The organism is Clostridium sp. UBA4395, from assembly GCF_002390995.1.
Taxonomy (GTDB): Bacteria; Bacillota; Clostridia; order Clostridiales; family Clostridiaceae; genus Clostridium_J; species Clostridium_J sulfidigenes.
In genome coordinates this window covers 1-57,671 of sequence record NZ_DGRF01000074.1, presented here as the reverse complement: position 1 = coordinate 57,671, position 57,671 = coordinate 1, and the positions used below count along the sequence as shown (strand labels likewise).

Here is a 57,671-nt window from a genome sequence, read left to right as displayed (position 1 = left end):
AGAGCAAGAAGTCTTGGAATAAATGTAGACAAATTAAAGTTAAGGGTATTTTTAATATCAACTTTGTTAACTACAGGAGCTGTTTCCTTTATAGGTCCTATTGGATTTATAGGATTAATTTCTCCGCATTTTGCAAGGTTATCCGTTGGAGAAGATCAAAGATATTTATCTCCAGTTTCAGCTATATTTGGAGCATTAATCATGGTTGTAGCTTCTATAATATCTAAAGTAATAAAACCAGGTGCATTAATACCTATAGGCATTGTTACATCTATTGTGGGAGTACCTTTTTTACTTTTTTTATTACTATCTAAGGGGGCAGAGTAATGAGTTTTATTACAGCAGATAAGGTTTCAGTTAAATATAAAAATAAAGAGGTATTAAGAGATATTACTTCTACTTTTAACCAAGGTGAAATAACTTCAATTATTGGTCCTAATGGTACAGGAAAGACAACCTTTATAAAAGCTATATCTAATATGGTTAACTATGGAGGTCATATATATATGAATGGAAATAATAAGGACAAAATATCAATGGAAAAAGTGGGCTATGTTCCGCAGATGAGTAATAGTAGTTCTAGCTTAACTGTATTTGAAATGGTATTGCTTGGACATATGAAGGATTTAAAGTGGAAAATTTCTAAGGATAAACTAGAAGAAACAAATAAAATATTGAGAAAAATAAATTTAAGTCATCTAAGTTATAATAAATTTTCTAGTTTAAGTGGAGGAGAAAAACAATTAGTGATTATGGCACAAACCTTAGTTTCAAAGCCCAAAATACTACTATTAGATGAACCAACCAGCGCATTAGATATAAGACATCAGCTACAAGTTTTAGATCTAGCAAGAGAGTATACTACAGAAAATAATGCTATTACTATAATTGTAATTCATGACTTAGCTTTGTCAACTAGATATAGTGACAAAATAGTATTATTTGACAAAGGATATGTGATGAAGGAAGGAAAACCAGAGGAAGTATTACAACCATCATTATTGAAAGAAGTTTATAAGGTAGATGTAGAAGTTTGTTGCACGAAGAAAGGTTATTTTACAGTTACCCCTATTACATGTAGCTAAATAATAGTAAAAATAAAATTTTGAGGTGAGAGGGCATGAATAAACATAAATTTTTATTAAATTTAAAGTTGTTAAACATAGATATTAAAGAAATTATGAACTTATGCAAAGAGCATAATGAATGTTTTTCAGTCTTAAAAGATAAACTTGATTACGTATGTGATTTTATACTAGATAATTCAAATAATTTAAAATGGAAGAAATATTTATCAGAAGAAACGTATGATTCTCTGGTTAGAGAAATTAGAAACTCTACTTCAAATGCCCTAGGATGGGTTGAAAAGTTTCAAGCTCATAGCATATTAAGTGGTAGTGTGGATTCATTCAAGTATTCTGATGAATTAAATCTTGCTGTGCAAAATGAAATACTGGAGTTTGAAATAAATACCAAATCAAGGATTCTATTTATTGGCTCTGGAGCTATGCCTATAACAGCTTTTACTATAAAAAATGAAGTTGATTGTGAAGTGACATGCTTAGATATTGATAAAGAAGCACTTGATTTGTCTCAAAGATTATCAGATAAGTATGGGATCAAAAATATATTCTTTTCATCCCAAGATGTAAGTAAATTTGATTTAAACAACTTTACTCATATTATTATAGCTTCTTTAGTTGAAGAAAAATTAGATATTGCAAAATTTTTATTAGAAAATATCAATGGAGATACAAAGGTTATTTTAAGGTATGGAAATGAGTTAAAAAGTATATTTAATTACCCTTTGGATACAAAGATATTGAAACATTGTCAAAAAACAATAATAAAAGACAGTAAATATATTTATGAAAGTATAGTTTTGGAGAAATCTGTATGATGCTTAAAGATATATATAATAATTTGGGAAACATATTAATAGTAGGTTCAGGACCTGTAGCAATGAATATGACAATTAATTTATCTAAAGGGTTTTTGGGTGAAATAGGTATGGTTGCTAGAGAAAGTGATAAAACTATATCTTTTTTACAACAATTAAAAAATAATGATTTTACAATAATGGGGAAAGCATCAAAAAGAGAATTATTTAAAGTAGAAGGAAGCTATAAATTAAAAAAATTATATATAGGACATGCTAATATAGATGATATTTGGGAGACTATGGTATTGTGTGTTCCATGTGATTGCTATATGGACATATTAAAAAAAGTAGATTTACTAAGGCTTACTAGAGTAAAAACGATTATTTTAGTATCACCAGAGTTTGGGTCTAGTATAGTAGTTTCTAATTACTTAAATAGAGAGATAAGGGAATTAGAGATAATTTCTTTGTCTAATTATTTCGGTGCAACTAAGTATTCATCATCAAAATCATTAATAGAAGTAACAACAAAAGCTTTGAAAAAAAAGATATATATAGGTTCATCATTAGAATATAGCTATAAAGTACAAGTTCTAAAAAGTTTTCTAAAAGATATTGGAGTTATTTCAGAAATATTAAATGATCCATTAGAAGTTGAAAGCAGAAACATAACTATGTTTGTACATCCAGCTTTTTTAATTAATGATGTTAGTTTAAATCAAGTATTTGATTATGATAAAACAAATAAATATGTATACAAGCTATATCCAGAAGGACCTATAACAATGAATACTATATCTATTATGCGTTCTTTATGGAAAGAAATATGTCAAGTGTATATGAAACTCAGGATTAAACCTATTAATCTACTTAAGTTTTTAAACGATGATAATTATCCAGTTTTAGAAGAATCTATATCTAGAGAAAATATAGATAAATATATGGAATATGATAGCATAAAACAAGAATATTTACTTTATGTTAGATATTCCTCAATATTAATTGATCCATTTTCCATACCAGATAAAAATGGAAGATACTTTGAGTTTTCAAGGATTCCTTATCCAAAAATTTATAAAGATAATAGGGGAAAATGGAATATACCAAGAATGCCATTTGAAGATTATAAAAAGATCAAGCTTTTATATGCTATAGGAAAAAATTTAAATATAGACATGGAAAATGCAAAATATTTATTAGACTTATTTGATATTTACTTAAATAAATTTATTGAAGATAAGGGTGAGAATAATATAAATAATAGTGTATTTGAAGATCATAGCATAAACAATGCAAAAATTATAATTAAGGAGCGATTAAATGAGAGTAGATAAAGGTGTAATATTGGCAATACTATCTTCATTTACGTTTAGTATAATGAATGTTTTAGTAAAGTTAGTTAGTAATAGAATACCCTCTAATGAAATAGCTTTTTTTAGAGGGATAATTGGTGTGATTTTAATATTGATATTAATGAAGGGAACTAATGTAAAGTTTTCTAAAGAAGGAAAACCACTTTTATTAATGAGAGGGCTTCTAGGAGGACTTTACATGGTAACATACTTCTTTGCAATTTCTACAATGAAGTTAGGAGATGCTTCTATATTAGCACATTTATCAGGTGTTTTTGTAATGATATTTTCCGCAATGTTTTTGAAGGAAAGACTACCAAAGAATGCTTGGATATTTATTATAATTATTTTATTTGGGGCAAGCCTTATAATAAATCCATTTAGATATTCCACATATTCTTTTTATGCTATATTTGGATTGTTAAGCGCAATCCTATCAGCAAGTGCTTCTATAACTATTAGAAAATTAGCAAAATCTAAAAAACATCATTCTTATGAAATTGTATTTTATTTTTTAGCTGCATCTACAATAGTAGCAGCTATATTAATGAGAAATAATTTTGTAGTACCAACAGTTAGAGAATTTGTTTTATTGTTTATTTTAGGAGTTGTTTCCTTATTAGCACAAATATTTTTAACAGGTGCATTTGGAAATACTAATGCTGTAATTGTAGAAGTAGTAAGATATATAGGAATATTATTTAATGCAACTTGGGGATTGATATTATTTGGAGAATCTTTATCCGTATACTCTATATTAGGAGGAATTCTTATAATTGGAGCATCTATTGTTTTATCCAGACAAAAATCTTTAGAGTAGGAGAAATTAAATGTAATAAAAAGACTTTTAATAACTTTAACTGGGATTAAAAAGCTAAAAATGGAAAATATAAACTAATTGGAAAAATTGTAGAAAATCAAGGAAAGTACAATAAAAACAAGTTAAACTTAGTTAATCAGCAATTAAGATTTTTACTTATATTGAGATTAATAGTATTATAAATCATAGTTACTAGTAAATTAACATATGTTTGCAAGCATTAAATAGGTTTAAGGAGTTGTACTTTGTGGAAATAAACAGTATAGTCCTAAGCCCAGAAGTATATAGATCTGATGCAGAAAAGATAGCTGATTGGCTTAGTGATGAGGAAATTGTAAAGTATTTAAATGAAGATAATAAGGCTAGAGAGAACTTAATTAATGTTATAGATAGAATAAATCTGCCAATTTTAACTCATTTATTTAATAACAACTGTAGATTTTTTACTATAAAAAATCCCTATGGAACTATAGGTTTTTTAAGACTTATCCCAAAAGGTGAAACAATTGAAATTGTTATAGCTGTGGGAGAAAAGGAACTGTGGGGAAAAGGTATAGGCCATAATGCAGTTATGGAAGCGTTAAAAACTGCATTTTTTGAAATGAGGACAGAAAAAGTTGTTGCAAAAATTAAGAAAGATAATAAAAGGTCTCAAAACCTTGTAAAGGGAATTGGATTTAGAGAAATAAAAAAACTTGAAAAAGAAGTAGAATATCATATTACAAAGGAAATATTCTGGAAGAAAGCAGCATAATAATCTTTTATATGAGAGTAAATAAAATAATAAAGAAAAAATTTTAGACAACCATCTTAGGTAATAAACTGGGAGGGTTGTTTTTTTGTTGAGAATTAAATTATTGTTATAGTAGATAAAATTTTTACTAATGAATTTTTATCATTTAACAACAACATTAAATTTAAAACAAAAATTGACAAGAATTCAGAATTGTTATACACTAATATTAATTCGAGTATCGAAGTAATATTCAAAAGACCAGTGGATTTAAAAGATTTATCCTAAAGGACAACGACTTATAAGTATCAAAAATACCGATATTAAGAATTCAGTTGGTAAGATTCAAAGAAGCTAAGAACTCTGTTTATTATATAAATTTTAAAAATAAATTATAAAAGAATGAAATTTAGAGCTAACCATTTATGGTTAGCTCTAAATTAAGGAAAAATTGAAGTTTAATTTATAAATTTAATCAGGAGGTAGATGTATGGTAAAATTTTCGGAACTTTTTTCTCCAAAAGACATGACTGAGGGGACACCATGGAAACGAATTGTAGAATTTTCATTACCAATGCTTATTGGTAATATAGCTCAACAGTTTTATAACACCGCGGATTCTATTATTGTAGGTAAGTATGTAGGTGACAATGCACTGGCTGCTGTTGGTAGTGCATCTCCAATATTAAATCTTTTACTTGTACTTTTTGTTGGAATTGCAACAGGAGCAGGAATCATGGTTGCTCAATATTTTGGAGCAAAGGATAGGGAAAAGCTTTCTCATACCATTGGGGTATGCATATCTCTTACTGCTATAGCATCTCTAATCATAATGGTTATAGGGCCTCTTGTTACTCGTCCATTGTTATCTTTTCTTAACACTCCAGCATCTATAATAGATTGGTGTGCAGATTATCTTGTTATTTATTATGTAGGTATCGCAGGCTTTGCTTATTACAATATTTTAGCAGGAGTGCTTAGAGGACTTGGTGACTCTATATCTGCTCTTGGATTCTTACTTATTGCTACAATTTTAAATGTATTCCTTGATCTTTGGTTTGTTGCAGGACTTGGAATGGGTGTACCAGGAGTTGCTTTGGCAACTATTATTGCTCAAGGTATATCAGCAGTTCTTTGTATTATTAAGTTAGCAAGAATGAATAGTACATTTGATTTTAATCTTAAGATGCTTGTACCAGCTAAGGAATATTCTATGAAGCTTATAAAACTTGGATTGCCATCTGGATTTACTCAAGCCATATTTTCTATTGCAATGATTGTTGTACAATCTCTAACTAATAGTTTTGGAGAAATGGTTATAGCATGTAATGTAATTGTTATGCGTGTAGATGGATTTGCTATGATGCCTAACTTCACCTTTGGTAATGCAATGACAACCTATGCTGGTCAAAATATTGGTGCTAAAAAAATGGATAGAGTTGATAAGGGTACTAAAGATGGTACTATGATTGCTGTTGGAGTTTCTATTGTTATAACAATTTTAATTTTAATTTTTGGTAAATACCTTATGGGTGTTTTCACTGATACAGCAGAATTAGTTGACTTAAGTATGCATATGATGCGTATTCTTGCAGTGGGTTATATTGCTATGGCAGTAACTCAAAGTTTATCAGGTGTAATGAGAGGCGCAGGGGATACTATGACACCTATGTGGATTTCTCTAATTACTACGGTGATTTTACGTGTACCTGTTGCTTATGGTATTGCATATTTAACTCGTAGTGCAGCTTATCCTACTGGAAGACCAGAATCTACATTTATATCACTACTTGTTTCTTGGACACTTGGAGCAATTGTAACTACAGTTTTCTTTAAGAGAGGTAAGTGGAGAAATAAAGGCTTTGCTGGACATAATTAAAAGTACATGAATTAAATAGATTTTAAGAAGATGATTATATCAATAGTGCAATTGATATAATCATCTTTTTTTATTCAGTTTTAGATATTGAAAATATTGCAGTTATTATACTGAAGATAACTAAATAATATTAAGAAATATTGTGATAGTAATCACAGATTTATAAATAAAATAATGATACATTGTAAATGAAAGACATTATCAATTAGAAAAAATATGATGTTAAATAGAAGTTTTAAGTTTAAATAATAGATTTAAATTTTATATAAAATATGAGGAGGATGAAAATATATGAAAAAGCAAATTAACTACATTACCATTGATGGACGTGGAGACCATGAGACTTTTAAAGATTGTATTACTAAAGCAATTAAGGAGTTAAAATCAAATGAAGGTATACATGTAATTAAAGATTTCGAACCTTTTCCTATGTATAAAATGATGGATGGTAAAGGCTTTGATAAACATGTAGAGAAGTTAAGTAATGAAGAATTTCATGTTTACTTCACTCCTAAAGAGAAAATAGAAAAAATTCAAATGGAGGATAATTTAGAAATGGACCATGATAAAATTAAAAAGATCATGGAAATAAAACTTAAGTATTTAAGAGGAGAAATATCTCTAGAACTAGCAAAAGAAGAAATGATAACATCAGTTAAAAGTGTAACAGCTCAAGAATTTGCTATATGTGAGCAATATCTTCAGCAATATGGTATAACTGATGATGAATTAGCAGAGAAAATGGATGAAATTCTGCAAATTTTTGATGGAATACTTACAAGTAATAAAATAGACGTTAAATTAGGTCATCCAATTAGAACCTATTTAGAGGAAGTAAAGGCTATAAGAAATGTTTTAATTGAAGCTAATAATATGTTAAATAAAAAGTTTATTAAAAATCAATGGTCTGAGGTATATGATAAATTAGAAGAAATTAATATACATTTTTCAAGAAAGCAAAATCAACTATATCCTGCTCTTGAGGGGAAGGGCTTCGATAAACCTTCTAAAGTAATGTGGACCTTAGAAAATAATATAAAAGATATTATTAAAAAAGCTAAAGAGTATTTAGATCGGGATGAAGATGAAAAGTTTTTAGATATTCAAAATGAAGTAATTGAAATGATTGAGGATATGATGATAAAAGAAGAAGAAATACTTTATCCAACTTCAATGGATCTTCTTGACCATGAAGATTTTATTAAGATGAGAAAAGGTGATGATGAAATTGGATATTGTCTAATTGAGAAACCACCTTATTACAAAGAAGATGAAGTTAAGAAAGACGAAAATGCGTCTAATAATGAACTTTTGAAGGATTTGGCAAAGGTTTTACAAAAACATGGAATATTCAATAAAGAAGATAATGAAGTGTTAGATGTAAGCCAAGGAAAGTTAACACTTAAGCAGATAAACTTAATTTTTAAACATCTTCAAGTAGATTTATCCTATGTAGATGAAAATGAGATTGTAAAGTTTTATAGTGATACAAAACATCGAGTATTTCCAAGAAGTGCAGGAGTTATAGGAAGAAAGGTGCAAAATTGCCATCCAAGAGAAAGTGTTCATATGGTAGAAGAAATTATTAGAGCGTTTAGAGCGGGTGAACAAGATCAGGCAGAGTTTTGGTTAGAAATCGGTGGTAAGTTTATTTATATAATCTATAATGCAGTAAGAGATGAAGAAGGTAATTTTAGAGGAGTACTTGAGATGATGCAGGATGTAACAAACATTAGAGGATTACAGGGAAGTCAGAGATTATTATCTTGGACTAATGAAAAACAAGAAAGTAAAAAGGATGAGGTAAGTGGTGAGGTTATAAAAAATCAATATGGATTAACAAAGGAAACTGTTATAGGTGACTTAGTAAAAAAATATCCATTTCTAAAAGAATTCTTACTAAACCTTTCCCCTAAGTTTAGTAAACTAAAAAATCCAGTATTATTTAAAACTATGGCATCTATAGCTACATTAGATATGATTAGTGAAAGAGGCGGATTTGAGGTTGAAGAGCTTATAAGTAAAATCACAGAAGAAATTAATAGCAGAAATTAAAAAATAAGAATATCAAAGAAGTTTCAGTATAATAGAATTTATATTATGCTGGAACTTCTTTTAAATGATTTTGTCATAGATGAAAAAAATAGTAGTAATAAAGATGTTGGCATGGAAGTATTTATACATGTAACATTAGATGGAATAGGGCTGTTGGACATGTTGATCTATGTTATAATGGACAAGTTATATCCTGTGGTAATTATGATGATAGATCTTTTAGGCTATTAGGTATAGCAAGTAGAGTTTTTTACTATTTTAAGGAGGAAAAGTATGTTAAAGGAATTTAAAAAATTTGCGATTAAAGGTAATATGATTGATTTAGCAATTGGTATGATTATAGGTGCAGCTTTTACTAAGCTTGTAACATCTTTGGTTGAGACAGTAATAATGCCTATTATTAGTATTTTTGTAGGTAGAATTGATTTTTCAAATTTGTTTATTGCTTTAGATGGAAAAGAATATGTAACTCTAGCTGCTGCAAAGGAAGCTGGAGCGGCAGTAGTTGCTTATGGAGCTTTTCTAACTGGACTTATAGACTTTTTAATTATGACATTTGTAGTATTTATTGTGGTAAAGCAACTCGATAGGTTTAAAGGCAAGGAAGAAGCAAAACCTGTAATAACTAAAAAATGTCCTTACTGTATTTCAGAAATCTCAATTGAAGCATCAAAATGCCCTCATTGTACTTCTGACTTATAAGATGTATAAGTTTTAATAAAGTTTTTATAGTATATAAAATTAGAAGAGCTTGGTTATGTATGTAACATAATTAATTAATTCTATTTACAAGTATGTTAAAAAATGTTACAATGGAATTGTTAAAATATTGAAAGGAGGTCGTTTTTAAGTGAAAAGTATAAAAAATTTAATTAAAAGTGAATTTTATAATACCTATAACGACCTTAAGAATAGATTTTAACATATTTATTTTGATATTTTAAGTCATGGGGTTGTTTGGACTCTATGACTTTTTATTTTTTTAGTAAAATGAGAAGTTGTAGATATCTTGGTTTAACTAAGGTATATCTATGACTTTTTTATTTAATATAAAGTTATGAATAGTAATGGTTTAAAATGATTTTAAATCACTATTAGGAGTGATTATGGGGGGGATTTATATGCAATATCAAACTAACGAAATCTACTATGGATTTAAATTATTAAAAGAGGAGAAGGTAGAAGAGGCACAATCCATGGCTAGAATATTTGAACATGTGAAAAGTGGAGCAAGACTTTTACATTTAGAAAATGAAGATGATAATAAGTTATTTTCTATAAGTTTTAGGACAACTCCTACAGATAGTACTGGAGTTGCTCATATATTAGAGCATTCTGTACTTTGTGGTTCAAGAAAATTTAAGGCTAAGGATCCTTTTGGAGATATGGCTAAGAGTTCATTACACACTTTTTTAAATGCTATGACCTTTACAGACAAAACTATGTATCCTGTAGGAAGTAGAAATAGTAAAGATTTTATGAATTTAATGGATGTATATTTAGATGCAGTTTTACACCCTAGAATATATGAAAATCATGAAATATTACGTCAAGAAGGTTGGAGATATGAATTAGATGAAAATACTAATAAACTAGCTTATAAGGGGGTAGTTTATAGTGAAATGCAAGGAGCAATGTCATCTCCAGAGGAAGTAATTTGTAGTGATATATATAGATCATTATTTCCAAATACTACTTATGCTTTTGTTTCAGGGGGAGATCCAGAGGTTATACCTAACCTAACTCAAGAGGATTTTGAAAAGTTTCATAGTAAGTTCTATCATCCATCTAATAGTTATATATACCTATACGGTAATCAGGATTTAGAAGCGTGTCTTAAGTTTATAAATGATGAATATCTTTATGAATTTGATAGAATAGAGATACCTTCTCATATAGATGACGTGAAAAATTTTGAAGGCATGGTAGAAAGAACTGCTAATTATTCTATAGGTGAGGATGAAGATGAAGAAAATAAGGCATTTTTAGCACTAAATTTCGCCTTTGAGGAAACCCGTAATGGAGAGGTATATTTAGCCACAAAGATACTTTATAACATGTTAATTGAATCCTCAGCATCTCCAATAAAAGCTGCCTTACTTAAAGCTGGCATAGGTGAGTGCATTATTACAAGGGATGATATGAATATGGATCCAACTAAAGAAATATTATTCCCGATAGTAGCTAAAAATGTAGATGCTATAAAGAAGAGTGAATTTATAAATGTTATTATGAATACTCTTAAAGACCTTGTAGACAAGGGATTAGATAAGGACCAATTGAAGGCAGCTATAAACACCGTTGAATTTGATTTGCGTGAAGCTGATCCATGGAGAACTGCAAATAAGGGAATTGAATATAATGATTGGGTTTTAAATAGCTGGATATATGATGGAGATCCTCTTGTTCACTTGAAGTATGAAGATATCCTTAATAAGATAAAAGCTGTTTTAGACAATGGATATTTTGAAAAGTTTATTGAAAAGAATATGGTTAAAAATTCTCATTGTTCTTTAGTAGTTTTGACACCTAAAAAGGGATTAGAAGATGCTAGAAATAAAGCTTTAGAAGAAAAGCTAGAAAATTACAGAAATTCTTTATCAGAAAAAGAAATAAAAGAGCTTATGGAGAGAAATAGAAAATTAAAAGAAGCTCAAGTTAGAGTAGATACCCAAGAAGAAAAGGATACTCTTCCAAAGCTACCTATAGAGGAGATAGATAGAAAAGTAGAAAAAATTCCTCAAGAGGTTGTGAAGGAACAAGGAATAACTATTTTAAAACATCATATTCCTACAAATAAAATAGTGTATATTAATCTTTTATTTGATGGAAAAGTAATGGAAGAAACTTATATTCCTTATTTAGGACTTTTAAAAGATGTTTTAGGGGAGCTTGATACTGAGAAAAGAGTTTATTCTGAATTAATTACTGAAATATATAAAACTACAGGTGGAATAACTTTTGAAAATCAAGTATATACTGAGAAAAATAATAGTCAGGTATATCATCCTAAATTTATAGTTAAATCGAAGGTAATTGGAGATAATATTCAAGCTCTACTAGAATTAGTAAATGAAATAATTACTACTACTAAATTTGATGATTTAAGTAGGCTTAAACAGATTATTAAGGAAATAAAATCTAAGCTTCAAATGAAAATTATAAATGCAGGACATAGAGTTGGGATGAACAGAATATTTGCACAGACTTCATGTGGTGGAGAATACTGGGAAAGAATTAGTGGTGCAACTTATTATGAATTCATTTGTAATCTAGAAAAGAACTTTGATAAATCTGGTGAAGAAGTTAGAAGCAATCTTATTAAAGTTTATGAAACTATATTTAATAAAAATAATTTAATTATATCAGTGGTTGGAGAAGAAAAAGAAGTTGAAACAGTAGTAACTAATATTAATAAGGTTACTTGTAATATTAAAACTGAACCTACTAAATTATATAATATTGAATATAATAGCAAGAAGGATATAGAAGCTATAATAACTCCTAGCAATGTGCAATATGTAGTTAAAGGATTTAACTTTGCAGACCTTGGGTATGAATATTCAGGAAAGATGAGAGCATTTTTAAATATATTAGATAATGAATATTTATATCCTAGAGTTCGTCTTCAAGGTGGAGCTTATGGATGTTATAGTGATATAAATAAGGATGGAAATTTAGCAATTTATTCCTATCGTGATCCAAACCTTGCAAGAACAATAGATATGTATAATGAAGCTTATAAATTCTTGGAAGAAGTAGAATTTACAAAGGAGGATATGGAAAAGTTTATAATAGGATCTGTTGGACAGTTATATAAACCATTAACTCCTGATAGAAAAGGTGAAAAAGCAGTTGAGGATTATATATGTAATGTAACTGAAGAAGATATTCAAAGATGGAGAGATGAACTTTTGAGTACTACTAATGAAGATATAAGAAATTATGCTTCAATGATTAAGGTAGGAATGAATGAAAATTATTGTTGTATAGTAGGTAATGAAGGAAAAATTAGGGAAAATAAAACTATTTTTAATAAAACAAGTAAAATATTATAAAATAACTTGCTTTATATAATAAAGTGTAGTATGCTTAATAAGAACTTAAATTAATAGTAAATAATATAAACCAATATGTTTCAATTAGTACTTAATAAATAGAGTATGTTAATATCGAAATTTTGTTAGTGAATTATTACAATGAATTTAAGAAAAATAAAATTTCGGAGGTATACATTTATGAATGGTACAGTAAAATGGTTTAATGGAGAAAAAGGTTTTGGATTTATTACAGGAGAAGATGGAACAGATGTTTTCGCACACTTTTCTCAAATAAATTCTGATGGTTATAAATCACTTGAAGAAGGTCAAAAAGTTTCTTTTGATGTAGCTAAAGGACCAAAAGGACCACAAGCAGAAAATATTACTATTATCTAGTTTTTAATTAGTAAATATTTACCCCTTAAATAGTTATACTATTTAAGGGGTTTTTTAGATTTTAAAATTACAAATTATTTAGAAGTGTGATTACACAATAATATGCGAATCTTAAATTAATATTCATTTAAATACATCTACATTAATGGCATTTTATAGAGTTAAAAAAGGTGATAAAACATTGGAAGACTTTAAGTTATAATAATGCAAGGTGTTATAAATGAATTTTAGAATAATTTCTAATGCTCTTTTTTTACTATAGCCATCAACATGGTTTGTAACTTTCATCAATAAACCCTCAAAAAATATAATAATATTTTCACTTAATTCTTTAACATCTTCTTGATTTATATACCCATCTTTAATACATATTTCAAGTAAAGCAAGATCACGTTCATTAATATAATCTTTATCAAGCATAGTAGATAAAGATGTTGGGACACTTTTTAATTCATTAGGAAAAATTTCATAATATTCCTTCATAGTATCTTTAACACTAAGATGACCTTGATCTAGAAATATTGATTTAAAGATTTTAGGATTGTTAAAAGCGTGTATAGAGAAACACTTCCAAATACCTAAATAATTCTCTAAAGATGAATTATCTTCACTAATATAATTAGGAAGATCTTGAATATATAAATTATAATATTTCATGCAAGCAAAAAACAAAATATGATTTAAATTTTTAAAGTACTTATATGCAGTAGCAACGTTATATCCTGTAACATGAGCAATTTTTCTTGCTGTAACATTTTCTATACCTTCTTCATCTATAAGTTTATTAGCTGAACTTATGAAAGAAACTATCATTTCTTTTCTTTCTATGGCTGACTTAGTCATAAGATTACCCCTTTAATTTACTCATTATTAATATGTATCTTTATTATAACATTAAAATTTAAATATATAATGATATAAGATTAACTATTTGATTTTTAAATACATAGAATTTGTTAATTAAATAACAAAAAAACGTAAACATGTTTACAAAATGTAATTAGAGGAATAAAATAATATTATAAATATTAAGAAAATTAAAAAAATAATAAGGAAGTGGGAGTATGAAACTAGAAATTGGAAATTTTCATGTGGAAGATATAGTTTTTGGCGAAAAAACAGAATTTGCTCAAGGAATACTAACTATTAATAAAAAGGAAGCATTAGATTTTGTTTTAGAGGACAAGCACATAATTGAAGCAGATTTATTTATTGTTAAACCAGGTGACAATGTACGACTTATGCCAGTAAAAGAGGCTATAGAGCCGAGAGTAAAATTGAATGGAGATTCATTATTTCCAGGTTATACAGGAGATTTAGTTAAAGCAGGTAATGGTAGAACTCATGCACTGAAGGATTGTAGTCTGCTGGTAGTGGGAAAACATTGGGGTGGATTTCAAGATGGACTTATTGATATGAATGGAGAAGGTGCAAAATATACCTACTATTCTCAACTTAAAAATATAGTACTAGTTGCTGATACAGATGAAGAATTTGAAAAAAGAGAACAACAGAAAAAAAATAAAGCTTTAAGAGAAGCAGGACATAAACTTGCAGAATTTATAGGCAGTGTTGTTAAAGATTTAGAACCAGAAGAAATTGAAGAATATGAACTAAAGTCAGTAATAAAACGTGAAAAAAGGGTAAATGAACTTCCAAGTATGGTATTTGTTATGCAACCTCAATCTCAAATGGAAGAGTTAGGGTATAACACATTTTTGTATGGATGGGACATGAATCGTATGCTACCAACCTTTATGCATCCCAATGAAGTTTTAGATGGAGCGTTGGTATCAGGTAGTTTCATGCCTTGCTCATCTAAATGGTCAACTTATGAGTTTCAAAATAATCCTACAATAAAAAGACTTTATAAAGAACACGGAAAGACAATAAATTTCTTAGGAATAATAATGTCAAATCTGAATGTAGCTTTAGAACAAAAAAACCGTGCCGCACTATTTGTAGCACAGATTGCAAAGTCTATTGGAGCTGATGGTGCAATAGTTGCAGAGGAAGGGTATGGCAACCCTGATGCAGATTTTACAGCCTGTATAGTTGCTCTTGAAGATGCGGGAGTAAAAGTTGTAGGACTTACTAATGAGTGTACTGGAAGAGATGGACAATCACAGCCACTAGTTTCTATGGATGAAAAGGCTGATGCTATAGTGTCTTGTGGTAATGTGTCAGAATTAATAACTCTTCCACCAATGAAAACTGTTATAGGAGAATTAGAATCTCTAGGTAGAGACGGTGTATCTGGTGGTTGGGAAAATGATGAGATACTTGGACCTTCTGTAAGATCAGATGGATCAATAATAATGGAGAATAATGCTATGTTCTGTGGAGATCAGGTTTGTGGTTGGTCGCAAAAAACAATGATAGAGTTTTAGTAACTAGGAGGGGATAAAATGAAAAAGGCAGTAATATATATAAACCAATTCTTTGGTCAAATAGGTGGAGAAGATAAGGCAGATTTTGAGCCTATAATTAAGGAAGGCACAATAGGACCGACTATAGAACTAAATAAAAACTTAGATGCAGAAGTTACTCATACAATAATTTGTGGAGATAACTTTATGGGATCTAATACAGAAGAAGCTATAAAAAGAATCATATCTGAACTTAAAAATATAGAATTTGATATTTTCTTTGCAGGCCCAGCTTTTCAAGCAGGAAGATATGGTGTTGCGTGTGGTGAAATCTGTAATGCTGTTAAAGAAGAATTTAATGTCCCAGTAATTACTTCTATGCACATAGAAAACCCTGGGGTAGAAATGTTTAAAAGAGATATGTATGTTTTTGTAGGAGGACATAGTGCAGCTAAAATGAGAGGTGATATAAAAGCTATGGCAACCTTTGGAAATAAGCTTTTAAAAGGTGAAGAAACCCTTGGTGCTGAAGTAGAAGGATATTATCCTAGAGGGATAAGACATCAAATTTGGAGAAAAGATGGTAAGTTGGGTGCTGATAGAGCAGTAGAAATGCTTATAGATAAATTATATGGAAGACCGTTTATCACTGAACTTCCAATTCCTAAAACAGATATAGTACCTATAGCAGAGCCAATTAAAGATCTTAAAAATGCAACTATAGCACTTTTAAATACAGGAGGTATCGTACCTGTAGATAATCCAGATAGAATTCAATCAGCATCTGCAACAAGATGGGGAAGATATAATATTGATGGCGTAGATGCTCTAAAAGGTGGAGTTTATAAAACAATCCATGCTGGATTTGACCCTGCAGCAGCAGATGCAGATCCTAATGTAATAGCTCCAATAGATGCATTAAGAGCATATGAAAAAGAAGGGAAATTCAAAAAACTACATGAGTATTTCTATTCAACAGTTGGCACTGGAACTACTCAAGCTGAGGCAAAGAGAATGGCACAGGAGATTTTAGTTCATCTTAAAGATGAAGGTATAGATGGAGTTATAATGGTTTCTACGTGAGGAACTTGTACGCGTTGCGGTGCAACCATGGTTAAGGAAATTGAAAAATCAGGTATGCCAATTGTACAAATGGCAAACTTAATTCCAGTTTCAAAAACAGCAGGAGCAAACAAGATTATTCCTACTATATCTATTCCATATCCGCTAGGAGATCCAGGAACTTCAAAAGAAGAACAATGGAAACTTCGTTACCACAGAGTTGGAGTTGCATTAGATGCCTTAGCTACAGATGTAAAAGAACAAACTGTTTTTAAAGTTAAGTTTTAATATTTAAGGGCTGTGAAAGTAAATTTACAGCCCCTAAAGAAAACCTACGGCATAATTATCTACTCTAATTTTAAGGAGGATATTGTTATGGGAAATAATAACACTAATACAACATTAGATATAAAGACTAAAAAAAAGCAAGGGTCAAATATAGTTTTTATTATTTCATTAGTTATAACTTTTGTTATTGTATTTTGGGGAATTTTAGATAAAAGTGGTTTTGAACAAATATCCAATAGTGCTCTTAATTTTTTAACTGAAAAATTTGGCTGGGCATACCTGCTTTCTATGATGATATTTGTAGTATTCTCAGTGGTATTAGCATTTAGTAAATTTGGAAAGATAAAGCTTGGTGCAGATGATTCAAAACCAGAATATAGCACTGTTGCTTGGTTTGCAATGCTATTTGGAGCAGGTATGGGAATAGGACTAGTATTTTGGGGAATTGCTGAGCCTATATCTCATTTTGTAGCTCCAATGGAAGGTATGGCTCCAGGGTCTGTTGAAGCTGCAAATTTTGCTTTTAAATCTTCCTTTATGCATTGGGGATTTCACCCTTGGGCAAATTATAGTATTATAGGTCTCGCTCTAGCATATTTCCAATTTAGAAAAAATAAACCCGGACTAATTAGTAGCATATTTATTCCGTTATTAGGAGAAGAAAGAGTAAAGGGTCCAATTGGTAAAACTATTGATATACTTGCAGTATTTGCCACAGTAGCTGGAGTTGCAACTTCTTTAGGACTTGGAACACTACAAATTAATAGTGGATTAAGTTATATGTTTGGGATTCCAGAAACATCAATAGTTCAGCTAATTATAATATTTGTTATAACAGTAATAGTTATTTGGACTGCAGTTAGTGGGATTGAAAAAGGTATTAGTGCAATATCAAATATAAACTTGGTCATTGCTTTTGGAATCTTAATTTTATCTCTATTTATAGGGCCAACCATAAAGATAATAAATACTTTTTTAAATGGTACAGGTGGTTACTTAACAGAGTTTATAGAGAGTAGCTTGCATATTGAACCTTTTGCAAGTAATAAATGGGTAAATAGTTGGAGGATATTTTACTGGGCATGGTGGATTGCTTGGGCTCCTTTTGTAGGCGTGTTTATTGCTAGAATATCCAAAGGAAGAACTATTAGAGAGTTTATAATTGGAGTTATTGTAGCACCAAGTATTGTATCTATAATTTGGTTCTCAGTATTTGGAACTCTTGGAGTAAATCTTGGTATTACTGGCGAGCTTACAATGGATGTATTAAAGAACTTAGCTGCATCACCAGAAACTGCATTCTTCCAAGTTATAACTAAATATCCACTAGGAAGTATAATTTCAGTATTTACTATAATATTATTAGGTACTTTCTTCATTACTTCAGCTAACTCAGCAACTTTTGTGTTAGGTATGTTATCCTCAAATGGAGATTTAAATCCATCTAATAAAAAGAAAATAATATGGGGTATACTTCAGGCACTGCTAGCTACAGCTTTATTGTTATCAGGTGGATTAGCATCATTACAAACAGCATCTGTAGTTGCTGCATTTCCGTTCATTATAGTAATGCTTTTATGTTGCGTTTCCCTGTGGAAGGCACTTAAAGCTGAAAAGATATAATTGGTAATTTAGATAGATTGTAAGGTATATATGTTAAGTTAATTTATAAAGTTTAAGGGAGGCATAGACTCCCTTTTTAATATTCATTTTTATAAGCGACAGTTAAAGCTATATATTAATATTTTTATTATAATTTTATAGAAGATTAAAGATTTATCTATACCCTATGTAGATAATATAATATTTTGAATGTACTTTTTCTTTTAGAACACAATAATTTAATATATGATACAATAGATACAAATATAAATAGTAAGGTGTGTAAAGATGGAAGAATTAAGAAAAGCAATTGATGAAATTATAAAAGAACAGATTATAAAATTAGTTATTAGTAATAAGATGAATAAAGATATAGAATATAACAAAATAATATTTATATTAAAGGAAAACAACTCGAAGGAGTATTATCAAATAGAAAAGTATACTGATAAGCAGGTATTTCATGAAAATATTCATTTAGATTTATTAAAGGAAAAAGTCTTAGAGTATACAATGGATAATTATAAACAAGTTTCTGCTTGGGCAAGTAATATTACCTTTGATTTAAGAATATCTAAAAAGGGTAAAGTTCATTTAGGAAAGAAAACAAGCAATAATGAAAGTCTTATTAATAAAGAACATAATAAAGAAAAGAATTATATCCTTAAAGAAGGAATGATAATTGAGCCCCTTATAGATTTAGGAATCTTCACTAAAGAAGGCAAAGTGGTAAATTCTAAGTATGATAAGTATAAACAAATAAATAGATTTGTTGAAATCATTGATGATGAAATTAAAAAGAATGATTATAAAGAGCTTACAATTTTAGATTTTGGATGTGGGAAATCTTATTTAACCTTTGTACTATATTACTACTTTGTAGAGATTAAGAAAATTAATGTTAAGATGATAGGTCTAGATCTTAAGAAGGATGTAATCGAAAAGTGTAATGATATATCTAAAAGATATAATTATGAAAACTTACACTTTGAACTTGGAGATATAAATGGATTTAAATATAATGATAAGGTTGATATGGTAATTACCTTACATGCTTGTGATACTGCTACAGATTATGCATTATATAATGCTATTAAATGGAATAGCAAAATGATTTTTTCTGTACCTTGTTGTCAGCATGAGTTTAATAAGCAAATGAACACAGAATCCTTATCTATACTTACTAGATACGGCATAGTTCAAGAAAGAGTAGCAGCTCTCATGACTGATGCAGTAAGAGGAAATCTTTTAGAATCTGTAGGATATAAAACTCAGCTTTTAGAATTTATAGATATAGCTCATTCTCCTAAAAACATATTAATTAGGGCATCAAAGGCTAGTATAGCTAAGGAAAAAAAGGAAAAGGCACTTTCAGAGGTTAATGCTTTAATGAATGAATTTAATTTGAATCCTACATTGTTTAATTTATTAAAGCAGGATGAATTAATTTAGTGGTTTATAATATTTGTTACAAGGTAACCTCCTTTAAGTTTGTATATAGTGCTTCACAAGGAGATGATTTAAATTATGATAATTAATAAAATCAATTTTAACTTAGCTCAAGAAATAGTAAATGCAGTTAAAGAGGTTGTAGATAAAGATATAAATTTTATAGATATTAATGGGATAATTATAGGTAGTACAGATAAATCTAGACTTAACACCTTTCATCAAGCAGGATATAATGCTATAAAAACTTTGAGTAATGTAACTGTTGAAGATAATGAGGAATATAAAGGAAGTAGAAAAGGTATAAACTATCCCATAAAAATAAACAATATTGCAGTAGGTGCTATAGGTATAACTGGAGAGCCTAGTGAAGTTAGTAAATTTGGATTTTTAGTCACTAAAATCACAGAAATATTTATAAAAGAACAGCAGCTAAATTATAAGTATGAAGCAGATAAACAGAGAATAAATTATGTTGTAAAGTCGTTGATATATAATAATGTTGAAGATAAAAATGAAATTGAAAATATTCTTCAGGAATTTGGAATAGAGTTAGATCAGCAGTTTGCAATAGTTATTTTAAAGATAAATAAGTATCATAATCTTAGAGAACTAGAGACTATAGAAAACCATATAAAAGGTGTATTAGATGATATTGGTAATATATTCAAGCTATATATTTATCCTAATGAATTCATAGCGTTAGTAAACCAGGAAAGATATAATAAATTAAGAAACACTCATTTGGAAACATTAAGTAAGTATCATGGAATTTTAACTGGGGGAGTAGGTAGGTTAAAGGGTTTATATGAAGCGTATAAATCCTATGAAGAAGCTAGAATTGCCCTTAAGTACTCCGCTGAAAACCATGATATTTTAACTTATCTTGATAGCTTGAATTTAGAGCTTATTTTAGAGAGTGTAGATACTGAAACAAAAAATCAGTATAAGGATAAGGTATTAAAATCTCTTGATGAAGAGGATATAAATCTATTGGAGGTTTATTATAAAAATGATATGTCTCTAAAACAAACTGCAGAAGAGCTATATGTACATAAAAATACCCTTCAGTACAGATTAGAAAGAATATATGAAAAATCAGGATTTAATCCAAGAAAATTTAATGAATCCGTAATACTTTATTTAGCTATAAAACTATCATAAAAGGAAAAATGCAAAGAAATTTTTAATAATGAATTATCTCAAAATTGATTAAATCTAAAGTTTTTATTGAAATTGTAACTATATGGAATAATAGGTATCAATCAAATAAAAATGAGGATTAATTATAACCAATTTTGAGATATTTTTATTTATAAGTAAAATTATTTTTATGAAGGATTTTAAATTTAAAAATTCAATATTAGATATGACAAAAATTAAGGTGTGAAAACGTATTATTTTGTTGTATGTAACATAGAAGTGACAAAAATCCTTTGATATAATTTGATAAAAGGAGGAGGTAGCAATGAAAATTGTAATTTCTATAGATTCTTTAAAGGGAAGTTTAACTTCAATTGAAGCAGCTAATGCAATAAAAACAGCAATATTGAATGTAGATAATAATTCAGATATAAAAATAATGCCCTTAGCAGATGGGGGAGAGGGAACTGTAGATGCTTTAGTAGAAGGCATGAATGGTGAAGGCAAAATTATATCTGTTACAGGTCCAGTGGCAGAAAAGGTGGAGGCTAAGTATGGGATATTAAAAAATAACAATACAGCAATAATAGAAATGGCTCAAGGGGCAGGTTATGCACTAGTTCCACCAGAACTAAGAAATCCTTTAAAAACTACTACCTATGGAGTTGGAGAAATAATAAAAGCTGCCATAAAAGAGGGATGTAGAAACTTTATAGTTGGAATAGGTGGAAGTGCTACTAATGATGCAGGAGTAGGAATGCTACAGGCCTTAGGGTATGAGTTTTATGATGAAAATAATGAACCTGTTGGTTTGGGTGGCCAGGTATTAAATAAGATAAAAACTATAAAAATACATAATAAATTGAAGGAACTAGATGAGTGTACCTTCAAAATAGCTTGTGATGTGACCAATCCTTTGTATGGAGAAAATGGAGCAGCCTATGTTTATGGACCACAAAAAGGTGCAACTATTGATATGGTGAAAGAATTAGATAGAGGACTTAGAAATTTTGCACAGGTGGTTAAAAAAGAATTAGGAAAAGATATAGCTGAGACAGAAGGTGTGGGAGCAGCAGGTGGACTTGGATTTGCATTTTTAGGATTCTTAAATTCAAAACTAGAATCTGGAATTAAAATAATATTAGAAGAAATTAAGTTAGAAGAAGCTATAAAGGATGCAGATTTAGTTATTACTGGAGAGGGTAGACTAGATAATCAAACTGCCATGGGAAAAGCGCCTATAGGAGTCGCTAAGCTTGCTAAAAAACATAAGGTTAAGGTAATAGCAGTGGCAGGATGCACTACAGAAGATGCTGTTAAGTGTAATGAAGAAGGAATAGATGCTTATTTTTCTATAATAAATTCAGCTATGACTATAGAAGAAGCAGTTAATAAAGAAACAGCTATAAAGAATATGACATCAACAATGACACAAATTTTTAGACTTGTAAAGACAATGAAAGAATAAAAATCTTAAATAGGGGTGACGATAATGGAAGTACAGATTACAACATTAGGAGCTTTACTTGGACTTGTAGTAGCCATAGTATTAATCATTAAAAAAGTACAACCTGTATATAGTTTAATATTAGGTGCAGTAGTTGGAGGGTTAGTAGGTGGAGCTGGAATTGAAGGAACCGTAAGTGTAATGATAAGCGGAGCAAAAGATATCATGCCAGCAATCCTTCGTATAGTGACCTCTGGAGTTTTAGCAGGAGTACTTATTAAGACAGGAGCAGCAGCTAAAATTGCAGATCAAATTGTGAAAAGCTTAGGTGAGAAAAGAGCACTATTTGCCATAGCGTTATCAACCATGATACTAACAGCTGTTGGAGTATTTATAGATGTAGCAGTAATAACAGTAGCACCTATAGCCCTTGCAATAGCAAAGAAATTAGGATATTCACCTATGGTTATACTTTTAGCTATGATTGGTGGAGGTAAGGCAGGAAATATAGTATCGCCAAACCCTAATACCATAGCAGCAGCAGAAAATTTTGGAGTAGAATTGTCATCTTTAATGGTAGCTAATATAATTCCTGCCATAGTTGGACTTGTAGTTACAGTAATATTGACTTCTTTACTTAATAAAAAGTATAGAGGTGCAAAAGAAACAAAAATAGAAGAAGTTGAAGAGGTGGAATTGCCATCTTTCTTTGCAGCAATAATTGGTCCAATTGTAACTATAATTTTACTATCACTTAGACCATTAATAGGAATATCAATAGATCCACTTATAGCATTGCCAGTTGGAGGTATTATAGGAGTTTTAGTTATGGGTAAAGGTAAAAATATTAACGAATATCTAACCTTTGGATTATCTAAAATGATGCCTGTAGCAATACTTTTAATAGGGACAGGTACTGTAGCAGGAATAATAAAGGCATCAGGATTACAGGCTACAACTATAGGAATGCTTAATGCTTTAAATATGCCAGCATTTGTATTGGCACCTATTTCTGGAATATTAATGTGTGCTGCTACAGCTTCAACAACCTCAGGGTCAACTATAGCATCAGCTACATTCTCACAAGCCATAGTGGGAGTAGGTATATCACCTATAGGAGGAGCGGCGATGGTTCATGCTGGAGCTACAGTTCTTGATCATCTACCACATGGTTCTTTCTTCCATGCAACAGCAGGAGCAACAGGGATGAGCATAGGACAGCGTTTGAAATTAATACCATATGAATCTTTAGTAGGATTATCAATGACTTTAGTTTCTACAATAATGTGGGGAATTATATTCTAGTTTAGTAAGTATAGATATAATAGTTAAAAAGAAATACAATATTTAAATTTTAAAAGTAGTAGAGCAATATCAAGTTTTAAAATCCATAGACTCTTCATTAAATAGGAAAATACTATCATTAAGGAATACTTATGAATTCTTTGATGATAGTATTTTTATTTTAAAGCCTTCTTTAAATCACTAGTCATTGACTATAATATTAATTAATTTTAGCAATTAATAATTAATATGTTAACCTATAAAATTGTAAATTACAAAAATGTAAGATAAGTGTAAGTTACTTCGATAACATATGTGAACTAAGAGATGTATAATAAACTTATAAGGAGGAGTTGCAATGAAGAAGTTATTGGTTAAACTTACTTTAGGGATTATTGTTTTAATGACAGCACTTGGAGTTTTTGTTTTACAAGATGGATATTCTTTATATAGAGCTGCTACCTCTGATATAGGGGTACAAGAAAAAATTAATGATATAAGAAATGGTAAGGATTATGTAACTATAGATGGGATCTCTAAAGACTTCCTAGATGCTATTGTATCCGTAGAAGATCATAGATTTTATAATCATAATGGAATAGATTTAATAGCCATAGGAAGGTCAGCTATTAGTAATATAGATGCAGGGAAAATAATTATGGGGGGAAGTACAATAACACAGCAATTAGCAAAAAACTTATTTTTTACCCATGAGCAAAGATTGGAAAGAAAAATTGCCGAAATTTTTGTGGTTAGAGAACTAGAAAATAATTACTCAAAGGAAGAAATATTAGAGCTATATGTAAATGTAATATATTATGGCGATGGCTATTCTGGAATTAAACAAGCCTCTAAAGGATATTTTAATACATCACCCAATGAAATAACTTTATCTCAATCATTGTTGTTAGCAGGACTACCACAATCACCAGAAAACTATGCATTATCTAAAAATTATGAAAGAGCAAAGAAAAGAAGTGAGGTTGTATTAATGTCTATGATAAGAAATAATGTTATTTCAAGAGAGGAAGCAGAATCATTATGTAATGATAATATGGATAAAACTTTCAATAAAGCTACTCTTGCTTCAGGAACTACAAATTAATGATTGAAAAAGATATAAATTAAAACTTATAGGTTGTACTTTAATAATAATGGGTATAACCTATATTTTTGTACTTTTAATGTGGTATGATTAGTATATATAGTATGAGAATGTATTTTTAATATTATTTAATTGTAAATAGTTGGGGTAAATTTATTTGCAATTACTAGTTATATAGGGGGTTACTATGGAGATTAAAGATCAAGAAGTAGAAAAAAGTGTGAATATAAAGAAGAGGATAATTATAGGTATTATAATTTCCATTAGTATTTTGCTAATTATATATTTAAGCACATCTTTATATTTTATGAAGAGATTTTATTTTGGAACTAAGATTAATGGAGTTAGTGTTACTGGAAAAACCACGGAAGATATAGAAGCTGATATATTAGCAGAAAGTGAAGCTTATATATTAAAGTTAAAGCAAAGAGGTAATGTTGAAGAAAATATAAATGGAAGGGATATTGAATATAAGTATAGTTTAAAAAATAAAATTGAAGATTTGAAGGAATATCAAAGTGCTTTTGGATGGATTTATGGAATTTTTAATACTAGTGATTATAAGTTAGAAAGAAAAGTATCTTATAATGATGAATTGTTAAAAAAGAAGTTCCATAGTTTAAATTGTTTTAAGAATGATAATATAATTAAACCTGAGAATGCTAAAATTCAATATGAAAATAATGAATACGTAATTAAAGAAGAGATTCAAGGAAATATGGTAAATAAAGATATACTATACAAAAAAGTTAAGGAAGCACTTAATAATAAAGTAGACGAAATAAATTTAGATGAAACTAAGTGCTATGAAGAGCCAAAGTATACTGTTAATTCAAAGGAAGTGGTAAAGGCTAAAAATACTCTTGATAAGTATATAAGTTCAGTAATTACTCATAATTTTGGAGATAATAAAGAAGTGTTAAATGGAAATTCTATTCATAATTGGCTTCATATTGATAAAAACTTTAAGGTATCTATTGATGAAGAAAAGGCAAGAGAATATGTAAATTCACTGTCCATTAAATATGATACCTATGGGGCTGCAAGGAATTTTAAAACCTCCCTTGGAACTACTGTAAATGTAAGCGGAGGTGACTATGGATGGTTAATTAATTATAGTGAAGAAACTGAAGCTTTAATTAATGCTATTAAAGATGGAAAAAAGGAAGAAAGACAACCTATATATGCTCAAACAGCTGTAGCTTATGGTGCAAATGATTTCGGAAGTACCTATGTAGAAATTAATTTAACAACCCAGCATATATGGTTTTACAATGATGGAGTTTTAATTACAGAAGGTCCTATGGTTAGTGGCAATGCTGATAGTAAACATGCTACTCCATCAGGTATTTACAGTTTAACTTATAAAGAGAAAAATGCAACTTTAAGAGGAGAAAATTATGCGGCACCCGTTAGTTATTGGATGCCTTTCAATGGGGATATTGGTATCCATGATGCTACTTGGCGCTCAAAATTTGGAGGGCAAATTTATATAACAGATGGTTCTCATGGATGTATAAATACTCCATATGATGTTGCTAATAAGATATTTGAATATATAACTCAAGGTACACCAGTAATATGTTATTTTTAGTTTGATTATATAATTAAACCATAGAACTCTTTTTAGTAAAGTAGAATATTATAATTACTATAGAACTAAAAGGAGTTGAAACTATTTGGCTAGGGAAGTTAAAGTTATGCAGCCAAGTAATCCTACAGATGAAGAAAGACATATGATGCTGAGACTTGCTTTAGAAGAAGTAGGTCGAATAGAAGACTATGATAATTTAATTGAACTACTTAGCCCACCAAAGGACATTACAACCATATTACCACCAGGCAGATGTAAGGGGATTAATGTAGGTATAATAGGAGGAGGAATTGCAGGTTTATCTGCTGCTTTTGAGCTTAGGAAATTAGGTTTTGACATAACTATATTTGAACAGCAAAAGGAACGTATAGGAGGAAGAATTTATACTTACTATTTTGATGAAAATAAAAGATTTTATGGTGAGCTTGGTGCTATGAGAATACCAGTAAGTCATGAAGCTACATGGAAGTATATAAATCTATTTAAATTAAAAACAACACCCTTTATTCAAAATAATGATAATGCCTTTATTTATGTGAGAAATAAAAGAGCTATCAATGATCCAGATGGAAGAAGTGTTATGGAGAAAATATATCCTGAATTTAATTTAGCACCATGGGAAAGAAAAGAACCTTGGCAAAAACTTGTAAGTTATGGCTTAGGAGCTAGCTTACTTCAAATTAGTCCAGATATAAGAAGAGAGTTGTTGCAAAATAAAAAAAATTACTCTCCAGTAATTGAATATTTTGATAGTATAAGCATAAGAAGAGAGCTTGAAGAACGGGGATTAAGTGAAGGTGCTATAGAATTAATATCATGCATTGCAACTTTCTCGGGATGGTTATATGACAATAGTTATATTGAAAGTCTCCAAGAACAGTATGCTGTAGATGATGCTTTTAGGTACCAAATAGACGGAGGAACAGTATGGTTACCTATTGCAATGTATCATTCATTAATGTCACTTGACCCAAAAGAATATAATGACATTTTACAGAATCAACTAGGACATATAACTTGGAAAAGTGGGAATAGAATAGAAGGTATATACAAAAATAACGAAGATAATAAAGTTATTTTAGAATATAAAAGTGAAGAAGAAATAAGTAGTCACCACCAGAGCTTTGATTTTGTAATATGCACTATACCATTTTCTAGCCTTCGTAATGTAAATGTATATCCTATGTTTAGTACAGAAAAAATGCAAGCAATCAAAGAAGTTAATTATATAGCAGGACAAAAAACTATCTTTATGTGTAAAGAGAGATTTTGGGAAGAAGGGGGCCCTAGTAGAGCAATAATAGGTGGAGCCTCTTATACAGATTTACCAATAGGAAGTATATGGTACCCATCTTATAATATTGAGTACAATATTGCTGATTTGGAAAGTCAGGTAATACCTTCTTTGAGAAGAGAGTATAAAGGTTATGGAGGGGCTGGGGTTCTTTTAGCATCCTACAATCTATCTAGAGACGCGGTACGTCTTGGTAATTTAGAACCAATAACTAGGTTAGAATGGATAAAAACACAAGTAGAGCATGTCCAAGGACTCAAAAAAGGATATCTTGATGATACAGTATTAGATAGTAAAACCATACAATGGGATAACGAACAAGGATTTTTTGGAGCTGTTTGCTATTATATGCCTGGTCAAAAAAGGCTATTTGCCTATGCTTCTAGCCAGCCTGAATATGATAATAGAGTATATTTTGCTGGTGAACATATTTCACAGGAGCATGGATGGATACAAGGAGCAATAAAAAGTGCAATGATTGCTGCAAATGAAGTAGCAGAACATTGTAAAAATTATATAAAAACAGTTATGAATTGAAAATAAGAGGTTATATCAAAATATATTAATTTATGATTAATAGATTATTTTGATATGGCCTTTTCTAATATTAATTTTAATATAGGATATATGTTAAAGGTTGTAACAAATGGTACATAACTTCTGCTACATTTTGTTTATAATAAAGGTAGTAAATCAGTAGGGGGTATTACCATGAATTTAAATAATTTAATGAGACAACACGGAGACATATCAGATGAAATAAGGCTAATAAAAGAAATGATAAATAAAAATGTTATGGCATTAAATGCAATGGAAGCAGCAAGCCATATAAATAAACTCGCAGGGAAATTACAAATTCACTTAACATCAGAGGATAAATTTTTATATCCAACCTTGATTAATGGTAAAGATTTATCACTTAAGAAAATGGCTAATTTATATATGAATGAAATGGGTGAAATTTCACAAGTATTTACTAGTTATAAAAATAAATTTAATACTAAGAATAAAATTGAAGCTAATTTAATGGGATTTGTTGAAGAAACTAAGTGTATATTAAAAGCTATAGAGACAAGGATTACCAAGGAAGAAAATGAATTATATAAAATGATAAATGTCAATTAGCATCAAAAATTTTTGTGTAATTAATTACATAAAATGTAATTAATTAATATATAATAGGTAGTTTATACAATAAATTAGTTAATATTAAATAAAAATACAATAAATTGATTTAACACAAATAAAATATTTAAAGAATATAAATTCACAAAATATTATCTTGTAAAATTAAAAATGTATGATAATATACAATGAATTTTAAGAAAAACAGCTAAATACAAGGGTTTGAAAATGATTTAAAATGGTTAGAATAGAATTATTTTAAATCATTTTTTTATTTAAGTGATTATATTTGCAAGTATAAAAATACTAAATTTCAGTTGTACATAATAATTTTATAAAAATGCTATACTTTATAAAAAGTGTGTGATATAATTAAAAACATGTTATTGGAGTCCAATTATTTTTGTTAAAAAAATATATTTTGCATAAACTAAAGATTATATATTGCATAAGTTTATAAAGTTTTTAGTTGAAAATAATAAAAGATGGTGGTGTTTTTTATATGACTAAGAAAAAATTCAAAAGAGTATTAGTAGCAAATAGAGGAGAAATTGCAATAAGAATATTTAGAGCTTGTCATGAGCTTGGAATAAGAACTGTTGCTATATATTCTGAGGAGGATAAGCTTTCTCTTTTCAGAACAAAGGCCCATGAAGCCTATCAGATTGGAAAGAATAAAAGCCCTGTTGACGCTTATTTAAATATTGATGAAATAATTAATCTTGCATTAAAAAAGCGTGTAGATGCCATCCATCCAGGTTATGGATTTCTATCTGAAAATCCTGAGTTTGCTAGAAAGTGTAAAGAGGCAGGAATAGAATTTATAGGACCTAAAGCAGAAATGATGGATAGATTAGGGGATAAAATAAAATCAAAAATTGTAGCAAAAGAAGTTGGTGTACCTGTAATACCAGGAGTTGAAAAACCAATTACTTCAGAGACGGAAGCAATTAAATTTGCAAAAGAATGTGGATATCCAATCATGCTAAAGGCTGCTGCCGGTGGTGGTGGAAGAGGTATGAGGATAGTAAGAAAAGAAGAAGAACTTCTGGAGTCTTTTAAAAGTGCTAAAAATGAGGCAAAAAAGGCTTTTGGAATAGATGATATATTTATAGAAAAATATCTAGAAGGACCTAAACATATTGAGATTCAAGTTCTTGGAGATAAGCATGGTAATATAGTTCACCTTTATGAAAGAGATTGTTCAATACAAAGAAGACATCAAAAGGTTATTGAATTTAGCCCAGCAATATCTCTAAGTGAAGAAAAAAGACAAGTTATCTGTGAAGATGCTTTAAAGATTGCAAAATCCGTAGGATACATAAGTGCTGGAACTTTAGAGTTCTTAGTAGATATACATGGCAATCACTATTTTATTGAGATGAATCCAAGAATACAAGTAGAACATACTGTTAGCGAAATGACTACAGGAATAGATATCGTTCAAAGTCAAATTTTAATAGCACAGGGATATAGTTTAGATTCTAAGGAAATAGGAATATGTTCACAAGAAGATGTAAAACCAAGAGGTTTTGCAATCCAATGTAGGGTAACTACAGAAGATCCTTCTAATAGTTTTGCCCCAGATACAGGGAAAATAGATGTTTATAGAACAGGTTCAGGATTTGGGATAAGACTAGATGGAGGAAATGGATTTAGTGGTGCTGTAATTAGTCCTTATTACGATAGTTTACTTGTAAAAACAACAGCTTATTCTAGAACCTTTGAAGATACAATTAGAAAATCCATACGTTCCATTAAAGAGTTGAATATTACTGGAGTTAAGACCAATATAGATTTTCTAATAAACGTATTAAATAATGAAACCTTTAGAAGAGGACAATGTGATACTAATTTTATAGCAGATAATCCTCAATTATTTGATATAAAACCTAGAACTGATGAAGAATATAAGGTTTTAAAAATCATTGGAGAAAAAATAGTAAATGAAACTAAGGGAAATAAGAGAGAATTTGACGTACCAGTTATTCCAGTTATAGACTCTTTAGAAGGCATACAAGGTACGAAGAAAATATTAGATGAACAAGGTCCAGAGGGCGTTGTTAATTGGATTAAGAATCAGAAAAAACTATTAATTACTGATACTACTATGAGGGATGCGCAGCAATCTCTAATGGCCACAAGAGTGAGAAGTAGAGATATGTTCAACATTGCAAAGGCGACCTCAGCCTATGGAAGAGATCTATTTTCTCTTGAGATGTGGGGTGGAGCTACCTTTGATACGGCTTACAGATTCTTAAAAGAATCTCCATGGGAAAGACTTGAAGAATTAAGAAAAAGAATTCCTAATGTTATGTTCCAGATGCTGATAAGAGGAGCTAATGGAGTAGGATATAAAAATTATCCAGATAACGTAATAAGAGAATTTATAAGAGAATCTTCAAAGAGTGGTATAGACATATTTAGAATTTTTGACTCACTTAACTGGTTAAAGGGTATAGAAACTTCTCTTGATGAAGTTTTAAACTGTGGGAAATTAGCAGAAGTTGCTCTATGCTATACTGGAGATATTTTAGATGTAACTAGAGATAAATATAGTCTTGAATACTATGTAAATAAGGCTAAAGAAATAGAAAAAATGGGAGCTCATATACTTGCTATAAAGGATATGTCTGCATTGCTTAAACCTTATGCAGCTAAAAAACTTATTAAAGCATTAAAAAATGAGATTTCAATACCTATTCATTTACATACCCATGACACTACTGGAAATGGTGTAGCAACTGTTCTTATGGCAGCTGATGCAGGAGTAGATATTGTAGATACAACCTTTAATAGTATGTCTGGTTTAACTAGCCAACCAGCTCTAAACTCTGTTGTAGCAGCTCTTGAAAATACAGACAGAGATACTGGCATAAATGTAAGTGAAATTCAAAAGTTATCAAATTATTGGGATGCTGTAAGACCAGTATATGAACAGTTTGAATCAGGACTTAAGTCAGGTAGAGCAGAGATTTATAAATATGAGATTCCAGGGGGACAATATTCAAACTTAAAACCTCAGGTAGAAAGTTTTGGACTTGGTCATAGATTTGAAGAAGTTAAATCTATGTACAAAGAGGTAAATAATATGGTAGGGGATATAATAAAAGTTACACCTTCTTCAAAAATGGTAGGGGACATGGCTATTTTCATGGTTCAAAATGGATTAACTTCTGAAAATATCTGTGAAAAAGGAAGAAATATGGCTTTCCCAGATTCGGCAGTATCTTATTTCAAAGGGATGATGGGTCAACCAGAAGGTGGATTCCCAGAGGAACTACAAAAGATAGTTTTAAAGGGTGAAAAGGCTATAACGGATAGACCAGGAGAATTATTACCACCTGAAGACTTTAATAAAATTGAAGAATATTTAAAGGATAAATACAAATATAATCCATCTAAAAAAGATGTTATAAGTTATGCTTTATATCCTGAAGTATTTGAAGACTTCTTAAAATTTGTTTCAGAATATGGTGATGTAAGTCGTATGGGTAGTGATGTATTCTTCCATGGACTTGCAGAGGGTGAAACTTGTGAGGTTGAAGTCGCAGAAGGAAAGACACTTATAGTTCAATTTATAGAAATAGGTAAATTAGATTCAGAAGGATATAGAACTCTAGCCTTTGAGATTAATGGAAATAGAAGAGAAATTAAAATTAAGGATAAAACAGCAAGTGATTTAAAGAGTAATGGTAGTGATAGCTCTATAAAGATGGCTAATGTTGAGGATAAGCTAGAGATTGGAGCAAGTATTCCGGGAACTATAATTAAAGTCTTAGTAGAAAAAGGACAACAAGTTAAAGAAGGAGAAAGCTTACTGACAATAGAAGCAATGAAAATGGAAACTAATATAGTAGCTTCTATGGACGGTATTATTGACTCCATTCTTGTATCAGAAGGACAACAAGTAAAGACAGGACAATTACTAGTAAAATTAAAGTAATAATTTATATTTTAAATTCCTAGTAATATATAATTGCAACCCTATAAAAAATTTATATATATTATAAAAGACTTACTTAATGTTGTATCACTAAGTAAGTCTTTTGCATTGTGATTATACTCACTAAATATTATAATGAGTAATTGATTTTCACATTAAGCAGTAGTTGGTGGAGTGAAAACTCTTGTAGCAAGTTCTTCATCTAACATATATAAGGCTGCTGGATTATCTTCAGCTCTTTTAATCTTTTTAAGAAGAGTATTAAAGGTATTTTCCTCTTCAACCTGTTCATCTATGAACCATCTAAGTAAGCTCATAGTTGCATGTTCTTTTTCTTCAGAAGCAATATCTGCTAACTTATAAATTCTACTTGTAACTAGTTGTTCATGTTTATAACCAGTTTCAAACACGTCTATTATACTTTCATATTTGCCCTCTGGTTTATCAATTTTATCTAATTCAACAACACCATTCTTTTGAAAAATATAGTCATAAAGTTTCATTGCATGAAATAATTCTTCTTGAGCTTGAACTCTAAAGAAATTAGCTATTCCACTTAAATCAACAGATTCAGCATAGGCTGACATAGCTAAATAAGTGTAAGATGAATAAAATTCAAAGTTTACTTGGTCATTAAGATTTTTTAATAAATTATCACTTAACATTAGTATACCTCCTTGTAATCCTTAGTTTATTATAGAATTTTAGATATTTAGTACTATTCTACATGATTTACCATAGTTATTCAAATTATAACAACTAAAACAATTTAATAGTAGGAATGAATATAAAAAGTCCTAAAATATTGTAGAAGGTAAATTTCTTTAAAAACTTACCACTATAGGATTTAAATTCCTTCACATATAGCTTAAATGATATAACACTTGCCATAGATGCAATTATTGTGCCCATTCCTCCAACATTAACCCCTAGTAAAAGCTCTTTATAATAATTTGTGAAGTTTGCAATGAGCATTGTAGCAGGTACATTACTTATACCTTGACTCAGCAGAATAGAGGCAAAGTAAGTATTATTAGCTTTATTTAGTATTTGTGATAAAAAGCTTTTTACAACACCCAGAGAGGAAATATTGCCTATAAATATGAAGAAACCTATAAAAGTAATAAGCAAGGAGTAATCCACTTCCTTTAATAGATTTTTATTGATTATCAAGGTTAATATCAAGGTTACCCCCATGGAAATTCTATAATCTATAAATCTAAATACAGATAAAATAGCCATAATAAATAAAATAGTAAAAATAATAATACCTTTTGTGTTGAATCCGGAAATATTATCTAGACTAGGAACCTTAATATTTTCTTTATTATTTATAATTAAAATAGTTAAAAATATAATAGCAATTATAACTAAAGGTAGAGTTATTCTAAAAAAATCCACGGGAGTTAGATTATAAAAGGAATAAATAAAAAGATTTTGTGGATTTCCCATAGGGGTTAAACTACTACCTAAGTTGGCAGCTAAAGTTTGAAAAATTACTAGTTTTAATGGATTAACCTTAATCTTTTTACTAATTATTATAGTTAACGGTACAAAGGTAAGTAGAGCTACATCATTAGTTACTAACATTGAGGAGAAAAAGGTTATAAATATTAGGGAAAAACATAATGATGCGTAGCTTGTACATTTATTTAATATAGACACTGCAATGAAGTCTAATATCTTTAAATCTTTAAAGGCTGCCACAATAATCATTAAATTTAGCAATAAAAATAAAACCTTAAAATCTATATACTCTATCTTGGGTATAGCTATAAAGGAAGAGAGAATAGCTAAAGTTATAGCTATTACTAATATAGTCTCGGTTTTAAAGAATTTTATAATTTGATTTTTATAAATTTGTACTATTTTCATTTATGTATCTCCATTTTAAAAATTAAGCTATGCATTACTTTAATTATAAATTAATTTTCAAGTAAAACATAGCCTAAATATAATTATATATTTAATTAATTGAAGGTTTCCAAGTACCCTTATAATAAAAGTATACAGATAACGCAGTTCCTATTATCCAACCAAGAGGGAAAGCCCACCAGATACCAGAATATCCTATTATTGAAGCTAAAATGAAGGAAAGGGCTACTCTTAGTATTAAATCAGAAAAGGTGGCAAACATAAAGTCTTTCATAGCTCCAGCTCCACGGAGAACACCATCACATACCATCTTAAGACCTACTACTAAATAAAAAGGTGCTAGGGTTCTTAGAAACTCAGTCCCTACATTAATTACATTTATACTCTCACTAGAATCTACAAACAATCCAATTAATTTTGGAGCAAAGATTAAAAATAGAATAAGAATTCCACCACATATACTTAAGGTTATAGCTACTGCAGCTTTATATCCTTCTTTCACCCGGGAAATTTTCTTTGCACCAATGTTTTGGGCAGTGAAGCTAGATAGTGCACTAGACATAGTACTCATAGAAGTAAGAGCAATGGTATGAACTCTAAAGGCAGCAGAATATCCTGCTACAACTATGGCTCCGTAACTATTAACTAGACCTTGTACACAAATTTGACCTATAGATATAAAGGATTGTTGCATTATACTTGGTATGGCAATTCTACTTATACGTTTTAAAATGTAACTACTAAAGTAAGGATACTTTTCAGTGACTTCAATTTTACGTAATCTCATAATAAGGCACACTATAGCTAGTATAGAAGAAAGACCTTGAGCAATAAAAGTAGCTAAGGCAACTCCAGATACACCCATTTTAAAAGTTATAACAAACACTAGGTCTAAAATAATATTAAATATAGAAGAAAAAATTAAAAGATATAAAGGTGTTTTGGAATCTCCCAAACCGTTAAATATGGCAGTGGCAGTATTATATAAAAATAAAAATATAATACCACTTATGTATATTTGTAAATAAAGGGCAGAATCAGAAAATATATTTTCTGGAGTATGGAGAAGTCTCATAAGAGGCTTACAAAAAATACTACCCAAGATAGTTAAAATAATACTAAGACTGGTTAGAGATATTATAGCTGTTGAAATTGCAGATTTCATAGTAGTATACTTTTTTGAACCAAAGATTTGTGCAACTACTACAGAGCATCCCATGCTAGAGCCTACAGCCACAGCTATGAATAGTGCAGTTATAGGATAAGAAGCACCTACAGCAGCTAAAGCATTTACTCCTATAAATTTTCCTGCTACAATACTATCTACAATATTATAAAGTTGTTGAAAAAGTGAACTAAGTAACATGGGAAGAGAAAAAGTCCATAAAATTTTAAAAGGGTTTCCAATGGTCATATCAGTGATAGAACTATCTTTAATCTTATTATCCCTTTTAGTGATAGTTTCAGAGTTCATAATAGTTTACCTCCTCAAATGATATAATTATAGATTTTAATCTAAAGTTTATAATTTAAAACTAAGTTTATATATACCTTAAGATAAAAAAATCCCCTTATCATTATAGGATGTATGTAAAAGAAGAGCAACGAAGGATATATATAGGAATATTGTGATAAAATTAGAATAATAGGGTACATTGGAGGTAATTGATTAGATTTGCTCTAGGAACCTTAATTACAGTAATATCAATGGGTTTACCATGTAAGAACATAACAATATTGAAACTGGAGAAATTAATATAAAATATTAAATTAATGGAGTGATAATATAATGAAAATATTAATAATGCGTGTGACACTAAGAGCCTCATGGGTACATTCTTTAAAGGAGAAGAGAATGGTGATAAAGAGTTTAATGCAAAGACTAAGAAATAAGTTTAATATTTCTGTTGGCGAAGTTGATGAACAAGATATACATAAAACATTAGTTATAGGTATTGCAGGAGTTTGTGGAACATCAGCTCAGATCCATTCTACCATGGAAAATATAATAAATTTTATAGAAGAAAATACAGATGCAGAAATAATTAAAATTGAGAACGAGGAAGATGTGTTTTGATGTGGTATTAAATGGTGAAAAATTTTAGAAGATATTAAAAAGGGGAAAGTTGCAACACACATAGAGGAAATAAAATAATAAATATTAATAATTCTTTATGTAATTGTATTCACGGTTATAAATTCCATTGACTTCATAGTTAAGCTGTGGGTATTATGTTCTAATAGTGGTAAATAATTAAAGTTAATTATAGAACAGATAATTAAATTATTAATTTATATTATTAGTATTAAAAAATATTTACAAAGGAGGAATTATAAAATGAAATTAATTTTAAAATACTTAAAAAAATATAAAATGCTTCTTATGATTAATATAATATCAGTATTTGGCTTTGCTTTAGTTGAACTTGGAATACCAACTATTATGGCTAAAGTTATCGACAAGGGAATAGCTAATGGTGATATAGAATATATAAAAACAATGGGACTTATAATTGTAGTTATATCTATAATAGGGGTTTTAGGGACAATATTGTTAGGATATTGTTCATCTAAAATATCTACAAATGTAACTAGAGATATAAGGAATGATATATTTAAGAAATCACAAGAGTTTTCTCATAGTGAATATGATAGATTTGGTATATCATCAATGATTACTAGAACTACCAACGATGCATTTCAAGTAATGCAATTTATAAATATATTACTGAGATTAGCGTTGATTACACCAGTAATGTTTATAGTAAGCTTAGTGATGATACTTAAAACAAGTTCATCCTTATCAAGTATATTAGCTGTTACATTACCATTTATAATTATTGGTGTATTCATAATAGCTAAAATTTCCCATCCGTGGTCAGAGATTCAACAGAAAAATTTAGATAAGTTAAACAGAATATCTAGAGAAAATTTGACAGGAATAAGGGTAATAAGAGCTTTCGGTAATGATGATCATGAAAGAGAAAGATTTGCTGAAACTAATAAGGACTATACTGAGATTTCAAAGAAGATTTTCAAGCTTATGTCTATATCTCAGCCAAGCTTTTTCTTAGTGCTTAATTTAGCAATCATAGCCATATTCTGGATTTCTAGTAGCATGATAAATGTGGGAACTCTTCAAGTAGGACAATTAGTTGCTTTTATAGAGTATTTATTCCATGCTATGTTTTCACTTATGTTATTTTCAACTGTATTTGTTATGTATCCAAAAGCACAAGTTTCATCTAATAGAATACAAGAGCTATTAGATGCTGAACCTATTATCAAGAATCCTGAGAATGGAATCAAGAAAAGTAATAATGAAGGAACTGTAGAATTTAATAAAGTTACTTTTACTTATCCAGATGGAGAAGTACCTGTTCTTAAAGATATTTCCTTTACAGCTAAAAAGGGAGAAACTATTGCGTTTATAGGAAGTACTGGCAGTGGAAAGAGTACACTAATAAACCTAATTCCTAGATTTTATGATGTTACTGAAGGAAGTATAAAGATAGATGGAATAGATATTAGAGAGTATGATTTAAAGACTTTGCGTAAAAAAATTGGCTTTATACCTCAAAAGACTAGGTTATTTACAGGAAGTATAGATACAAATATTAGATTTGGTAAAAAGAAAGCTACTGTAGAAGAGGTTGAATATTCTTCAAAGGTGGCCCAAGCCTATGACTTTATAATTAAAAAACCTAAGAAGTTTGAGGAGTTAATAAGTGAAGGGGGAGGTAATGTATCTGGAGGTCAAAAGCAAAGAATATCTATTGCCAGAGCTATAATAAGAAGGCCTGCAATATATATTTTCGATGATAGCTTTTCTGCCTTAGATTTCAAAACAGATGCTACTCTTAGAAATAAGCTTAAAAATGAAACTAAAGAGGCTGTAGTATTGATAGTTGCTCAAAGAATAAGCTCTATTATGGATGCTGATAAAATTATAGTATTAAATGAAGGGGAAGTAGTTGGAATAGGAACTCATAGAGAGTTACTGAAAAATTGCGATATATATAAAGAGATTGCATCATCACAATTAACAAAGGAGGAGTTGGCATAATGAAGAAGATTAAAAATACAGTAAGTAAAATTTCTCCCTTTGTAAAACCTTATAAATGGCCTTTTATAGGGGCCATAATATTTGTAATTATAGCAGCGATTTTTACTGCTCTAGCTCCCATGACAGAAGGGTTAATTATAACTCAGCTTACCAAGGATGCCTTTGATATGGCTAAAGGAGTAGTAGGAGCTTCAGTAAACTTTAATTATATAATAAAAATTTTAATAGTTTTAGCCTTTGTATATGTAGGAGGTACATCATCAACATATGCAGCTAGCTTCATGTTAACTAATGCAATTCAAAATACCATGAGGGATTTAAGAAATACTGTTCAAGATAAAATTAGAAAATTACCAGTGAGTTACTTTGATAAAAATAGCTATGGAGATGTATTAAGTCGTATTACTAATGATATAGATACTATATCTAATGCATTACAGCAAAGTTTTGTTCAAGTAGTTAATGCAGTTCTTTCATTAACTTTTGCATTAATAATGATGTTTACAATAAATGTAAAGATGGCATTAGTAGCTATACTTATAATACCTATAAGCTATATGATATCTAGAGTTATAGTTGGAAGATCACAGAAACTGTTTTATAAGCAACAAAAGGCTCTAGGAAACCTAAATGGTAAGGTTCAGGAGATGTATACTGGCTTTAATGAGATAAAATTATATGGAAAGCAAGATGATGTTATAAGAGAATTTGGAGATATAAATCAAGAACTTTGTAGTACTGGATTTAAAGCTCAATTTATATCAAGTATAATGTCACCCCTAGTTTCTCTAGTAAGTTATTTAGGAATTGCAGCCATTGGAGTATTAGGTGCAATTAATGCCATAGCAGGTGCCATTACTGTTGGAAATCTACAAGCATTTATTCGTTATATATGGCAGATAAATCAACCTCTTTCTCAGGTAACTCAATTATCCTCAGCTATACAATCAGCTTTTGCTGCAGTAGATCGTGTATTTGAGATATTAAATGAAGAAGAGGAAATTCCAGATAAAGAGAATTTAATAAAATTAGAAAATCCACGTGGTAATGTTACCTTTGAACATGTTAAGTTTGGATATAGTGACGACAAGCCATTAATAAAAGACTTAAGTGCACAGGTTAAGAGTGGGCAAATGGTAGCCATTGTAGGTCCTACAGGAGCAGGTAAAACTACTCTTATAAACTTACTTATGAGATTTTATGAAGTCAAAGAGGGAGCTATAAAGGTAGATGGAGTAGACATTAGAGACATGAAGAGGGAAGAGCTACGGTCAATATTTGGAATGGTTCTTCAAGATACATGGCTGTATAATGGTACAATTTACGATAATATAAAGTATGGTAGATTTGATGCTACGAAAGAGGAAATAATAGAAGCTGCTAAGGTAGCTAATGTACACCACTTTATAAAGACTCTCCCTGATGGGTATAACATGTTTCTTAACGAAGAAGCATCTAATATATCTCAAGGTGAAAAGCAGCTGTTAACTATTGCTAGAGCTATAATATCAGATCCTGCCATATTGATATTAGATGAGGCAACAAGCTCTGTAGATACTAGACTAGAGCTATTACTTCAAAAAGCTATGAAGAATATAATGAAGGGAAGAACAAGCTTTGTTATTGCCCACAGACTTTCAACTATCCGTAGTGCGGATTTAATTTTAGTTATAGATGAAGGTAATATTATAGAGCAAGGAAATCATGAAGAACTAATGGCAAAGGGTGGTTTCTATGAGAAACTTTATAATAGTCAATTTAGAAATAATGAAGAAGTAAGAAGTTAAATAATATTAGAAAACGTCTCTTTTTAAGAGGCGTTTTTATATTTTTTTAATATACATATGTAGCACAATATAAAATTAAATATACATTTAATTTTATAACAGGAATGCTAGTTAACTAGGTAAATATTTAAATAGGTTTATAGGTATATATTTAAATAGGAACATAGTTTTATAACTTCATATTTAAATAGTTTATGGTTAAAATCCTATTGAATTTTATTTTAAATTTGTAATTAAATTATTTTTCAATGGAATAATTTACAAGCAAGGCACAAAACTATTGAAAAGTAAAATAATGGGTAATACAATATAAGGTATAAGGAATATAGTTAACTATGTTCCTATTAAATTATAATTAGACAAGGGGGAAAGGGTATGAAAGAGAAAAAAAGACTTACGGCGTTTATAATGTCATTATTTTTATTTGCAACCTTAGTAATGTCAATAAATATTACTGAGGCATATGCAGAAGATAATGATAAAACAAATAATAGCCAAGCTGTAGCTAGTGACGAAAACAGTATAGAGACACAATTACTAGAGGAGACTAATTTAAGTAAGGTTAACAAGGTAGTTGACATTATAAGTTTTAATGATTTCCATGGCAATGTATTAGAGTCTGGTAAAAACATTGGAGCTGCAAAATTAGTAGGAGTTGTAAATGAATATAAAGCTAAAGCTACTACTGAATATGGTGTTATACCAGTATCAGCAGGAGATTTATATCAAGGGACTGCAATTTCTAATCTTACCACTGGTAAACCAGTAACAGCTATGCTAAAAGCTATGGGACTTGAAGCATCTGCTATAGGTAATCATGAATTTGACTGGGGCATTAATAATATAAATGCTTGGTCAAAAGAAGGTGGATTCGCCTTCTTAGCTGCCAATATAGTTAAAAAAGGTACTGAAGAAAGAGTAAGCTATGCGCAACCATATAAAGTAGTTGAAAGAAATGGAGTAAAAATAGGGTTAATAGGAATTTCTACTCCAGAAACAGCAACTTCTACTTTAGCTGAAAATGTAAAAGATGTAGATTTCTTAGATCCAGTAGATACTGTTGCTAAGTGGAACAAAGTACTTAGGGAAACAGAAAAGGTTGATGTTGTAGTAGTTATAGCGCATGCCGGAGCGTATCAAGATATTAACACAAAAGAAATAACTGGGGAAGCTGCTGATATAGCAAAAGTTGAAGGTGTAGATGCTGTAATTGCAGGTCATAACCATTCTGTAGTTTCAGGCGAGGTAAATGGAGTACCAGTAGTAGAAGGTGGATATAATGGTAGAGCCTTAGCTAAGCTTACATTTACCTTTGATCATAGTAACAAACTTATAGACGTAGAGCCTAGTGTGGATGTGTTTTTAGGTAAAGAGGCTACCCTTCCAGTAGATGAAAATGTATTAAAGGAAGTAAATGATATGAATTCAGGTTTAAGTGAAATATTAGGACAAAAGGTAGCTTCACTTAAAGAGCGTTTAAGTCATGATGATAAAAACACTGCAGTAACTCCACTTGGTGTAACTGTAGCAGAAACTATGAGAAAAATAGTAGGAACTGAGATAGCTGTAACTAATGGTGGTGGAATTAGAAGAAGTCTAGAACAAGGAGATGTCACTATTGGTGATATGTACGAAATTCTTCCTTTTGATAATACTATAGTAACTCTTGATGTTAAGGGTTCAGACCTATATGGCATCATAGAACATGGAATTAATACAGAGGGATTTGCATGGGGTCAATATGCAGGTATAAAGGTTTGGTATAATCCAGAAGATGGCAAAGTTTCATCTATAAGACTAAATGATGGAACTAAAATTGATATGGATAAATATTATTCTGTAGCAATAAATGACTTTATGTTAACAGGTGGAGATAAATATGATTTCTCTAATGCTAAAAATGCAGTTAACACAAATGTAGTTATGAGAGATGCAATGGCTGAAGACTGGAACAAAAATGGTGTCCCTGAAGTAGATTTTAATGTATTAGTAGCAGGAGAAGATACAACTGTAGATAAGCCTACAGAAGAAAAACCAACAGAACCTAATGTTCCAGAAGAAGAAAATAAGCCATCAACTCCAAATACTAATAATCCAAGTAAACCAAGCAATCCAAGCAAATTACCTCAAACTGGTGCCCCATTAATCCCAGATGCATTTGGAATTATGGGAATTATGGTGATTGCATTAGGTGGATATATTGCTAAAAAAAAGAAAAGGTCAGCATAATAAATTGTTAAAATTTTTTTAACGAGCTTTAAAATAAAATTTTTTACTTGATATAATATAGATATAGCACGTAGCTTAACAGCGTAAGTTCGGTTGTTAAGCTTACGTGCTTTTTATTTTATTTTGGAGGTGATTTTCAATATGTGAATAACTCATAGAGCAATACATAGAAAGAATCATCCCTTTTTTATTATGCAGTTTTGAGGTAATATAGAGGATAGTGATAGGACTAAAGAAAAATAAAGTAATGGAGGGATATAATGAAGGCTTTAATGGATTTACATACCCATACTATTTCTAGTGGGCATGCTTATAGTACTTTAAAGGAAAATATTGAGGAAGCTAGAGATAAGGGGCTAAAGGTCCTTGGAGTTTCAGATCATGCTATATCTATGCCAGGTACAGCTCATGAATATTATTTTAATAATTTAAAGGTGATTAAGGATGAAATTATGGGAGTTAGAATTCTAAAAGGAATAGAGGCTAACATAATGGATTATGAAGGTAGAATAGATGTACAAGAGGAGCTGGCACTGGAACTTGACTATGTCATAGCTAGTATGCATCCACCTTGTGTAGCACCAGGAACCATTGAAGAAAATACTAATGCTTTAATAAAGGTTATGGATAATCCTTATGTTAAAATCATTGGTCATCCTGATGATAGTAGATTTCCTTTAGATTATGAAAAAGTAGTATTAGCGGCTAAAGAAAAAAATATGGTTTTTGAAATGAATAATACATCCATATCTCCAAAGAGCTTTAGAAGAAATGCTAGAGAAAATCAAATAACTCTTCTAAACTTATGTAAAGAACATGGAGTTAAAATAATAATGGGCAGTGACGCTCATATTTATTATGATGTAGGAAAATTTTCATCCTGTTATGAGTTACTTAAGGAGATAGATTTCCCAGAGAAACTTGTTTTAAATTTTAATATGGATTCCTTAGAATATATATTAGGAAAAAGATAATATAAGGTGATATATCAACAAAATGTTATAGTTGTGTGGATATATCACCTTTATTAATAATTAATTGTGTATAAAATCACTATAATGGAATACTATTTATGAGGTGATTTTTATGAAATCTGTATGGAGTGAAAGCTGTAATTTTAAAAAGAGGGAATCATTAAATGGAAATATAGAGGCAGATGTAGTAGTTATAGGAGCTGGTATAACAGGAATATTAACTGCCTATATGCTAAAGAAAAAAGGAATAGATGTAGTTATAATTGAGGCTGAAGAGATTTGTAGTGGAAATACAAAAAATACTACTGCTAAGATAACTTCTCAGCACTCCTTAATTTATGATAAGTTAATTAAGGAATTTGGAGAAGAGAAGGCAAGACAATATGCAAGTGCCAATGAGTTAGCTATAAAAAAATATAAAGAGATAATTGAGAATGAGAGAATTAAGTGTGATTTTGAAGAGAAGGATGCTTATCTATATACCATGGACAATGTTGAAGCTTTAAAAAAAGAATTAGAAGCGGCAACTAAGTTAGGAATAAAAGCTAAACTTTTAGAAAATACAGAGCTTCCTTTTAAGGTTAAGGCAGCTTTGAAATTTTATAACCAAGGTCAATTTAATCCCCTTAAGTTTTTAGAAGTTATTACTGAAGACTTAACCATTTACGAAAATACTAAAGCTTTAGAAATTAAAGAGGAGCTAGTTGTTACAGATAAAGGGATGGTTGCTGCTAAGGTAATAGTAGTAGCTACTCACTATCCAATTATGAATACACCTGGGTATTATTTCATTAGAATGCATCAAGAAAGATCCTATGTTATAGCTTTAGAGAATGCTCAAGATGTCAATGGAATGTACATTGGTATTGATAAATGGGGATACTCTTTTAGAAATTATAAGGACTTAGTATTGCTTGGTGGAGGTTCTCATAGAACTGGTAAGAATGAAGCTGGTGGTAAGTATGAAGAATTAAGACAGGTAGCAAGGGAGTTATATCCCAATGCTAAGGAAAAATATCATTGGTCTGCTCAAGATTGTATTCCTATAGATGAAATACCTTACATAGGTCAATATTCCATTGAAACTCCTAATGTATATGTGGCAACGGGTTATAAAAAATGGGGAATGACATCTTCTATGGTGGCAGCTATGATTTTATCTGATATGATATCCGGAAATAAAAATGATTTTGCAGAGATATTTTCTCCTACAAGATTTGATATGTCAGCATCAAGTAAAAACCTAACCCAGGATGTAATAGAAACTACAAAGAATTTTATAGCACAAAAAATTCACATTCCAAGTGAGCAGGTAGAGAAGGTAGAAACTGGTCATGGTGGAATTGTAGAATATAATGGAGAGAAAGTTGGGATATACAAAGATAATAATGGTAATATATTTACTGTAACTACAAAATGTCCTCATTTAGGTTGTGAACTTCAATGGAATCCTGATGAGTTATCGTGGGATTGTCCATGTCATGGCTCTAGATTTGATTACAAGGGGAATTGGATAGAAAGTCCAGCTATTAGGGGATTATCCCATGAATAAAATTAAATGTTATACAAGGAAAAAGAGTTTTTTTGAGGGCTGGTATTTTAAACATCAAAAGGGTGAGGATACTATATCCTTTATACCTGGCATAAATATAGATAGTAAAGGAAATAGATCAGCCTTTATACAAGTGATAACTAATAGAAATTCATATAATATAAATTATAGTTTTTCTAAATTTATAGTTTATAAAGATAAGTTAAAAATAAAAATTGGAGATAGTATTTTTTCATCTAAAGGCATTGAAATCCACATTAAAGATGAGGGTTTAACAATAGATGGAAAAATAGAATATGACTTATTGACTCCTGTAAAATATGACATCATGGGACCTTTTAGCTTTATACCTTTTATGGAATGTAGCCATGGCATTATTAGTTTATATCATAAATTAAGGGGAAATTTAATTATTAATGGTGAAGATGTAAGTTTTAATGATGGAGTTGGATATATTGAAACAGATAGAGGCAACTCTTTCCCAAAAACTTATTTATGGACCCAGTGTAATGATTTTAAAAATGAAAAAATATCTATAATGGCAGCTATAGCAGATATACCTTTTATGGGAATAAATTTTAAAGGATGTATATGCGTTGTATATTATAAAGGAAGAGAATATAGATTATCCACCTATAATGGAGTTAAGATTCTTAAATATAATTGCAAGTCACTAATGTTAAAAAGAGGTAAGTATGAACTACAGATAAAAGTTACTGATGGAAATCCACAAAAGTTATTAGCACCCTCAAGTGGTAATATGTGCAGAACTATTCATGAAAATGCAGCTTGCTCAGCTAACTATAAGTTTTATATAGAGGATAATTTAGTCTTTGATATAGAAAGTGATAACTGTAGTTTTGAATATGTGGATAGATAGGAATTTAAATGTCTCGAGACCTGATAAAAACTAAATTCTAAACTAATATTAAACTAGCATTAAAAATATGAAGATGCTAGTTTAATATTTTTAAAAAGACTATTTCATAAATATATATCTATATGGTATATTAAAACAATAGCAAAAAAATATATATGGAGGGTTTATTCATGATATTTTATTTTTCAGGCACAGGAAATTCTTTATACGTAGCAAAAAATTTATCCAGTAACCAAGGGGAAGAATTAATTGCAATTTCAAAGGAAATGAAACAAGATAAAGATTTTTATGAATATGACTTAAAACCAGGAGAAAAGATAATATTTGTTTATCCTATCTATGCTTGGGCACCGCCAGCACCAGTAGTTAAATTCATTAGTAAATTAAAATTAAATAACTATAAGAACAATTATTTATCAGCAGTAGTAACCTGTGGCGAGAACATAGGAAATAACATGAAAATACTAGAGAAAAAGCTAGGAGCTAAGGGGTTAAAGTTAAATAGTGGATTTTCAATTGTTATGCCTAATAATTATATTATCCTTGGAAGAGCAGATGAAGATGATATTGTGAATAGTAAGATGTCTAAGGCTTTGGAGACCATTGGAGAAGTAAATAATCTTATAGGTGATAAAGTTAGGGATGTATTTAAAGTTGAAACAGGACCAATGCCTAAGGTTATGACAGCTATAGCTAATCCTATATTCAATAAGTTAGCTATAAATACTAAAAAGTTTTATGTTACAGATGATTGTATAGGATGTAAACTTTGTGAACAGGTATGCAATACTAAATGCATTAAAGTTGATAAAGTTCCTAAATGGGGAGATAACTGCTGTCAATGCTTAGCGTGTATAAGTTATTGTCCTAAGGAAGCCATCCAATATGGAAAATATACAATTAATAAAAAGAAATATAAAAACCCTAAAATTGCTGTAGGTGAAATGAAAATATAACTGGCAATAATCCTATATATAGCTCAGTGAACTTTTAAAGACTCTATTTAGTACTGTGACTTTACTTTTTAAAACATGTATATATTTTTTAATAAAAAAAATAATAATAGTACGAAATTTAAAAGGGGAGTTCATCCATGAAAAATTTATTTAGAGTTATTTTTGTATTACTTATTTTCAATTTTATATTATATGATATAGCTTTTGCTAAGGATAGAAGTTATGCTTTAGCACATAGAAAAGAAGATAATAAAATTGAGGTAGCAGTAGTTATAAAAGATGATGGTATTTGGGCAGTGAATATAAATAACCCTTCAGAGAAAATAATGCTTAACAAGGGGGCTTATAGAGAGCCAAATATAAGTGAAAATGGTTATGTAGCCTATAGGGATATTAAGAATAACTTGTATGTAACAAAAATAGATTTTTGTAAAAAAGTAGAAAATACTATTAATGTAGATGATAGTATTACTGCATATCAATGGGATAAAGATGGAAATTTAATTTATTCTAAGTCCACAGGTGGAGTATATATATTTGGAGTTAAAGATAAAACTAAAGAAATTTTCACTGCAGGGAAAGAGTTTTATACACAAATTTTATTAGGAAAAGATAACTCTTTATTTGCAACAAAGAATATTATGAAAAAAGTTAATTCAGATAATTATCCTTTTCCTCTAGGAATAGTTAAGTTAGATTTATTAACTAAAAAAGAAAAAGTAGTGATACCATATATACCTATAAGTTCCCAAAATCATGATTTAGGGTTGGATACCAAGATGGCTACCATCTCTATTAATGGAGTTAATTTAATTGTATGGTGTAGACCTAATTCTGCATCAATGACAGCAGATGGAGTGCCCATAGGAGTTTATAATGATGAAAGTAACAAGTGTAGAGAAGTACTTAATGAAGAGATTATAGTTTTAACTTATGAGGATATGATGTCTGTATCACCAATAGATGATAATTTAGTGGCTATTATAAATGGTGCATATAGGTTTATGAATGTAGATAAAACTTTAGGAATCTTAAATTTAGAAGATGAAAGTTTTAAAAAAATCACTAAGGATGGAGAAGTAGCTATGACTCCAAGTTATTCTAGTGATGGGAGAAAGATAATATATTCAGCCTCAACTTATAGTGAAAATCTTCAGCAATGGGAAAATTCCAACAATCAACATATATATGAAGTAAACTTAGAAAATAATGGAATTACTAAATTGACTAACTCATCTGTAGGATGGGATTTTTATCCTAACTATATTAATGATGATAGTGAATTTGTATTTATAAGAAAAAATAAAGAAAATAAATTTTCTTTAATTAAGGGAAATAGGGATGGGAAGGAACAAGTTATTATTGATAACATTTTACACTTGGATGATAGTGCAAGTATAAACGAGTATTTTTGGTATTATGGACATTACGATATGAAGAAGGGGTTTCATAATATGGAGATAACTCAATGATTTAAAAATTTAATACTTACGCACTAAGATACACATATGATGAGAGGAAAGATAAATTTATGGAATTGACATTAGACATATTTCAAACAATGGCATTAGCTTCTATGGTTTTTTATTTTGGAAAATATTTAAAAGAAAAAATATCTATATTAGAAAAGTATTGCATACCTGCACCAGTTGTAGGAGGTCTTATTTTTGCAATACTTATGCTTATATTTAGGCTGACAGGATTTATAACTATTAATTTAGATACAACTCTACAAAATATTTTTATGACTGCATTTTTCACTAGCGTTGGATTTACGGCTAGTATTAGAATATTAAAAAAAGGTGGTATAAAAGTAGTAACATTCTTAATTTTATCACTACTTTTAGTAATTCTACAAAATACAGTTGGAGTTGCTTTAGCAACCTTGTTTAATTTAGAACCCTTGTTAGGAATTTGTACAGGCTCTATTCCTATGATAGGGGGACATGGTACAGCGGGGTCATTTGGACCTATTTTAGAAGAAATGGGAATTGCAGGTGCTACAACTGTATCCTTTGCTTCTGCGACTTTTGGTCTCGTTATGGGAAGTATAATTGGAGGATTGGTTGCTAGAACATTAATTATACGCCATAAGCTTAATACTCCTATGAAGGAGGATGATGATAATGCCTGTATGCCACTAGGAGATTTTAATGAAGACAATCAAGATATACTATGTCATAAAAGATTAATGTCAGGAGCATCTTGGATTTTTATAGCAATGGGAATAGGATCTATAATATCTAATTTTATTCAAGGAATTGGGTTGACTTTTCCATCTTATATTGGGGCCATGCTTGTAGCTGCAATTATAAGAAATATCTGTGATGCCACAAATATTGAGTTAGTAGAAAAAGAAATTGAAAATCTTGGAGGTATCAGCTTATCCTTCTTTTTATCTATGGCTCTTATGGGATTAAAGTTATGGGAACTTCTAGATTTAGCAGTTCCTATGGTTGTTATGCTAATAGCACAAACAATTCTTATAGGTGTATTTGCTTATTTCATAACCTTTAGAATTATGGGTAGAGATTATGAAGCTGCGGTTTTTGCATCTGCAAACTGTGGATTTGGAATGGGAGCTACACCTAATGCTGTAGCTAATATGGATGCACTTTCAAATAAGTTTGGATTTGCACCTACCCCATATTTTGTAGTACCAATTGTAGGATGCTTATTCATAGATTTCGTAAATTCCGCAATTATTACACTATTTATAAATATAATTGATTAAAACCATTAATTTAGGTAATCATAGAACAACGACACATTAAAATATTAGAATATAAAAGAAAAAGCAATAGACTATTAAAATGTAAATAGTATGTTGCTTTTCTTAGGTTAAAATGTATGAAATTAATTCATAAAAGATATAATAATTATGAGAATAGAAAAAGTTGTTATAAAAAGGTAGCATAAATTCTTTCTATTAACATAGGTATTATATAGAATTATATTTTAAGAAATAATAAATAATACTATTTTTATAAATATTTTTTTAATTATATAAAATATAAAAAATTTAAATGAATTATTAAATGGGTTATAGGTAATATTTCAAAAATAATTATTTTATATATGTTGACTTTATAAATTTATAAGTATAAAATTAATATAAATTTGCAAGTCGAAAAACGTAATAAAATGTTGGAAGATATAAAAAGTACATATTAGTTATAAAATAAATACAAAAAATGGAGGGATTTTTATGTCTATATTAAAAGGATTAAATCCAGAAAAGGTTCTAGGATATTTTGAAGAATTAACTAAAATACCTCATGGTTCAGGTAATGAAAAGGTTATCAGTGATTATTTGGCTAACTTTGGTAAGGAAAGAGGATTTGTAGTAATACAAGATGATGAGTTAAACGTAATCATTAAAAAACCTGCTACTCAAGGATATGAAAATGCACCAGTAGTAACAATCCAAGGTCATATGGACATGGTTTGTGAAAAGAACAAGGATAAGGTACATGATTTTGAAATAGATCCACTAGAGCTTAGAATCGATGGAGACTATCTTTATGCTAATGGAACAACACTAGGAGCAGATAATGGAATAGCAGTAGCTTATGGATTAGCTATTTTAGATTCAAAAGAGTTAAAACACCCTGCTATAGAATTATTTGTTACAACTGGTGAAGAAACAGGTATGTATGGAGCAATAGCAGTAGATCCTAAAAAGCTTGATGGAAAAATACTATTAAATATTGATTCAGAAGAAGAAGGAATATTCCTTGTAAGTTGTGCTGGTGGAGTTACTAACTATGTAAATATAAACAATCAATGGGAAGATGCTTCTAATGAGGCTTTAAAACTAGAAGTTAAAGGCTTAAAAGGCGGACACTCTGGTATGGAAATAATAAAACAAAGAGGAAACGCTAATAAACTTATGGGAAGATTATTAAATGACATATCAAAAGAGGTAGATTTTAATATTTCTCATATAAGTGGAGGAGCTAAAAACAATGCAATTCCACGTGAAGCAGAAGCTACAATTACAGTAGCTACTAAAGATGTAGAAAAAGTTAGAGAGATAGCTAATAACTCATTAGAAATTTTTAAAACTGAATTAAGAATACAAGACCCAGATGTAACTGTAATTGTTGATAATGCTGAAGCCAATAGACAATTAACTAAAGAAGTAACTGAAAAAATTAGTTCTTATTTAATAGTTGCTCCAAATGGAATTCAAACTATGAGTGAAGATATTAAAGGTTTAGTAGAAAGTAGCCTTAACTTAGGAGTCATAGAATTTAGTGAAGAAAAAGTTACCTTTGTTTCTGCTGTGAGAAGCTCTGTAAAAACATTAAAAAATGCAATTACAGATAGAATAGATGTTGTAGCAAAATTAGTTGGTGCTGAGGTTGTTAATGATTCTGATTATCCAGAATGGCAATATGAACCAAACTCACCAATAAGAGATTTATGTATAGAAACTTATAAAAATGTTACTGGTGAAGAACCAAAAATAGATGCTATCCATGCAGGACTTGAATGTGGACTTTTAAAAGAAAAAATGCCAGATGTAGATATGATTAGCTTTGGACCAAATTTATTTGATGTACACACTCCAAATGAACATATGAGTATATCATCTGTTGAAAGAGTATGGAATTTTATAAAAGCACTATTAGAAAATATTAAATAAATACCTAAGGTAAATTTTACTTTAGATATTTAATATAAAAATAAACAATTTGATTTAGGCATCCTAAAGAGTACTAGTTAATGTGTTTATATTTTTATCAATATTACTAATTAAAGATAAAGATAAAGCTTGCAAATAAATTAAACTTTAAAACATAGTAATTAGTGGCTTTTTTAGGGTGCTTTATTAAAGAGTACAAAGGAGGAGAAAAATTTATGAGCCAAGAGAAAAGAAAATTATCTCAAAGTGCTTATGGTGGATGCAAAGGTGAAGAATATGTTCCTTTTATTCCAACATCAATGGCAATGCCGGAAACAACAGGTTATTCAATTATTTTAGGTATTATTTTAGCATGCGTTTTTGCAGCAGCTAACACATATCTTGGTTTGAAAGTTGGTATGACAATATCAGCTGGTATTCCTGGTGCTATTATTGCAACTGGAGTATTAAAAGGAATGTTTAGAAGAAACAACATTCTAGAAGCGAACATGGTAGCATCTTTAGCTGCTATGGGAGAATCCATTGCCGGGGGAATTATATTTATTTTGCCAGCGTTAATTCTTTGGGGATTAAAATTAAGTATTCTAACTGTTGTTATTGTTACAATAATTGGTGGAGTTATGGGAGTATTTTTCATTACACCCCTTAGAAGATACTTAATCGTGGAAGAACACGGAAATTTAGTCTATCCAGAAGGTATGGCTGCAGCTGAAGTTCTTGTAACTGGTAGTGAAGGTGGACAAGGATTCAAAACAGTCATGACTGGTCTTGGAGTAGGAGCTGGATATAAACTTTTCTCAGGTGGATTTGCACTTTGGGGAGAGCAAGCTACTTATGTTATTAAAAGTTATCAAGGTACAATGATGGGATTTGACACTTTAGCATCACTTCTTGGTGTTGGATTTATAGTTGGTACTAGAGCATCATTACTTATGTTTGGTGGTTCTGTTATAGCTTGGTTTGCACTTATACCATTAATTAAATTCTTAGGAGTTGGACTAGCAGAACCTTTATTCCCAGCTACTAAAATTATAGCTGAAATGAGTGCTAACGAAATCTGGGCTAACTATATTAAATATATAGGTGCTGGAGCTGTTGCAATGGGAGGATTTATTTCTCTTGCTAAATCTATTCCTACTATTATCACAAGTTTTAAACAAGCTATGGGTGGAATAGGTGCAGGTAAAAATGACAAAGTAAGTAGAATTGATTTAGAAGCACCTCTTACTTGGGTTATTCTAGCAGCTGCTTTTGGATTCGCATTAACTTGGTTGTTACCAATGATTAATGGTGGATTTGTAGGTGGAATCATGGCAGTTTTATTCAGCTTCTTCTTTGCTGTTGTTTCAGCTAGAATGGTTGGTATAATTGGAGCATCAAACAACCCAGTTTCAGGTATGACTATAGCTACAATGTTATTTGTAACTACTGTAATTAAATTAACTGGTGGAGTAAGCCAAGAGTATATGACTAAAGCTGTATTAATAGGTGGAGTTGTTTGTGTTGCTATAGCAGTAGCTGGTGGAGCAGCACAAAGTTTAAAAACTACATTTATTATAGGTGGTACTCCTAAAAAGGTTCAAATAGGAATGTTTATTGCACTTTCAGTAGCAGGAGTTTTTGCAGCGCTTGTAATTAACATGTTAAATACTGCTTATGGAATAGGTTCTGCAGATGTAGCAGCGCCTCAAGCTACACTTATGAAAATGATAGTTGAAGGTATTATGACAGCTCAATTGCCATGGACACTAATAATAATTGGTGCTGCAATTGCATTATTCTGTGAGTTGGCAGGAATAGCAGTATTACCAGTAGCTCTAGGTATATACCTTCCAATAACTTTAAATGCTGCTATCTTAGTTGGTGGAATAATCAGAGAAATCGTTGAAAGAAAATTCGCTAAGGATCAAGATAGAAGAGGAGAAGTTGTTGAAAAAGGAACTCTTCTTGCATCAGGCTTAGTTGCTGGAGATGCATTGATGGGTATAGTAGTAGCTGGATTAGTAGCTGCTAATGTAAATATATCATTCGGTAAGAATTTCTTAACAGGAATAACTCAAAGCAATCTATTTGCTTGCGTAATGTTCTTATTACTAGGATTATGGATTTACATGTTCTCTTGTAAAAAAGACAAAGCCGTTAAATAGTTATAACTGTTAAATAGCAAATTATAAAATAATTTAAAATCGCTTTGCCACAGGTAAAGTCTATCTGTGGACAAGCGATTTTAATATATGGTAATACTTAAAGTATATAATAAAGTATAATAAATTGAATTAAAGAATATCTTATATTTAATAGTTATAAAAAGTTAGGAGGAATTTTGCATGAAGAATAAGAAAACACAAGAAGAAATAGAAAAACAAGCTCAAGATACAAAGCATAATTTTGCCCTTTATGTACCTGAAATTAAACAAGAAAATTGGGAAGAAAAAGATGGTAAAGTTGTTATACATATAAAAGTTACTGATCCAGTTAAAAAGTTTCTAGCTTGGATGGTTAAAAGAACTCCTGAAACTAAATTAGAACTAGATGAGAGATGTTCTACAGTATGGAAGTATATAGATGGAAATAGAACCGTTTATGATATTGCAAAACTTATGGCAGAAACTTATAAAGAAAATGTAGATGGAGAACTATATAGATTAGTAACTTATTTAAAATACATATCTAAAAGAGGATGGATAAAGTTTAAAGAATATGATAAAGAAGTTCAAATTTAATATACATAACATTTAATTAACATAAAATTTAAAATTACAAGACCTATGTAAATACAAGGGTTATAGGTATTAGAGAGGACAACATTACATCATTGAAAGATATATGTAAGGTTATCCTCTTGTTCTATTTATACATGTAAGGTAAACTATATGTATGTCAAAAATGGGTACAAGTAGCAAGGAGTGAAAATTAGTGGGTTTAGATTTGATATTTATATTAAAGGCAATAATTATTGCAATAGTAGAAGGATTAACAGAGTTTATTCCAGTTTCATCTACAGGACATATGATATTAGTTGGTAATGCTATTAACTTCCGTGGTGATTTTGCTGATATGTTTCAGGTAGTTATTCAACTAGGGGCCATACTTGCAGTAGTGGTATTATATTGGAATAAGATTAAGGATAGTGTAATAGAATTTTTTAAATTCATATTCACATTGGGTAAGAAGGGTCAAACTGGATTTAAATTTGGAATTAATGTATTGATTGGATGTATTCCAATGGGAATAGTAGGAGTAATTTTTTATAAGCAAATTAAAAGTTTATTTAATCTTCAATCAGTAATTGTTGGATTATTAGTAGGAGGATTTTTACTACTTATAGTGGAAAACTTCTTTAGAAAAAGAAAAAACAAAGCTGTTAAAAACATAGATGATATAACACCTATGCAAGCATTAAAGGTAGGGATATTCCAAGTTCTTGCTGTATGGCCAGGAATGTCAAGAAGTGCATCTACCATAATGGGAGGTTGGGTTGCAGGGCTCTCAACTCCAGTAGCAGCAGAATTCTCATTTTTCTTAGCAGTACCTGCAATGGTAGGATCATCAGCTAAAGATTTATTTGAGTTTAACTATTCTATTATGACTCCAACCTTATGGGTTTCATTAATAGTTGGGTTTATTGTTGCCTTTGTTGTATCAATAATAGTTATGGACAAATTTGTTACTTTCTTAAAGAAAAAGCCTATGAGAGTATTTGCTATATACAGAGTAGCAGTAGGAGTACTACTTGCTGTGCTAGTATTTACAAAGGTTATTACTTTAGTAGCTTAAATTAAATGATAACTTTAATAAAAAAGAGAACAAATTCATTGTAAAAATGAACTTGTTCTCTTTTTTATAACTACCAACTACCAGATGATCCACCGCCACCGGAAGAACCACCACCGAAGCCGCCAAAGCCGCCTCCACCGGAAGAACCACCGCCGCCGAAGCCACCGCCACCTCTAGGACCTCTTCCACCTCTACTAGTCCAAAATAACATTCGTAGTAATCTACCCCTATTGAATATGGAATCTATAAATACAAAGATGATGATAGCTATAAATATAAATATATTAAAACCATCATTATCATCATAATCTTCTTCACTAGGCATTGTCACATTCAAAGACTTATCTAAGGTGACACCGTATTCTTCACTAGCATAATCACATAAAACACTATAACTATTTAGAATTCCTTCACTATAATTTCCATTTTTAAAACTTGGTTTTGCAATGGAAGTCATAACTCTACTTGAAAGTGCATCAGGTATAGCACCTTCAAGACCTCTTCCTACCTCTACTCTCCATTGCCTATCATCTATGGCTACAAGAATTAAAAGGCCATTGTCTTTGCCTTTTTCACCTATTCCCCAGGTTCTAAAGAGACTATTGCTATAATCTTCAATTGGAGTATTGTTTAGGGTGTTCATTACAACAACTACAGCTTGAGCACCTGTTTTATCCTCAAGCTCCTTACCTAGAGAAACAATTTTATTGGCATCTTCACTATCTATAATACCAACATAATCATTTAGATATTTATATATAGTTGGATTAGGATAAGTATCCTCTGCTAATGCACTAAAAGAAAAAGATAACAGAATAACAACAAGTAAAGAAATACAGTGTTTTAAAAATTTAGGTTTACTCTTCATCATTAATTAGAAAAGTCTACGGAAGGAACCTCTGTAGCACCTGCACTTGCCTTATAAAATGGTTTTTCGTCAAATCCAAATAGTGAAGCAATTATGTTGGTAGGAAATCTTAAGATTTTAGTATTATAATTTGTTACCACATTGTTATAATCTTGTCTAGCTATTGCAATTCTATTTTCTGTTCCTTCTAATTGCACTGATAAATCTAAGAAATTTTGATTTGATTTTAAGTCAGGATAATTTTCAACTACTACTAACAATCTAGAAAGAGCATTAGATAGCTCAGTATCTGCAGCTGCTTGGTCAGAGATATTTGTAGCTCCTGCAAGTTTAGCTCTAGCGTCAGCTATTTCCGTAAATATTTCCTTTTCTTGAGTTGCGTATCCTTTTACTGTATTAACTAGGTTAGGGATTAAATCTGATCTTCTTTGAAGCTGAGTATCAATATTTGATTCCGCTGCACTAACTCCTTGTTTAAGAGATACAAGATTATTGTAATTTCCAACTAAAAATACAGCAATAATAATCACAATAATTATTATAGGAAGGAAAACCTTCATACCTTTTTTCATAATTTATTCTCCTTTCAATCTTTAAATTAGTATATGTTTTAATTTCACATATTATATATAAATTAATCTTATTATTAACAAGATTAATTAGAAACATAAATTAATGAGTGATAAATTAAAACCATTGCTTTACATTATATTCATTATAATCAAGAAAATTTACAAAATCAATGTAAATAAGAAAATCCTGTGATTTACACAGGGTTTTCTTATTTGAGGGGTTAATTTTTAGCTTCACTTATAATCGGGGGATTATTTATGAAGTACTTTTTACTTAACACTTAGGGGTTCCACTTTTAATATTACTAAAAAGTAATATTAAAAGTGGAGATACTTATTCCAGGGGTTAACTTATTTGCTTTAAATATTAGGAAATTAATTATCTCTTATATAATCTTGGGGGAATTACTTACGAAATATTTATTATCTCCTGTTGATACTTATAATAAGGGTATATTGTGACATCTGTGTGACAAAATTATGATTAGATTATAAATAATTTTAGAAGGAAATTAATGTGATTAAAAATTAGGTGTATAAATTGAATAAAGTTTTTTAATTAAATAAGTAGCATAAAGCAATAATATATAAATTTAATACTATAATAGTGCACTTTCAC

Annotated in this window: 44 protein-coding genes (1 of these 44 running past the window's edge); 38 read left to right on the top strand and 6 right to left on the bottom strand. The window is 29.8% G+C overall.

The window, feature by feature from the left end; translation table 11 throughout:
* From B2694_RS13500 to B2694_RS13445, 12 genes are all read left to right on the top strand, one after another.
* Nucleotides 1–327, top strand: partial view of an iron ABC transporter permease gene (locus B2694_RS13500; RefSeq protein WP_346886190.1) — the 3' end only. It extends 735 nt beyond the left edge of the window; the window shows 327 of its 1,062 coding nt (coding positions 736–1,062); its start codon lies beyond the left edge, outside the window; the stop codon is at nucleotides 325–327.
* Nucleotides 327–1,085: an ABC transporter ATP-binding protein gene (locus tag B2694_RS13495; protein WP_346886189.1), complete on the top strand. Its 759-nt coding sequence runs from the start codon at nucleotides 327–329 to the stop codon at nucleotides 1,083–1,085. Before B2694_RS13500 ends, B2694_RS13495 begins: the two co-directional genes overlap by 1 nt.
* 35 nt (nucleotides 1,086–1,120) lie before the next feature.
* Nucleotides 1,121–1,900, top strand: a complete 780-nt coding sequence (locus B2694_RS13490) for a nicotianamine synthase family protein (RefSeq protein ID WP_346886188.1) — start codon at nucleotides 1,121–1,123, stop codon at nucleotides 1,898–1,900.
* Entirely contained in the window at nucleotides 1,897–3,216 is a 1,320-nt protein-coding gene (locus B2694_RS13485; protein WP_346886187.1) for an opine metallophore biosynthesis dehydrogenase, read from the top strand. Before B2694_RS13490 ends, B2694_RS13485 begins: the two co-directional genes overlap by 4 nt.
* The gene (locus B2694_RS13480; protein WP_346847283.1) at nucleotides 3,203–4,054 is read left to right on the top strand and encodes a DMT family transporter; all 852 of its coding nucleotides are present in this window, start codon (nucleotides 3,203–3,205) and stop codon (nucleotides 4,052–4,054) included. Before B2694_RS13485 ends, B2694_RS13480 begins: the two co-directional genes overlap by 14 nt.
* Before the next feature lie 247 nt (nucleotides 4,055–4,301).
* Nucleotides 4,302–4,808: a GNAT family N-acetyltransferase gene (locus tag B2694_RS13475; RefSeq protein WP_035131214.1), complete on the top strand. Its 507-nt coding sequence runs from the start codon at nucleotides 4,302–4,304 to the stop codon at nucleotides 4,806–4,808.
* 469 nt (nucleotides 4,809–5,277) lie between these two features.
* Nucleotides 5,278–6,666 carry an MATE family efflux transporter gene (locus tag B2694_RS13470; RefSeq protein WP_346886186.1) on the top strand — a complete coding sequence of 463 codons (1,389 nt, stop codon included), beginning with the start codon at nucleotides 5,278–5,280 and terminating at the stop codon, nucleotides 6,664–6,666.
* A 291-nt stretch (nucleotides 6,667–6,957) separates the two neighbouring features.
* A complete protein-coding gene (locus tag B2694_RS13465; protein ID WP_346886185.1) occupies nucleotides 6,958–8,721 on the top strand; it encodes a PAS domain-containing protein in 1,764 nt (587 codons plus the stop codon).
* A 45-nt stretch (nucleotides 8,722–8,766) separates the two neighbouring features.
* Nucleotides 8,767–8,952: a hypothetical protein gene (locus B2694_RS13460; protein WP_346886184.1), complete on the top strand. Its 186-nt coding sequence runs from the start codon at nucleotides 8,767–8,769 to the stop codon at nucleotides 8,950–8,952.
* Nucleotides 8,953–8,994: 42 nt separating this feature from the next.
* Nucleotides 8,995–9,423, top strand: a complete 429-nt coding sequence (gene mscL / locus B2694_RS13455; RefSeq protein ID WP_346886183.1) for a large conductance mechanosensitive channel protein MscL — start codon at nucleotides 8,995–8,997, stop codon at nucleotides 9,421–9,423.
* A 419-nt stretch (nucleotides 9,424–9,842) separates the two neighbouring features.
* The gene (locus tag B2694_RS13450; RefSeq protein ID WP_346886182.1) at nucleotides 9,843–12,779 is read left to right on the top strand and encodes an insulinase family protein; all 2,937 of its coding nucleotides are present in this window, start codon (nucleotides 9,843–9,845) and stop codon (nucleotides 12,777–12,779) included.
* A gap of 180 nt (nucleotides 12,780–12,959) precedes the next feature.
* Nucleotides 12,960–13,157 (top strand): cold-shock protein, encoded by a 198-nt coding sequence (locus B2694_RS13445; RefSeq protein ID WP_035131204.1) that lies wholly within the window; start codon nucleotides 12,960–12,962, stop codon nucleotides 13,155–13,157.
* 153 nt (nucleotides 13,158–13,310) lie between these two features.
* Here the strand turns inward: B2694_RS13445 and B2694_RS13440 are convergent, their stop codons facing one another.
* Nucleotides 13,311–14,000, bottom strand: a complete 690-nt coding sequence (locus tag B2694_RS13440) for a TetR/AcrR family transcriptional regulator (protein ID WP_346886181.1) — start codon at nucleotides 13,998–14,000, stop codon at nucleotides 13,311–13,313.
* A gap of 221 nt (nucleotides 14,001–14,221) precedes the next feature.
* Between B2694_RS13440 and B2694_RS13435 the strand changes: the two genes are divergently transcribed.
* From B2694_RS13435 to B2694_RS13380, 12 genes are all read left to right on the top strand, one after another.
* Nucleotides 14,222–15,547, top strand: a complete 1,326-nt coding sequence (locus B2694_RS13435; protein WP_346886180.1) for a glycine/sarcosine/betaine reductase component B subunit — start codon at nucleotides 14,222–14,224, stop codon at nucleotides 15,545–15,547.
* Nucleotides 15,548–15,565: 18 nt separating this feature from the next.
* Complete coding sequence (grdH, locus tag B2694_RS13430; RefSeq protein ID WP_346886179.1) at nucleotides 15,566–16,876, top strand: betaine reductase selenoprotein B; 1,311 nt, start codon at nucleotides 15,566–15,568, stop codon at nucleotides 16,874–16,876.
* Between the two features lie 87 nt (nucleotides 16,877–16,963).
* Nucleotides 16,964–18,499, top strand: coding sequence for a glycine betaine uptake BCCT transporter (locus tag B2694_RS13425; protein WP_346886178.1), 1,536 nt, complete (start codon nucleotides 16,964–16,966; stop codon nucleotides 18,497–18,499).
* Between the two features lie 267 nt (nucleotides 18,500–18,766).
* Complete coding sequence (locus B2694_RS13420; RefSeq protein WP_346886177.1) at nucleotides 18,767–19,930, top strand: SAM-dependent methyltransferase; 1,164 nt, start codon at nucleotides 18,767–18,769, stop codon at nucleotides 19,928–19,930.
* Between the two features lie 75 nt (nucleotides 19,931–20,005).
* The gene (locus tag B2694_RS13415) at nucleotides 20,006–21,091 is read left to right on the top strand and encodes a CdaR family transcriptional regulator (RefSeq protein ID WP_346847294.1); all 1,086 of its coding nucleotides are present in this window, start codon (nucleotides 20,006–20,008) and stop codon (nucleotides 21,089–21,091) included.
* 304 nt (nucleotides 21,092–21,395) lie between these two features.
* The gene (locus B2694_RS13410) at nucleotides 21,396–22,538 is read left to right on the top strand and encodes a glycerate kinase (protein WP_346886176.1); all 1,143 of its coding nucleotides are present in this window, start codon (nucleotides 21,396–21,398) and stop codon (nucleotides 22,536–22,538) included.
* Between the two features lie 24 nt (nucleotides 22,539–22,562).
* Nucleotides 22,563–23,822: a GntP family permease gene (locus tag B2694_RS13405; protein ID WP_346886175.1), complete on the top strand. Its 1,260-nt coding sequence runs from the start codon at nucleotides 22,563–22,565 to the stop codon at nucleotides 23,820–23,822.
* Nucleotides 23,823–24,159: 337 nt separating this feature from the next.
* Complete coding sequence (locus B2694_RS13400) at nucleotides 24,160–24,906, top strand: biosynthetic peptidoglycan transglycosylase (RefSeq protein WP_346886174.1); 747 nt, start codon at nucleotides 24,160–24,162, stop codon at nucleotides 24,904–24,906.
* Between the two features lie 187 nt (nucleotides 24,907–25,093).
* Nucleotides 25,094–26,500, top strand: coding sequence for a L,D-transpeptidase family protein (locus B2694_RS13395; RefSeq protein ID WP_346886173.1), 1,407 nt, complete (start codon nucleotides 25,094–25,096; stop codon nucleotides 26,498–26,500).
* A 106-nt stretch (nucleotides 26,501–26,606) separates the two neighbouring features.
* Complete coding sequence (locus B2694_RS13390) at nucleotides 26,607–28,331, top strand: NAD(P)/FAD-dependent oxidoreductase (protein WP_346886205.1); 1,725 nt, start codon at nucleotides 26,607–26,609, stop codon at nucleotides 28,329–28,331.
* A gap of 174 nt (nucleotides 28,332–28,505) precedes the next feature.
* Entirely contained in the window at nucleotides 28,506–28,919 is a 414-nt protein-coding gene (locus B2694_RS13385) for a hemerythrin domain-containing protein (RefSeq protein WP_035131184.1), read from the top strand.
* 502 nt (nucleotides 28,920–29,421) lie between these two features.
* Nucleotides 29,422–32,865 (top strand): pyruvate carboxylase, encoded by a 3,444-nt coding sequence (locus tag B2694_RS13380; protein WP_346886172.1) that lies wholly within the window; start codon nucleotides 29,422–29,424, stop codon nucleotides 32,863–32,865.
* Between the two features lie 155 nt (nucleotides 32,866–33,020).
* Here B2694_RS13380 and B2694_RS13375 read toward each other — a convergent pair whose 3' ends face one another.
* The 3 genes from B2694_RS13375 to B2694_RS13365 all read right to left on the bottom strand — a co-directional run bounded on the left by B2694_RS13375 (nucleotide 33,021) and on the right by B2694_RS13365 (nucleotide 36,214).
* Complete coding sequence (locus B2694_RS13375) at nucleotides 33,021–33,530, bottom strand: ferritin (RefSeq protein WP_346868587.1); 510 nt, start codon at nucleotides 33,528–33,530, stop codon at nucleotides 33,021–33,023.
* A 94-nt stretch (nucleotides 33,531–33,624) separates the two neighbouring features.
* Nucleotides 33,625–34,740 carry an SLC13 family permease gene (locus B2694_RS13370; RefSeq protein ID WP_346886171.1) on the bottom strand — a complete coding sequence of 372 codons (1,116 nt, stop codon included), beginning with the start codon at nucleotides 34,738–34,740 and terminating at the stop codon, nucleotides 33,625–33,627.
* Nucleotides 34,741–34,831: 91 nt separating this feature from the next.
* Complete coding sequence (locus B2694_RS13365) at nucleotides 34,832–36,214, bottom strand: MATE family efflux transporter (RefSeq protein WP_346886170.1); 1,383 nt, start codon at nucleotides 36,212–36,214, stop codon at nucleotides 34,832–34,834.
* A 315-nt stretch (nucleotides 36,215–36,529) separates the two neighbouring features.
* Between B2694_RS13365 and B2694_RS13360 the strand changes: the two genes are divergently transcribed.
* The 14 genes from B2694_RS13360 (at nucleotide 36,530) to B2694_RS13295 (ending at nucleotide 55,612) form a co-directional block, all read left to right on the top strand.
* Nucleotides 36,530–36,817, top strand: coding sequence for a DUF503 domain-containing protein (locus B2694_RS13360; protein WP_346886169.1), 288 nt, complete (start codon nucleotides 36,530–36,532; stop codon nucleotides 36,815–36,817).
* 261 nt (nucleotides 36,818–37,078) lie between these two features.
* Complete coding sequence (locus B2694_RS13355; RefSeq protein WP_346886168.1) at nucleotides 37,079–38,806, top strand: ABC transporter ATP-binding protein; 1,728 nt, start codon at nucleotides 37,079–37,081, stop codon at nucleotides 38,804–38,806.
* Nucleotides 38,806–40,593: an ABC transporter ATP-binding protein gene (locus B2694_RS13350; protein WP_346886167.1), complete on the top strand. Its 1,788-nt coding sequence runs from the start codon at nucleotides 38,806–38,808 to the stop codon at nucleotides 40,591–40,593. Before B2694_RS13355 ends, B2694_RS13350 begins: the two co-directional genes overlap by 1 nt.
* Before the next feature lie 375 nt (nucleotides 40,594–40,968).
* Complete coding sequence (locus B2694_RS13345) at nucleotides 40,969–42,822, top strand: 5'-nucleotidase C-terminal domain-containing protein (protein WP_346886166.1); 1,854 nt, start codon at nucleotides 40,969–40,971, stop codon at nucleotides 42,820–42,822.
* Nucleotides 42,823–43,082: 260 nt separating this feature from the next.
* Complete coding sequence (locus tag B2694_RS13340; RefSeq protein WP_346886165.1) at nucleotides 43,083–43,796, top strand: phosphatase; 714 nt, start codon at nucleotides 43,083–43,085, stop codon at nucleotides 43,794–43,796.
* A gap of 112 nt (nucleotides 43,797–43,908) precedes the next feature.
* Complete coding sequence (locus tag B2694_RS13335; protein WP_346886164.1) at nucleotides 43,909–45,348, top strand: FAD-dependent oxidoreductase; 1,440 nt, start codon at nucleotides 43,909–43,911, stop codon at nucleotides 45,346–45,348.
* Complete coding sequence (locus tag B2694_RS13330) at nucleotides 45,341–46,228, top strand: tocopherol cyclase family protein (RefSeq protein WP_346886163.1); 888 nt, start codon at nucleotides 45,341–45,343, stop codon at nucleotides 46,226–46,228. Before B2694_RS13335 ends, B2694_RS13330 begins: the two co-directional genes overlap by 8 nt.
* A 170-nt stretch (nucleotides 46,229–46,398) precedes the next feature.
* Nucleotides 46,399–47,184 (top strand): EFR1 family ferrodoxin, encoded by a 786-nt coding sequence (locus B2694_RS13325; RefSeq protein ID WP_346886162.1) that lies wholly within the window; start codon nucleotides 46,399–46,401, stop codon nucleotides 47,182–47,184.
* A 137-nt stretch (nucleotides 47,185–47,321) separates the two neighbouring features.
* Nucleotides 47,322–48,656: a hypothetical protein gene (locus B2694_RS13320; RefSeq protein WP_346886161.1), complete on the top strand. Its 1,335-nt coding sequence runs from the start codon at nucleotides 47,322–47,324 to the stop codon at nucleotides 48,654–48,656.
* Nucleotides 48,657–48,715: 59 nt separating this feature from the next.
* Nucleotides 48,716–49,918, top strand: a complete 1,203-nt coding sequence (gene gltS, locus B2694_RS13315) for a sodium/glutamate symporter (protein ID WP_346886160.1) — start codon at nucleotides 48,716–48,718, stop codon at nucleotides 49,916–49,918.
* A 474-nt stretch (nucleotides 49,919–50,392) separates the two neighbouring features.
* Nucleotides 50,393–51,835, top strand: coding sequence for an aminoacyl-histidine dipeptidase (locus B2694_RS13310; protein WP_346886159.1), 1,443 nt, complete (start codon nucleotides 50,393–50,395; stop codon nucleotides 51,833–51,835).
* A gap of 215 nt (nucleotides 51,836–52,050) precedes the next feature.
* A complete protein-coding gene (locus B2694_RS13305) occupies nucleotides 52,051–53,982 on the top strand; it encodes an OPT family oligopeptide transporter (protein ID WP_346886158.1) in 1,932 nt (643 codons plus the stop codon).
* A 180-nt stretch (nucleotides 53,983–54,162) separates the two neighbouring features.
* The gene (locus B2694_RS13300) at nucleotides 54,163–54,558 is read left to right on the top strand and encodes a PqqD family peptide modification chaperone (protein WP_346886157.1); all 396 of its coding nucleotides are present in this window, start codon (nucleotides 54,163–54,165) and stop codon (nucleotides 54,556–54,558) included.
* Between the two features lie 193 nt (nucleotides 54,559–54,751).
* Complete coding sequence (locus B2694_RS13295; RefSeq protein WP_346886156.1) at nucleotides 54,752–55,612, top strand: undecaprenyl-diphosphate phosphatase; 861 nt, start codon at nucleotides 54,752–54,754, stop codon at nucleotides 55,610–55,612.
* A gap of 70 nt (nucleotides 55,613–55,682) precedes the next feature.
* Here B2694_RS13295 and B2694_RS13290 read toward each other — a convergent pair whose 3' ends face one another.
* Together B2694_RS13290 and B2694_RS13285 are read right to left on the bottom strand one after the other, a co-directional pair.
* Nucleotides 55,683–56,480: a TPM domain-containing protein gene (locus B2694_RS13290; protein WP_346886204.1), complete on the bottom strand. Its 798-nt coding sequence runs from the start codon at nucleotides 56,478–56,480 to the stop codon at nucleotides 55,683–55,685.
* Between the two features lie 2 nt (nucleotides 56,481–56,482).
* The gene (locus B2694_RS13285) at nucleotides 56,483–57,052 is read right to left on the bottom strand and encodes a LemA family protein (RefSeq protein ID WP_346886155.1); all 570 of its coding nucleotides are present in this window, start codon (nucleotides 57,050–57,052) and stop codon (nucleotides 56,483–56,485) included.
* Nucleotides 57,053–57,671 lie beyond the last annotated feature (619 nt).

Excerpts from the sequence above, each read along its gene's own strand:
- B2694_RS13495 (WP_346886189.1), top strand. The coding sequence starts at position 327 with ATGAGTTTTATTACAGCAGATAAGGTTTCAGTTAAATATAAAAATAAA.
- B2694_RS13490 (WP_346886188.1), top strand. The coding sequence starts at position 1,121 with ATGAATAAACATAAATTTTTATTAAATTTAAAGTTGTTAAACATAGAT.
- B2694_RS13485 (WP_346886187.1), top strand. The coding sequence starts at position 1,897 with ATGATGCTTAAAGATATATATAATAATTTGGGAAACATATTAATAGTA.
- B2694_RS13480 (WP_346847283.1), top strand. The coding sequence starts at position 3,203 with ATGAGAGTAGATAAAGGTGTAATATTGGCAATACTATCTTCATTTACG.
- B2694_RS13470 (WP_346886186.1), top strand. The coding sequence starts at position 5,278 with ATGGTAAAATTTTCGGAACTTTTTTCTCCAAAAGACATGACTGAGGGG.
- B2694_RS13465 (WP_346886185.1), top strand. The coding sequence starts at position 6,958 with ATGAAAAAGCAAATTAACTACATTACCATTGATGGACGTGGAGACCAT.
- B2694_RS13460 (WP_346886184.1), top strand. The coding sequence starts at position 8,767 with ATGCTGGAACTTCTTTTAAATGATTTTGTCATAGATGAAAAAAATAGT.
- mscL (WP_346886183.1), top strand. The coding sequence starts at position 8,995 with ATGTTAAAGGAATTTAAAAAATTTGCGATTAAAGGTAATATGATTGAT.
- B2694_RS13450 (WP_346886182.1), top strand. The coding sequence starts at position 9,843 with ATGCAATATCAAACTAACGAAATCTACTATGGATTTAAATTATTAAAA.
- B2694_RS13445 (WP_035131204.1), top strand. The coding sequence starts at position 12,960 with ATGAATGGTACAGTAAAATGGTTTAATGGAGAAAAAGGTTTTGGATTT.
- B2694_RS13440 (WP_346886181.1), bottom strand. The coding sequence starts at position 14,000 with ATGACTAAGTCAGCCATAGAAAGAAAAGAAATGATAGTTTCTTTCATA.
- B2694_RS13435 (WP_346886180.1), top strand. The coding sequence starts at position 14,222 with ATGAAACTAGAAATTGGAAATTTTCATGTGGAAGATATAGTTTTTGGC.
- B2694_RS13425 (WP_346886178.1), top strand. The coding sequence starts at position 16,964 with ATGGGAAATAATAACACTAATACAACATTAGATATAAAGACTAAAAAA.
- B2694_RS13420 (WP_346886177.1), top strand. The coding sequence starts at position 18,767 with ATGGAAGAATTAAGAAAAGCAATTGATGAAATTATAAAAGAACAGATT.
- B2694_RS13415 (WP_346847294.1), top strand. The coding sequence starts at position 20,006 with ATGATAATTAATAAAATCAATTTTAACTTAGCTCAAGAAATAGTAAAT.
- B2694_RS13410 (WP_346886176.1), top strand. The coding sequence starts at position 21,396 with ATGAAAATTGTAATTTCTATAGATTCTTTAAAGGGAAGTTTAACTTCA.
- B2694_RS13405 (WP_346886175.1), top strand. The coding sequence starts at position 22,563 with ATGGAAGTACAGATTACAACATTAGGAGCTTTACTTGGACTTGTAGTA.
- B2694_RS13400 (WP_346886174.1), top strand. The coding sequence starts at position 24,160 with ATGAAGAAGTTATTGGTTAAACTTACTTTAGGGATTATTGTTTTAATG.
- B2694_RS13395 (WP_346886173.1), top strand. The coding sequence starts at position 25,094 with ATGGAGATTAAAGATCAAGAAGTAGAAAAAAGTGTGAATATAAAGAAG.
- B2694_RS13390 (WP_346886205.1), top strand. The coding sequence starts at position 26,607 with ATGCAGCCAAGTAATCCTACAGATGAAGAAAGACATATGATGCTGAGA.
- B2694_RS13385 (WP_035131184.1), top strand. The coding sequence starts at position 28,506 with ATGAATTTAAATAATTTAATGAGACAACACGGAGACATATCAGATGAA.
- B2694_RS13380 (WP_346886172.1), top strand. The coding sequence starts at position 29,422 with ATGACTAAGAAAAAATTCAAAAGAGTATTAGTAGCAAATAGAGGAGAA.
- B2694_RS13375 (WP_346868587.1), bottom strand. The coding sequence starts at position 33,530 with ATGTTAAGTGATAATTTATTAAAAAATCTTAATGACCAAGTAAACTTT.
- B2694_RS13370 (WP_346886171.1), bottom strand. The coding sequence starts at position 34,740 with ATGAAAATAGTACAAATTTATAAAAATCAAATTATAAAATTCTTTAAA.
- B2694_RS13365 (WP_346886170.1), bottom strand. The coding sequence starts at position 36,214 with ATGAACTCTGAAACTATCACTAAAAGGGATAATAAGATTAAAGATAGT.
- B2694_RS13360 (WP_346886169.1), top strand. The coding sequence starts at position 36,530 with ATGAAAATATTAATAATGCGTGTGACACTAAGAGCCTCATGGGTACAT.
- B2694_RS13355 (WP_346886168.1), top strand. The coding sequence starts at position 37,079 with ATGAAATTAATTTTAAAATACTTAAAAAAATATAAAATGCTTCTTATG.
- B2694_RS13350 (WP_346886167.1), top strand. The coding sequence starts at position 38,806 with ATGAAGAAGATTAAAAATACAGTAAGTAAAATTTCTCCCTTTGTAAAA.
- B2694_RS13345 (WP_346886166.1), top strand. The coding sequence starts at position 40,969 with ATGAAAGAGAAAAAAAGACTTACGGCGTTTATAATGTCATTATTTTTA.
- B2694_RS13340 (WP_346886165.1), top strand. The coding sequence starts at position 43,083 with ATGAAGGCTTTAATGGATTTACATACCCATACTATTTCTAGTGGGCAT.
- B2694_RS13335 (WP_346886164.1), top strand. The coding sequence starts at position 43,909 with ATGAAATCTGTATGGAGTGAAAGCTGTAATTTTAAAAAGAGGGAATCA.
- B2694_RS13330 (WP_346886163.1), top strand. The coding sequence starts at position 45,341 with ATGAATAAAATTAAATGTTATACAAGGAAAAAGAGTTTTTTTGAGGGC.
- B2694_RS13325 (WP_346886162.1), top strand. The coding sequence starts at position 46,399 with ATGATATTTTATTTTTCAGGCACAGGAAATTCTTTATACGTAGCAAAA.
- B2694_RS13320 (WP_346886161.1), top strand. The coding sequence starts at position 47,322 with ATGAAAAATTTATTTAGAGTTATTTTTGTATTACTTATTTTCAATTTT.
- gltS (WP_346886160.1), top strand. The coding sequence starts at position 48,716 with ATGGAATTGACATTAGACATATTTCAAACAATGGCATTAGCTTCTATG.
- B2694_RS13310 (WP_346886159.1), top strand. The coding sequence starts at position 50,393 with ATGTCTATATTAAAAGGATTAAATCCAGAAAAGGTTCTAGGATATTTT.
- B2694_RS13305 (WP_346886158.1), top strand. The coding sequence starts at position 52,051 with ATGAGCCAAGAGAAAAGAAAATTATCTCAAAGTGCTTATGGTGGATGC.
- B2694_RS13300 (WP_346886157.1), top strand. The coding sequence starts at position 54,163 with ATGAAGAATAAGAAAACACAAGAAGAAATAGAAAAACAAGCTCAAGAT.
- B2694_RS13290 (WP_346886204.1), bottom strand. The coding sequence starts at position 56,480 with ATGAAGAGTAAACCTAAATTTTTAAAACACTGTATTTCTTTACTTGTT.
- B2694_RS13285 (WP_346886155.1), bottom strand. The coding sequence starts at position 57,052 with ATGAAAAAAGGTATGAAGGTTTTCCTTCCTATAATAATTATTGTGATT.